Below are 57,036 nucleotides of genomic sequence, written 5' to 3'. Positions count from 1 at the left end.
CTCGCCCCGGCCGTCGCCGCCGGCAACGGCGTGGTGCTCAAGCCCTCGGAGCTTACTCCCTTCACCTCGGTGGTAATCGCCCGGCTGTTGGAACAAGGCGGCCTGCCCAGGGGACTGGTCAATATCGTCAACGGCCTGGGGCCGAGCACCGGCGCGGCGCTTACCGGTCATGAGGGTATCAGCAAGCTGGTGGTCGTCGGCTCGCCTCACAGCGGTCGGCTGATCGCCGAGGCTGGCGCCCGGCGGCTGGTGCCGAGCGTGCTGGAGCTGGGCGGCAAGTCGGCCAACATCGTTTTCGCCGATGCCAAGCTTGACGCTGCCGTGGCCGGTGCCCAGGCGGCGATCTTCGCCGCGGCGGGGCAGAGCTGCGTGGCCGGCTCGCGCCTGCTGGTCCAGCGTGAGGCCTTCGCGGAGGTGACCGAGCGGCTGGCGCGCGCCGCAGCCGGGATCAAAGTCGGCCTGCCCGGCGATGAGGCGACGCGCATGGGGCCGCTGCAGAACGCCCGCCAGTACGCCCACGTGACGCGCATGATCGATGATGCCGTGGCCGCGGGAGCGCGGGTGATCGTCGGCGGCAACCGTCCGCCGGGGCTGCCCGACGAGGCGCAGGGCTATTTCCTCGCCCCCACCGTGCTGGTCGACGTCACGCCGGAGATGGAGATCGCTCGCGAGGAGGTATTCGGCCCAGTGCTGGTGGCAATGCCCTTCGACGATGAAGCGGACGCCGTACGCCTGGCCAACGCCACCCGCTTCGGCCTCGCCGGTGCGGTGTGGACCCAGGACCCGGCCCGCGCACACCGGGTGGCCAGTCAGCTGCGTGCCGGCACGGTGTGGATCAACGGCTACAAGGCGATCAGCGTGATGTCGCCCTTCGGCGGCTTCGGCGACAGCGGCTTCGGCCGCTCCAGTGGCCTCGACGGCCTGCGCGAGTACACCCTGCCGCAAAGCGTGTGGGTGGAGACCGCCGGAGAAGCCAGCGTGGCGATGGGCTACGGTAACGGCGTAGGCTGATCGCCGCCCGCCGCAGCGCTCTCGAGGGAGGGCACTGCGGCGCCACGGAAGGCCTGCATCCAGCGCTGCAGGTGACGCAGCAGCAGCACGCTGGCCTTGGGCTGCTGGCGCCCGATGCGGGTGACCATGTGCGCCTGGGAGCGCAGGAACAGCGGATCGTCGACCGGTCGCGCCACCAGCGTTCCCGCTTCGAGATCGCGGGCCACGGCAAAGGCCGGCAGCAGGGTGATGCCCATGCCGCTGCGCACGTACTGCGCCAATACCGCCATGGAGTTGGTATTCATGCTCATGCGCGGACGCAGCCGCGCCTGGTGAAAGGCCTGGTCGACCATCTGCCGCACCTGGTGGCTGGGATCCCACATCGCCATCGGCTCCTCGCTGAGTTGAGCCAGGGTCAGGGGCTCGGCCCGCTCGGCCAGCGGATGCTCGGGTGGCAGGATGGCCATCAGCGGCTGCGGGCTGGAGACCCAGAGGCGCAGCTGGTGATGCGTGCGCTCATGGAACATCAGGCCGATATGGGCCTGTTCGTCGATGATCGCCTCGATGATGCCTGAGGTGCCCGCCAAGTGGATGTCGAGCTGGATACCGGTATAGCGTTCGGTGAACTCGCGCAGTGGCTTGGCGATCAGGTCACCGACGAAGCCCTCGCCCACCACCAGCGATACGGTGCCGGTCTCCAGCCTCTGGTAGGCCTCCAGCGAAGTGATGAAGCTCTCGTCGAGGGCGCCGCGCCGCTCGCAGTATTCCAGCAGCATCTCGCCCACCGGAGTAGGGCGGATGCCGCTGCGTTTGCGCTCCAGCAGGGTGGCCCCCAGCGCTTCTTCCAACAGGTTGAGTTGTCGGCTGACCGCCGAGGGGGCTATGTCGAGCCGCGCGGCTGCCTGCCGTACCGAGCCGGACTCGAGGGTGACTCGAAAATAGACTAGCCGCTGGTGGGGAATGTCCACGTCACGTCACGCCGTGAAAGTCTGTCGGGAGGCGGTCAAAGCTGCTTGAGCAGTTTCTGCAGCTTCTTCAGGTCACTCGAGTCGCCGACCAGGCGCACCTTGCCGGCCATCATGCCGTCGAGAAAGGCTTGCTGGGTCGGCTTGCGCAGCACCCTTACGGCAGTGGCCTCGTCGTCGAAGCGCAGCTCCAGGTCGAGGTCCACCGGCAACCCAGCACCGGTCTGGATGCCCTGGGGGGACATACGGAAGTGGCGCGCAATGGCGAGATCCTCGGTGGCGATACCCCAATCGAGGCGGCGCATCTCGGAGAGCGTCCGGCGGAACCCCGGCTTGCGGCGCTGGGCACGCTTGAGCATCAAACCCAGCAGCCACAGCATCAGTCGCAGCTTCATGTCGAGTCCGATCCGAGCGTGGAGAAGAGATATCGCGGCCTGACGGTCAGGCCGCGTCACGAGAGGATTCGAGACGACGAATCAACCCTTGCCAACGGCGTCCTTGAGACCCTTGCCCGGCTTGAAGGCCACGGTCTTGCTGGCCGGAATGGCCAACGGCTGGCCGGTCTGGGGGTTCTTGCCGGTGCGGGCTGCGCGCTCACGCACGGTGAAGGTACCAAACCCGATCAGTGACACGTCCTGCCCCTGGGCCACGCTACCGGTGATCTCGTCGAGAATGACGTTGAGCACCTGGCTGGCCTTGTCCTTGGAAAGTTCCGCACGCTCGGCAATTGCCGCAGCAAGATCTGGCTTACGCATACTACAGCCCTCCTGGTATTGGCTATGTCCCGGCATGGTGCCGGTATGTTGTTATTCATCAGTGGTCAAGTTCGAGCCGCCTGTCACTTCCCCGGGAGAGCCCGTTCCCATGTGCGGGTTCGTCCCTTGCCCTTGAAGCACCAAGCGTGTCGACCAACGGCGGCTCGCACTGCGCAGCCGGCCGAGGCGATGACGTGACTAGCCTAGCAACGGCGGCGTCGCTCGCGCCAGCTCAACTTTCCGCTTCACGCAGGCTCCTGTCAACGCAAAGCCGATCAAACGTTCGTCCTGATCCTCGGCAAAGGCGACCAGGTCGGTACCATCCCCCTCGATTCGCCAGCGGGCAGGCGCCTGTAGCGGAGGCAGCGCCACTACCGGCAGCAGCGGCGTCTTGACCAGCACCGGCCAGGCACCGTAGCTCACTTGGGTAGGCGTGCCGGCCAGTGTCCGTGCCAGCGCCTTGGCGCTGGCCTGCAGCGGCTGGACGTACATGGCGTTGATTCCGGCCACGCAGGCCACATCGCCCAGGGCGTGCACGCCGGGTGCCGATGTCGCCAGGTAACGGTCGACCTGGATGCCGGCTTCGCTCACCTCCAGGCCGGCCTCGCGGGCCAGCTCGCTGCGCGGGCGCAGTCCGGTGGCCACCAGAACCAGGTCGGCCTCGAGCCCTTGGCCATCCTCCAGCACCAGACCGACGTCGCCACCCGCCGGTTCCAGCCGCTCCAGGCCGCGTCCCAGATAGAGCGTCATGCCGGCGTCGCGGAACACCTCGCCCAGCGCGCGCCCCAACGGCTCCGGCAACAGGCGCGGCAGCGGTGCCTGCTCCGGCGCCACCAGACTCACCGCATGGCCGCCCGCCGCCAGGTCGTTGGCGAACTCGCAGCCCACCAGGCCGGCACCGATGATAGCCACGCGGGCAGGCCGAGCCAGTGCCTCGAGGGCGGCATGAAAGGCGCGATAGTCGTCGAGATCGTTGATCGTGAAGAGGCGACCGGCAAGCGCCTCGGGGATGGCGAACGGCACCGCCGGAGCGGCCCCGGTGGCCAGTACCAGCTCGCCGTAGGCCAGGCGCTCTTCGCCGATGTGCAGGCAATGCTCCTGCGGGTCGACGGTGCCGACCCGGGTGTGGGTGCGCACCACCGCGCCCAGCTGAGCGGCCACCTCCAGCGCCGAGCGTGCCGCCAGCTTTTCGGGGGCCAGACGCTTGGCGAAGCCGGTGGAGAGCAGCGGCTTGGAATAGTCGTCGCCGCTGTCGCCAGTGATCAGGGTGACGGGGCGCTCGACACCCAGCGCTCGCAGCTGCTTGAGCAGACCGATGCCCGCCATCCCGGAGCCGATGATAGTGAGAGGTGCGCTCATGGAACTCCTTGTAAAAAAGCTGCCCGTACACGGCGAAACACAGCATGGCGCACGCAAGTGCGTCAGGACCGCATGTTACACTATGCGCCCCATATTCGACCCGGAGGTGCCGGTGACCCGCAACCGCACGGAGCGCCATACCCGTTCCTCGTTTGCCGCCTCTTGGCGCCCACTGCTGGCGGGCCGGCCAGCAATGAGCCCAGCCTGGTGGGCCTGGGTGGCCACGCGGGATTCGCTCACCGCTCGGTTGATCGAAGCCGGCGCCGGCCGTGCCTTCCGCGTGCGCCTGCTCGGCCAGCACCTGGGCAAGCCAAGCCTCGACGAAGCCCAGGCGCTCGGGTTGCCCCTCGATCGTCTCGCCTGGCTGCGGGAAGTGGCGCTGTGCCTCGACGAGCGGCCCTGGGTGGTGGCGCGTTCGGTGGCTCCGCTGGCGCAGCTGCGTGGCCAGCGCCTCGAACGGCTTGGTGAGCGCTCGCTGGGCAGTTGGCTGTTCCGTCAGCCCGATCTGCAGCGCAGCCCCATCGAGATCACGACCGCCACAGCGTCCTTTCACCCGGCGTTCGGCCCCTGGGGACGGCGTTCGGTATTCCGCCACGGCCGTTTCGCCGTGCTGGTACAGGAGTTCTTCCTCGACGCGATGGCGGATGAATTGGGCTTGCCATCACGCTAGGATGATCGCCATCGAATGAGGAGACACCGATGGAACGCTCTCTGATGCGCCCCAAGGGGCTGGCCCGCGTGCCCGACTTCCTGCACCTGATGCGGCTGGATCGCCCCATCGGCACCTGGCTGCTGATGTGGCCCACGCTGTGGGCGCTGTGGGTGGCCGCCGCCGGGGTTCCCGAACGCCACCTGCTGCTGATCTTCGTCGCCGGGGTCTACCTGATGCGCGCCGCGGGCTGCGTGATCAACGACTACGCCGACCGCCATTTCGACGGTCACGTGAAGCGTACGAAGAACCGGCCGCTGGCCACCGGGCGCATCAGCGAACGCGAGGCCAAGGGCTTGTTCGCCGGTCTGGTCGCCTCGGCCTTCGTGCTGGTGCTGTTCACCAACCCGTTTACCATCCTGCTCTCGTTGGTGGGCGTGGCGCTGGCATTCATCTATCCGTTCATGAAGCGCTATACCCATTTGCCGCAGCTGTTTCTCGGCGCCGCCTTCTCCTGGGCGATCCCGATGGCCTTCGGTGCGGTGCTGGGTCATGTGCCCCTGGAAGCCTGGCTACTATTCGCCGCCAACGTGGCGTGGACGGTGGCCTACGACACCGAGTACGCCATGGTCGATCGCGACGACGACCTCAAGATCGGCATCAAGTCCACGGCGGTGCTGTTCGGTCGTACCGATCGCGCCATGATCGGCCTGCTGCAGCTGGTCACCCTGGGCCTGCTGGGCTGGGTCGGGCTGCGCCTCGAGCTGGGCGCGTTCCACTGGCTGGGCCTGGCGGGCATGGCCGCCACCTTCGTCCACCAGCAGTTCCTGATCCGCCGGCGCGAGCGCGATCGCTGCTTCCAGGCCTTCCTCAACAACCACTGGTCGGGGCTGCTGGCGTTCGCCGGCATCGCGCTAAGCCTGTGGCCTGCCGCCGGTGTCTAGCCCCTATGGCCGCGTTGTCATCCAAGTGTCATGATGACGTGGTGAGATCGTCACCGACCCGTCACTGACCGCGAGGCTTCGGGATGACCGCCAAGACCGTTCTGATCGTCGATGACGAAGCGCCGATCCGCGAGATGATCGCGGTGGCGCTGGAGATGGCCGACTATCGCGTGCTGGAGGCTGCCAACGCGCAGAGCGCCCACAGCATGATCGTCGACAACCAGCCCGACCTGCTGCTGCTGGACTGGATGATGCCCGGTACCAGCGGCATCGAGCTGGCACGCCGGCTCAAGCGCGAGGAAGCCACCCGTGAGCTGCCGATCATCATGCTTACCGCCAAGAGCGAAGAGGACAACAAGATCCAGGGCCTCGAGGCCGGCGCCGACGACTACATCACCAAGCCCTTCTCGCCTCGTGAACTGGTGGCCCGACTCAAGGCGGTACTGCGCCGGACCACACCCAAGGGCGTCGAGGAACCGGTGGAAGTGGACGGCCTCGTGCTCGACCCGGTCAGCCACCGCGTCAGCGCCGGCGGCAAGGCGCTGGAGATGGGCCCCACCGAGTACCGCCTGCTGCAGTTCTTCATGACCCACCAGGAACGTGCCTACACTCGGAGCCAGTTGCTCGACCAGGTATGGGGCGGCAACGTCTATGTCGAGGAACGCACCGTGGACGTGCATATCCGCCGCCTGCGCAAGGCATTGGGCGATGCCCACCAGCATCTGGTCCAGACCGTGCGCGGCACCGGCTACCGCTTCTCCAACAAGGGCTGACGTGCGCTCCTGGAGCCATGAACTCTGGCGTCTCGGCCTGCTCGCCGTGGCGGGCAGCCTGGTCGGCTGGCTGTTTTCCGCCCCCGGGCTGGGGCTCGCCGCGGGGCTCGCCCTGCGCCTCATCTATCATCTTCGCCAGCTGCATGCCCTGCGCCGTTGGCTGACCCGCAACCCGCACAGCGAACCGCCCGCGGCCACCGGCCTGTGGGGCGAGCTGTTCGACCGCCTGTACCGCTACCAGAAGGGTCAGCGACATACCCAACACCGTCTGCAGGCAACCCTGAAGCGCATTCAGGAGTCCTCCGAGGCAATGCGTGACAGCGTGGTGATGCTCGACCCGCACGGCGATCTGGAATGGTGGAACAGCGCCGCCGAACGCATGCTGGGGCTCAAGGCGGCCCATGACCGCGGCCAGCACATCACCAACCTGGTGCGTGATCCCCGCTTCGTCGCCTACTTCAACGCCCGCGATTATCGCGAGCCGCTGACGCTGGCCTCCCCGGTCGACGAACGCCAGGTCCTGCAGTTCCAGATTACGCTCTACGGTGACGACGAACGCCTGGTGATGGCGCGTGACATTACCCGCCTGCACCGCCTGGAGGAGATGCGCCGCGATTTCGTCGCCAATGTCTCCCATGAGCTGCGTACGCCGTTGACGGTGTTGGCCGGCTACCTCGAGACCTACGTCACCTATGCCCAGCAGTTGCCGCCTCGGCTCGCTCAGGGCCTGACCCGCATGCAGGAGCAGACGACCCGCATGCAGAACCTGGTCAACGACCTGCTGTTGCTGTCTCGGCTGGAGATCGACCAGGGCGGCGAGGACCATCGGCCGCTGCCCATGGCCACGCTGCTCGAAGAGGTGCGCCGCGACGCCGAGGCGCTGGCGGCCGGCCGCCAGCAGATCCGGGTGGAGCTCGATGAGGCGCAATGCCTGCTCGGCAGCGATAGCGAGATCCACAGCGCGCTGTCCAACCTGGCCTCCAACGCGGTGCGCTACACCCCCGAGGGCAGCCACATCGTGCTGCGCTGGAAATCGCACCCCAGGGGCGCCTGTCTCGAGGTGGAAGACGACGGCGAGGGCATCGACCCGGTGCATATCCCCCGGCTCACCGAGCGCTTCTATCGGGTCGACAAGGGACGCAGCAGCGAAAGTGGTGGCACCGGCCTGGGACTGGCCATCGTCAAGCACGTGCTGCTACGCCACGACGCCTACCTCGAGATCGACTCCCACCCAGGCCGCGGAGCCCTGTTCCGCTGCGTGTTCCCCGCCTCCCGGCTGGTGGTGGCCGAGGCGACGGCAAAGCAAGTCTCCGAACGCTGAAGCGAGACAGTCACGAACGGCGTCACGGCTCACGTCGTGGCGAGATCACGTTCGCCGCGATAGTGGCGGTCCCACATCAGCACGGCGCCGGCCACGGCGCCGGGCAGCAGGAACAGGTTGGCCAGCGGTATCCAGGTGATCAGCGTCACCCAGCCGCCGAAGGTGAGAGTGTGCCAGGTATGCGAGGAGAGCCGGCGACGCATGTCGGCGAAACTCACCTTGTTGTTGTCCATGGGATAATCGAGATAGGTGATCGCCATTATCCAGGCCGAGAACAGCGCCCACAAGAAAGGGGCGGCGACATTGAGCGCGGGAATCCAGCTGATTACCAGCAGCACCAGGGCGCGCGGCAGGATGTAGCCGAGCTTGACCAGCTCGCGCCCCAGGGCATCCACCGCCGTGCGCGCCAGGCCGCGGTCGTCGAGCGGCGGCCGGCCGGTGGCCTGCACTTCCACCTTGGCCGCCAGGAAGCCATAGAAGGGCGCGGCGATCAGGTGGGTCACCAGGGTGAAGGTGAAGAACACGATCAACACCAGGCTAGCCACGAATAGCGGCCAGATCAGCCATTCCAACCAGCCGAGCCAGGCCGGTACCATGGCCATCCAGCTCTCCAGCCAGCCGCCGAAGTGGCTGATCACGTAGTAGAGCATGGCCGAATAGACCATCAGGTTGACGGCGATAGGGGCGTAAACATAGCGGCGCAGGCCGCGGCCATAGACCAGCCGCGTCCCGCGCGTCAGCGCCGCAAAGGCGTTCAGCATCCGAATCCTCTCTCGGGTAGTTACTCCTTGCGCGTCAGCGCATCCTCGTCGATCTGATCCGGGTCCATGTGACGAATGTCGAGTCCCTTGACCAGATAGATGACGTACTCGGCGAGGTTGTCGGCATGATCGCCGACCCGCTCCAGCGCACGCAAGATCCACATGACGTTGAGCACCGGGCCGATGGCGCGGCTGTCCTCCATCATGAAGGTCATCAGCGAGCGCATGGCGCTGCCGTACTCATCGTCCACCGAGTCGTCCTCGTGCACCACCTGCAGGGCCAGCTCGGTGTCGAAGCGGGCGAAGGCGGTCAAAGCGTCGCGCAGCATGCGGCGAACGTGCTCACTGATGTGGCGTACTTCGACCAGGCCGCGGACGTTGTTGCCGCCGTCGATCAGGGTCAGCGCGTTGCGCGCGATCTTGCTCGCTTCGTCGCCGATGCGCTCGAGATCCGCGGTGGCACGAATCACCGCCAGCACCAGGCGCAGGTCGGAGGCCGCCGGCTGGCGGCGGGCCAGCACCCGGGTACACTCGTCGTCGATCTTGAGCTGCATGGCGTTGACGTCGCGATCGCGATCGCGCACCTTCTCCGCCAGGCGGCTGTCGCCATCGAGCAGCGCCTGGATCGCCTCCTGGACCTGCTGCTCGACCAGCCCGCCCATGGTCATCAGGTGGGTCTTGAGCGCTTCCAGCTCCTGGTTGAACTGGCGGGATATGTGCTGACTGTGGGTATCGCTGGTGATGTCCATCGTTCTCTCCTCGGGCTGGCGTGGCCGGCCTCGTCAGGCCATGCGGCCGGTAATGTAGTTCTCGGTGCGACGCAGGCTGGGGTTGGTGAACAGGGTGTCGGTGGGGGCGTACTCCACCAGTTCGCCGTCCTGCAGGAAGGCGGTATAGTCGGAAACCCGCGCCGCCTGCTGCATGTTGTGGGTGACCAGGATCAGCGTAAGCTGCGACTTCAGGCTGCGAATCAGCTCCTCGATCTTGAGTGTAGAGATCGGGTCCAGCGCCGAGGCCGGCTCGTCGAGCAACAGCACCTCGGGGCGTACCGCCAGCGAGCGAGCGATCACCAGACGCTGTTGCTGACCGCCGGAGAGCGACCATGCCGAGGCACGCAGGCGATCCTTAACCTCATCCCAGAGCGCCGCGGCATTCAGCGCCCATTCGACGATGTCGTCCATGCGCCGGCGGGTCAGCCCCCCCTGCAGGCGCAGCCCGAAGGCCACGTTGTCGTAGATCGACATGGGAAAGGGGTTGGGCACCTGGAACACCATGCCGACACGTCGGCGCAGTTCGTCCACTGCCACCTCGGGCGCGTGGATGTCTTCGCCTTCGAGCCGGATTTTTCCCTCGTAGCTCACCTCCTCGTTGAGGTCGTGCAGCCGGTTGAGCGCCCGCAGCAGCGTCGACTTGCCGCAGCCCGACGGGCCGATGAACGCCGTGACCCGGTGCCGGGGAACCCGCAGCGAGAGCCCTCGCAGCGCCGGCTTGCCGCTATAGGACAACCCCAGCCCCTCGATCTGGAAGCAGCTGGCTTCGGGGGGGAAGTCGATGATCGAACCCGGGCTGGGCTGGAAGCGGGACGGCAAGGTCATCGCTGTGTCTTTGCTCCTCAAGGCCGCGGCTGCACGCCGTGGCGCACGCGAAAATGGTGTCGCAGAAAGATGGCAGTCAGGTTAAGCACCAGGATGACCAGCACCAGCAGCAGCGCCGAAGCGAAGACCAGCGGCATGGCCGCCTGCACGTCGCTGCCGTGGAATGCCGTGTCATAGATGTGATAGCCCAGGTGCATGAACTTGCGCTCGAGGTGGAGAAAGGGAAACTCGCCGTCAACCGGTACCTGGGGTGCCAGCTTGGCCACACCGACCAGCAGCAGCGGCGCCACCTCGCCGGCAGCCCGGGCGACCGCCAGGATCACGCCGGTGAGCATGGCCGGCACTGCCATCGGAAGCACTACTCGGGCCAGCGTCTCGAAGCGAGTAGCACCCAGCGCCAAGGCGCCTTCACGCTGCTCGACGGGGATCCGTGCCAGTCCCTCCTCGGTGGCCACGATGACCACCGGCAGCGTCAGCAGCGCCAGCGTCAGCGACGCCCACAGCAGCCCACCGGTACCAAAGGTCGGGGATGGCAGCGAGTCACTGAAGAACCACTCGTCCAGCGAACTACCGATACCATAGACGAATACCCCCAGGCCGAACACGCCGTAGACGATGGAGGGTACCCCCGCCAGGTTGCGCACCGCGATCCGCACCAGGTTCGTCCAGCGCCCTTGATGCGCCACCTCGTTGAGGTAGACCGCTGCCAGCACGCCGAAGGGAGTCACCAACAGCGACATCAACAGTACCATCAGCACGGTACCGAAAATCGCCGGCCACACGCCACCGGCCGTGTTGCCGTCACGCGGCCCCTCGGCCAGGAAACGCCATACGCCGCCTGCCCAGGCGGCCAACTTCTGCGGCAGCGACATGGCATTGGGCCGCCACGCGCGCAGTACCTCCTCCAGCGGCTGGCGCAGACGCCGTCCGTCGACGCTCTCGAGCAGCGCCACCTCGCCACGCATCGCCAGCTGCAGATCGTAGACGCGGGCGTTGGCCTCGACCAGTGCCAGCTGGGCATCGGCATCATTGGGGTTGGCATCGAGCCGGCGGATCAGCGGCCTCAATACCTCCCGACGCAGCCGTTCGCGCTCGCCGCGCAACTGCTCCAGTGCCGCCAGTCGGGCCTCAAGCCTGGTCCAGACGGCTTGCTGAGCATGATTGCCGTCTATCGTACCGGCGTCTCCCACCGCGATCAGGCGGCCAATGAAGCGACCGTGGTGGCGACGCTCCAGCACCGTCAGCTCCGGCGGTCGCTCGACGGAGGCGATGGCGTCCACCGGCAGCCAATGCCAGATCTCCCCATCAAGGTCGCGATTGCCGGTGAAGTAAAGTCGTTCATTGCCATGCCCCTCTTCCAGCGGCAGCTCGCGTACCGCTTGACCCGCCAGGAGCCGGCCATCCTGCATCTCGATCTGTACCACCGTCGCCGGCCAGAAGTGAGCCAGCCCGCGCACGGCGATGAGCAGCAGCAAGGCGGTCAGCATCAGCAGCGATAGCGCCACGCTTCCGGCCGCCAGCCAGGCCCAAGGGCCTTCCGAACGAGGCAAGGGACGCCTGCGCCTCATGGTGAACCACCCAGCCAGCGGTAGCGACGCCGAAGCCGGCTTCTCACCACCTCGGCCAGCGTATTGACCAGGAAAGTGAACAGAAACAGCAGCAGCGCCGCCAGCAGCAGCAGCAGGTACGCCTCGCTGCCGGGCACGGCCTCGGGAAGCTCGACGGCAATGCCCGCCGCCATGGTGCGCATACCCTCCAAGGGGCTGAGGCTCATCACTGCCGTATTGCCGCTTGCCATAAGCACGATCATGGTCTCGCCCACGGCGCGGCCGGCACCGATCATCACCGCCGCAAAGATCCCCGGCGCGGCAGCCGGCAGCACGACCCGCCACAAAGTCTGCCAACGCGTCGCACCCAGGGCGTGTGCGCCCTCACCGAGCCGGCTCGGCACGCCGGAGAGCGCATCCTCGGCCAAGGCATAGACGCTCGGCATCACGGCGATCCCCATCGCCAGCCCAACGATCATGGCGTTACGTGTGGCGTAATCGATGCCTAGCTCGGCATCCAACCATTCGCGCAGATTACCACCGAACAGCAACGACTCGACTCCAGGCGAGAAGGCCAAGGTGAGCCAGGTCAACAGTGCCAGCCATGGCATGAGCCACAGCCCGGCCCAGGTCAACGGCAGGTGGCGGCGTCCCGCCGCAGGCAGACGTCGCCACGCCTCGGCGGCCAGCAGCACCCCCAGCGGCAATACCAGCAACAGCGCCAGTGACCCTGCCAGGTGCCGCTCGACCCACGGGGCCAGTAGCAACCCCGCCACGAAGCCGATGACCACGCCGGGGAACGCCTCCATCATCTCCAGGGTGGGTTTCATGCGACTGCGCAGCCGTTGCGACATGAAGAGCGAAGAGTGGATCGCGGCACCCAGCGCCAGAGGCTTGGCAAAGGCCATCGCCCAGAATGCTGCCTTCAGCGTGCCCCAGGCCATGGGGGTGAGTGTCGTGCGGATTTGCGATGGCTCGAGGACGCCGCCCAGCAGCGCCGGCAAAACCTCCCAGACCAGGAACACACCGATGGCCAGCACGGCCCCAATTACCCCGATTCCCCCTGCCATGATCAGGGCGGTAGCCAACCGGTCGCGTTGCCGGCGCCACGCGCGCCGCGGAGAGGAGGAGACGGGAGAGGGCTCTATCATGATCGGCAGCGTATAACGGCTTGATGACAGTTGAATGACAGCGTCACGGTAGTGGTTCGTCTAGCCCCAGGCGCTCACGCTGGGACGCCAGTGCGGTGTCTGACAGCGCCACGAAGCCCAGCTCGGCGACGGTGCGCTGCCCCTCCGGCGAGAGGATGAGCTCCAGCAGCGCCCGCTCCGGGCCCGAAGGTGCCTTGCCTGGTGGCAAGTTGGCATAGAGGTACAGCGAGCGGCTCAGTGGATAGTCACCCCGGCGAACCTGCTCGGCTTCGGGGAGGCTCAGCTCGCCGTCGGCATCCTCCAGCGCCAGGGGCTTTACCCCAGGCGTGAGATGATTGAGACCGACATAACCGATCGCCTCGCGGCTCTCCGTGACGGCCGCCACCACCGCGGCCGACCCGGGATGCTCATTGAGCCGCCAGCGATATTCGCCCCCGCACAGGGCGCGCTGGCGAAACAGCCCGTAGCTACCCGAGGCGGGGTTGCGCCCATGCAGCTCGATACGCCCGACTCGACCGTCGATACCCAGCTGCTCCCAGCGGGTTATATCGAGCTCGTCGCCACAGCGACGCGTGCGTGAGAAGATCGCATCGACCTGCTCCAGGCGCAGCGCTTCCAGGTCATGGTGACGATGGACGATGATGGCCAGCGCATCCCGGGCCACTTCCACTTCCACCGGTGCATATCCATGGCGCTGGGTGAAGGCGCGGCGCTCCTCCTCGTCCATCGGCCGCGACATGGGGCCAAGCCGAGTGGTACCGGCCGCCAGGGCCGGTGGAGCACTGGCCGATCCGCTGGCCTGCAACTGCAGGCGGATGCCGGGATGGCGCTCGCTCAGCTGTTCGCCCCAGCGCAGCATCAGGCCTGCCATGGTGTCGGACCCCACCACCCCCAGGTTACCGACCGGCGGCTCACTGGCCTGTACGATCGCTGACAGCAGCGTCAACAGCGCGGCAAGACAGCCGTGACGTAGCCCACACCGGCCATGTCGCTTGCCGAAGGAAATCATGCCGGTCTCCTCTTGGTCTCGAGGGTGGCTGTCGCAGTAACGAATCGTCTGGGGCGACTTGTCGCAGCGCTGGTTAGCACAAGCCACGACGTATAAGATGGCCGACAATGATCGCTGCGATGCAATATCAGCACCCACAACAACAAGCCGAGCTTACGACATTCCATGACCGACCTCGACGATATTCCCGCCCCCCAAGGGCAACTGACCCTCAAGTTACTGGCCAACCGGCAGGATACCAACCTCTACGGTGATATTCCCGGTGGCTGGCTGGTGCGCCACATGGACCAGGCTGCCGAACTGGCGGCAGGCCGCGAAGCCCATGGCCGTACCGCCACCGTGGCCATCGAGACCATGGACTTTCTGTGTCCGGTGCGCGTCGGCTCGATGGTCAACATCTTCACTGCCGTACGCGAGATCGGCCACAGCTCGATCAAGATCGACGTGGAGGTGTGGATTCGCCAACCCCACGAACGCGAGACCAGCGAACTGCACAAGGTCACCGAGGCACGCTTCGTGATGGTGGCGCTCGACGAAAAGGGCCGCATCCGCGCCGTCAACCAGCCGGGCTGAGCCGCTCTCACAACGCACGAGGGCGCCGTGAAGGCGCCCTCGTATTCTTGTAGGTCGTCGGGCTCAGCCGATGACTTTCTCGCGGGTCTTGAGGTAGGCGAATTCCCCTACGTCGGTGAAAGTGCTCACCATCTGCTGGAAGGCCTGGTAGGACTCGTAGACCTTGGCCGAGTCGGGGTCGCTCTCCACCTGCGCCTGGATCACCTGCTGCGAGGACTCGTAGAGCGCCTGCATGACGTCGTCCGGGAAGCTGCGCAGCTGCACGCCATGCTCCTTCACCAGCGTCTCCAGCGCCTGGGCATTGCGGAAAGCGAACTCGCTGACCATCGCCAGGTTGGAGGCACGTGCGGCCTCGGTCACCACCACCTTGAGGTCGTCGGGAAGCTCGTTCCAGGCGTCCAGGTTGACGGTACCCTCGAGGATCGCCGACGGCTCGTTCCAGGCCGAGGTGTAGTAGTAGTCCGCCACCTGGTGCAGGCCGAAGGCCATGTCGTTGTAGGGGCCGACCCAGTCGGCAGCATCGAGGACGCCGGTCTGCATGGAGGTGAAGATCTCGCCGCCCGGCATGTTGACGGTGGTCACGCCGATACCGTTCATCGCCTCGCCGGCGAGGCCCGGCAGGCGCAGCTTGAGTCCCTGCATGTCCTCCAGCGAGTTGATCTCCTTCTTGAACCAGCCGGCCATCTGGGTACCGGTATTGCCCACCGGGAACGGCTTGAGGTTGTGCTTGGCGTAGATCTCGTCCCACAGTTCCTGTCCGCCGCCGTAGTAAAGCCAGGCGTTGGTCTCGGTGGTGTTCATGCCGAAGGGCACGGCGGTGAAGAACTGCGAGGCAGCGACCTTGCCACGCCAGTAGTAGGAGGCCGAGTGGCCCATCTCGGCGGTGCCGGCGGCCACGGCATCGAAGACCTCCAGCGGTGGCACCAACTCGCCGGCACCATGTACGCGAACGCGCATGCGTCCTCCCGAAAGGCGTTCGATGCGCTGGGCGAATTCGTTGGCACCCGTGCCCAGGCCCGGAAAGTTGGTCGGCCAGGAAGTGACCATGTCCCAGGTGATGGTCTCCTGCGCCTTGGCGGTGGAGACGAAGGGAGCGGCGACGACACCGGCGGCACCGAGGCCGGCGGTCTTGAGGAATTTGCGGCGTTGCATGGGGGGCATGACTCCGGATGGTTATTCTGAGTCGCGTCTAATCAAGCGCGATGTGTCCGCCTGTGAGTATGCTTAATGACCATTTGGGCAGCAAGGCCGCCTTTTGACGTAGACGTCAACGTACCTCTTGCCCTCCCTACAGGGGGGTGAGCTTGGCGAATCCCAGCACCAGCCACTTGTCGCCCTCACCCTCGAAGCTGACCTGCACCCGGGCACGAGCCCCCTCGCCCTCGGCGTTGAGGATCACCCCTTCACCAAAGACCGGATGCTGCACCCGCTGGCCCAGGCTCAGGCTGGGCAGGTCGCCGCCGGGATCGACCGAGGTCTGGCGCGAGAGTCCCATCGCCGGGCGTGCGGCCGTCACCGGGCGCGAGATCTGGCCGCGCAGGCGCACCTCCTCGAGATACTCGCCGGGTATCTCGCGCAGAAAGCGCGACGGCCGCTGGAAGGTCTCCTTGCCGTGCAGGCGGCGAATCTCCGAATGGGTCAGGTAGAGCTTGCGCATGGCGCGGGTCAGGCCGACGTAGCAGAGGCGTCGCTCCTCCTCCAGACGACCGGGCTCCTCCAGCGACATCTTGTGCGGGAACAGCCCCTCCTCCACCCCGGCGATAAACACCACAGGGAACTCCAGCCCCTTGGCCGAGTGCAGCGTCATCAGCTGCACGCTGTCCTCGAACTCGTCGGCCTCGTGTTCGCCGGCGTTGAGTGCCGCCTCGGCGAGGAAGGCCTCCAGCGCCACGGCGCCCTCACCGGCCTCGGGCGGGTCGAAGGACTCACCCTGGGTGAAGGCCCGGGCGGCATTGATCAATTCCTCGAGGTTCTCGACCCGGGCCTGCCCCTTCTCGCCCTTTTCGTTCTGGTGATGCTCGATCAGGCCCGAGACCTCGTTCACATGGGCGATGATCTCGTGCAGCGACATGCCGGCGGTATCGTTGTCCAGTCGCTCGATGAGATCGGCAAACGCTTGTAGCGCAGCACCGGCACGCCCCTTCAACGCACCGTCCATGAGGCCGTCGTGCAGCGCCTGCCACAGCGATACCCCGGCCAGGCGGGCACGCTCGCGCAGCTGTTCGACCGTGCGCGTGCCGATACCCCGCGGCGGCACGTTGATGATGCGCTCGAGCGAGGCGTCATCGTCGCGGTTGAGCAACAGGCGCAGGTAGGCCAAGGCGTTCTTGATCTCGAGGCGCTCGTAGAAGCGCTGGCCGCCGTAGATGCGATAGGGCATCCCTTGGCGGATCAGGGTCTCCTCGAGCACCCGCGACTGGGCGTTGGAACGGTAGAGAATGGCCACGTCGCGGCGGCGGTAGCCTTCGTCGACCTTCTCCTTGATGGTGTCGACGATGAAGCGCGCCTCGTCCAGGTCGTTGAAACCGGCATACACCGAGATCGGCTCGCCGCGGGCGCCGGCCGTCCACAGCTCCTTGCCCATGCGATTGGCGTTGTGGCTGATCAGCGCATTGGCGGCATCGAGAATGGCACTGGTGGAACGGTAATTCTGCTCCAGGCGCACGGTATGGGTGCCCGGGAACTCCTGCTCGAAGCGCCGGATGTTCTCGATTCGCGCCCCGCGCCAGCCGTAGATCGACTGGTCGTCGTCACCCACTACTGTCATCGGCGTCTTCATGCCGGTGAGCAGCTTGAGCCAGGCGTACTGCAGGGTGTTGGTATCCTGGAATTCGTCGACCAACACGTGGGCGAAGCGCTCCTGGTAGTGGGCCAGCAGCGCCGGGGTGTCGCGCAGCAGCTCGAGGCTCCTGAGCAGCAGCTCGCCGAAGTCGACCAGGCCGCCGCGTTCACAAGTGAGCTGGTAGCGCTCGTAGAGCTCGACCATCTGGGCCATGTAGGCATCGCCGTGAACGTCGACCTGATGCGGGCGCAGCCCCTCCTCCTTGCAGCCGGAGATGAAGTACTGCACCTGGCGCGGCGGGTAGCGCTCGTCGTCGATCCGGTGATCCTTGAGCAGACGCTTGATCAGGCGCAGCTGGTCGTCGGTATCGATGATCTGGAAATGCTGCGGCAGCCGCGCATCCTGCCAGTGGGTGCGCAGCAGGCGATGGGCGATGGAGTGGAAGGTACCGACCCAGACGTTGCGCAGCGACAACCCCAGCAGCGCCTCCAAGCGCGTGCGCATCTCGCGCGCCGCCTTGTTGGTGAAGGTCACCGCCAGCACGCCGTAGGGTGACAGCCCCTCGGCCTGCATCAGCCAGGCGATGCGATGCACCAGCACCCGGGTCTTGCCCGAGCCGGCCCCGGCCAGCACCAGCATGTTGCCCTGGGGGGCGCTCACCGCCTCGCGCTGGGCCGGATTCAACTGATCGAGGATCGCCGTGACGTCGTCCATGGAAGGGGTCTGCCGCTGGAAAAAATGAGCGCCCAGCTTAGCATATCCGCCCGCCCAATCCTCGACGCGAGCGGCGTTACACGTCGGCGCCGAATGACGATCTCAAACAATTCGATTTCGCTAGGAAAGAGCTGATTTATGTCGCGAGCGATGAGAGGCTGGTCGCCGCCGGAGCGCAGCTCCCGGAGTGTAGCCTGCTACATGAGGAGAGCGACGGTCCGACGCTTCGGCACCGTCGGCGGCCAGCTGTCTTTATCAAGGGCGCGAGCGCAGCAATTAATCAGCCTTTCCTCAGGGCTTGCCTTCCTGCTCCGGAAACCTCAGAGGCGTCAGGCTCTTCTTGACCGCCTTGAGCTGCTCGGCGAGCTTCGGTCCGCGGGTCTTGGCCACGCCCACGGCGAGCACGTCGACCAGCACCAGGTGAGCGATGCGCGAGCTCATCGGCGTGTAGATCTCGGTGTCCTCGTGTACGTCGATGTACAGCGGCAAGGTCACCTCCTCGGCCAGCGGCGAGCCGCTGGGGCACAGGCCGATCACCGTGGCACCGGCCTCGCGGGCCAGGCGCACGCTGGCCACCAGGGCACGGGTACGACCGGTCTGGGAGATCGCCACTACCACGTCGCCCTCCTTGAGGGTCACCGCCGACATGTTCTGCATGTGCGGGTCGGCGTAGGCGGCAGTAGAGATCTGCAGGCGGAAGAACTTGTGCTGGGCGTCGAAGGCCACCGCACCCGAAGCACCGAAGCCGTAGAACTCGACCCGGTTGGCCATCGCCAGGGCCTGGATCGCCCGGCTCATGGCATCGTTGTCGAGCCGATCGCGCACCGACAGCAGGGTGCCCACGGTGGAGTCGAAAATGCTCTGAGAGAATTCGGCGACGGAGTCGTCATCGTTCATCGAGAACTGGGCGAACTGGCTTCCCGAAGCCAGCATCTGCGCCAGCTTGAGTTTGAAGTCTTGGAAGCCATTGCAGCCCAATGCACGACAGAAGCGCACCACCGTCGGCTCGCTGACCTTGGCCTCCGTGGCCAAGTCGACGATGCGCATGTGGATGACTTCATCGGGATTACGCAGCACGAAGCGCGCCACTTTCTGCTCGGAGCGGCGGAAGTGCTCCATGCGGCGTCTCATTTCATCGAACAGGGCGCGGCTCACGCTGAACTCCTTGGTTGCTGAACCCAGGGCTTCAGTATGCCTGATCCGATCCGCTTGGGGGAGTTTCCGCCCCACTGGCAGGCATGGCCCCTACCTAGCGTGTAATGATCACTTCGTCATGAAACTGTCAAGTGGGGTATAGTAAAGATACTGTGATTTGATCTTGCACCAGAGAAGATAAGGCACAGAAGAAGAAGGGAGGATCGATCATGAGTAAGGTCGAGCGGGTCACTTCCGTCAAGAACGAACTTCTCGACATCTTCATGAGCATCAATGTCGCCGAGCACGAGAAACGCTCCCGCAGCGCTGCTCAACGCAACCTTCGCGCCCGACGCGGCATCGAGCTGCATCAGGAGTTCAAGCAGCTGGAGCGCGACATCGCCGATCTCGCCGACGAAGAGAAACACTGACACGGCCGCCTTCCTGCGGCCGCTCGCGACCTCCTACGCCAGGCCCCGTCACCCGGGGCCTGGGGGGAAGTTTTAGCCCAGCAGTGAATGCAGGAACACCGCTACCACGCCCAGCGGCGCCACATAGCGCGCCACCACGAGCCACAGCGACTCGCTGCTGCCGGAGAGGTTGAGTTCGGCGGCCACACTCTGGCGATCCAGGCACCAGGCGACGAACACGATCGCACCGAGCCCCGTCAACGGAAGCAGGATCTTGCTGGTGAAGGTATCCAGCAGATCGAAGATATTGAGCCCCAGAATCAAGAACTCACCCAGCACATTGAACGAGAGCAGGGCGAGGATACCCAGCGCCCAAACCGCCACCCCGCTGACCAGGGTAGCCACGACGCGCGAGAGCGGCGTGCGCTCCTCGATGAACTCTACCACCGGTTCCAACAGCGAAATGGCCGAGGTCAGAGCGGCGAACGTCAGCAGCAGGAAGAACATCAGTCCCAGCAGAGTGCCGCCCGTCATGTTGCCAAACGCCAGTGGCAGGGTAACGAAGATCAGTCCCGGTCCGGAGTCGAGATCCAGCCCATTGGCGAATACGATGGGGAAGATCGCCAGGCCCGCCAGTAGGGCGATGCCGGTGTCGAGGAGAATGACCGTGCGCGCGGTGCCCAGCAGATTGACCTCCTCGCCCAGGTAGGAACCGTAGGCCATCATGATGCCCATGCCCAGCGACAGGGTGAAGAAGGCCTGCCCCATGGCGGCCAGCACCACCTCGCCGTTGATGGCTCCCCAGTCGGGCCGGAACATGAAGGAGAGGGCCTCGCCGAAGTGGCCCGTCGTCATGCCGTAGCCCACCAGCACCAGCATCAATATCACCAACGCCGGCATCATGGTACGCACGGCACCCTCGAGCCCCTTGGTCACGCCGCGGGCGACGATACCAATGACCAGAACCATGAAGACGGTATGCCACAGCAGCAAGGTCGCGGGGCTGCCCAGCATGCCGGTGAAGACTCCGCCGATGCCGTCAGCATCCTGGCCGCTGAACGTACCGCTGATCGACCCCAGCGTATAGGAGAGCGACCAGCCGCCAATCACGCTGTAGAAGGAGAGGATCAGGAAGGCGCCGAGCACCCCACTGACGCCCACCAGCACCCAGGCGGGCAAGTGTCCGCCACGCCGAGCCAGATCGGACATGGCGTTGATCGGGTTCTCCTGACCGCGCCGACCAATCAGCCATTCCGCTACCAGAATGGGCAGGCCGATCAGGGCGATACAGAGCAGGTAAACCAGGACGAAAGCCGCCCCACCGCTCTCGCCCACCATATAGGGAAATTTCCAGATATTGCCCAGCCCGACCGCCGAGCCTGCGGCCGCGAGCACGAAGGTCATCTTGGATGACCATTGTGCATGTACGAGTTTAGACATGACTCACCTGTTGTTGTGTATCTGGTCGTTGATATTCCTCAAGCGCAAAAACTTGGTAGATAGACGGGTTTTTGGCTCGAATGTCGGCAAATCTATCTGATCAGACGCTCGAACGCCAGCGCGAGGGCATCAGAACAGGCGTGCCTGCCGTTCACCGGCAAAATCACCCAGCGGCGGCAGGCCGATATCGCTGGCAAGCGCTTGATAGAGTTCACGGGCCAGCTGCGGAGCCTGCCGGTTGTCGGCGGTATGCACAAAGAGAAAAGGGGTTTTCCCCTGATTTATCCACAGCTTGATCTGAGCAACCCAAGGCTGGAAATAATGCTGGTTGATCGCTTCATCCAAGTGGCCGATGAAGCGGATCAGCGGCTGCTCTCCCGTGGAAAGCACGTGTAATGGGCATCTTGGCTTTTCATTCTGAGCGTGAGCCAGCGCCGGACTGCCCTCCGCCGTCGTCGAGAAGAGCGGGCGTACGTCGAGCATGGCGCGGTCGGCGCCGTAAGTTATCAACAGGCGGTTCAAATTAACTTCGGCCGTCCCCTTGTGGAAAAACTCGGGGTGGCGAACCTCCACGGCACAAGGGATCCCGTTCGGCCAGCGGGATAGCAATGCCTCGAGGCGAGAGAGTTCGGAACCGCCAAAGTCCCGAGGCAACTGAACGAGCAGTGGGCCCAGGTGGGAATGCAGCGGCAGGAGTGCATCGAGAAAGGCGTCGACATCGGCCTCGACGTCGCGCAGACGCTTGCCATGGGAGAGTGCTGCCGGCAACTTGAAGCAGAAGCGAAAGTGCGGGGGAACCATGCGCGCCCATGCCGCTACCGTCTCCGCCCTGGGCGCACCGCTATAGAAGGTGGTGTTGCCCTCCACCGCAGGAAAGACCCGGGCATAGTCATTCAGCCAGCCTTCCTGTCCCGCGTAGGGTGGGTAAAGGGAGCCACACCACTCGGCGTTGGCCCACATGGGCAATCCCAGATAGAGTCCGGGCAACCTCGACATCTTCTCTCTGCCTATACCGTCCGTTGGCTTCACCGTGCCGGGGTGGTGGATGCAGCGCTCTACCCCGGCAGCAACGATCCGACGCCAGGCTGCTCAGAACTGGCCCAGCAACCACTCGCCGGGTTCGCCGTTCATCAGCAAGCGGCCATCCTGAAGCCGTAGATTCAAGGAATAGCGATCCCCATCCTCGCGACGCACGACGCCAAGGTCCAGCATGGGCTGCAAGCCTTCGGCAACCGTTTCCTTGGCCATTGCTTCGAGTTCGTTACCCGAGATCATTCCACCATACTGCTGCCGGAGCGACTCGCGAGCGACCTTGTGCAACAGCAGTGCGGAAGCATTCACGCTCAGGTCCAAGCGATTTTCCGGCGCCAGCAGCCTGCGCTGATCGAGGGCGGAAAAGCTCTCGAGGTCAAGGTCCGCTTCCAGCGTCATGGCGGCATCCGCATCGCCGATGCTGAATGTCACTGGCTTTAAGTTGAAGGCAGAACGACCCGCCACCAGCGCCTCGCCGGCGTTTTCCATGCGCTCGAAAACCGGCAACACGGCCTCAGGATCGTCCAACTGAAAACGGTCGATGGCGTCATAGATCAGACTCCACAGCGTATCGTATTCCGTACGCGGTAGCTGACCGTAGCTCGACTCGAAGTGGAATGCGATGGGCTCATCCATACCTTGGATGCGCAGGTCGCGGGTTGCGGCCAACTGGGTCAGCTGGAATTGCGTCTCGGATTCCGGCTCCACGCCCAACCCGTAGCTCACGCTCTGAGCCGTCAGGCCCGGCAAGCCCTGTTCACGCAGCGACACTCCATCAAGGGCAAGATCGAGCTGGCCATACCAACTGCTCTCGCCGTGGCGAGATGCCGCGAAATCGGCATCGAGGCCTGCCATGGCCAAGTAGAGATTCGGCGCCTCGGACTCGAAGCCCTGCATCTCGAAATGCGTCGTGACGTGCTCGAAACGTCCCTGTTCGTCGAAAAGAAGTTTGATTTCGACGCTCTGCCCTTCGATCCGGGAGTCGCTCGCCTGGTCGAAATCGCGGCTTTCCGTCAGCATCGGGGCATCGTCTGAGCGAAACGTGATTTCGCGCAGGACGCCTTGGGGAAAGGCGGCTACGACAGTCGACGTCGAGCCCTCGAAGGTATGGATGGCGGTGGGCTCCTCCAGCCGAGCCTGACCCAAGCGCCCAGTGCTACGGTATTCGCCGCTGCCCGGGTCGAAGCGAAAGTCGCCACCCAGGTACTCGGCGGCATAACGCATGTCCAGCCCCGCATCGGTGAGTAGCGGGCCGGCGACCAGCGCCATTTCCATGGGCGCCCATTCGCCCCGTACCACCCGATCGAAACCGACGCGTGCGTCATAGTGGGAGAGTGCCGCCCCCTCTTCCCACTTGACCAACTGCTCGAACAGCCAGCCCGATGCCTCGGCTCGTCCTTCGAGGCTGGCCAAGGCGCCCATGAAGGGACCATGAGAAATCCGGTCGTTGACGACGATCCTCAATGGTTCCCCCTCGAACTCCAGCGCCGTCTGCGACGTTAGAAACCGCTGGTACGCTTGGGCAAATTCCGGTTCGAGAGTGAGCTCATAACTGGCTTGCGCCTGGAACCAGTCACGCGTGTAAGTGAGGTTTTCAACCCGGATATAATCGAAGTTTTCCCATTGCTGTAGATAACCGGTATATTGCCGTTCTATCTGGTGCCCCATCCAGTAGGGGGCTCCCAGGCCAGCGATTATCGCTACCCCTACGGTGACCGCCACCGATTTCTTCAGGCCACTCCCCCGTTGATTCTGTCCTTTCCCCACGTCGATGTCCTTTTCTCGTTTTTCGTTAAAGGGAAGTTAGCCAACAATAAGCCAAGCTTATTGCTGGTTAACTTCACGCACGAAGTTTAACGACAAGAAACGAGGAAAGTAAGTTGATTTACACGAGGGTCATTCCACCGTCACCGACTTGGCCAGATTACGCGGCTGGTCGACGTCGGTGCCCTTGAGTACCGCCACGTGGTAGCTCAGCAGCTGCAGCGGCACGGTATAGAGGATCGGTGCCAAGGCATCGTGAACATGCGGCAACCGCAGCACCCTGACCCCCTCTTCCTCCGCCAGGCCCACCCCCTCGTCGGCAAAGACGAAGAGTTCGCCGCCCCGCGCCTTTACTTCCTGGAGGTTGGATTTCAGCTTGTCGAGCAGCTCGTCATTGGGGGCGACCGAGATCACCGGCATCTCGCCGTCGACCAGTGCCAGCGGACCGTGCTTGAGCTCGCCGGCCGGATAGGCCTCGGCGTGGATGTAGGAGATCTCCTTGAGCTTGAGCGCGCCCTCCAGCGCAATCGGGAAGTGCGCACCACGCCCGAGAAACAGTGCATGATGCTTCTCGGCGAAGGCGGTCGAGAGCGCCTCGATGGCGCCGTCCAGCTTGAGCACACGACTCACCAGCTGCGGCAGGCCGCGCAGTCCGGCCACCACGTCGGCCTGGGTCTCGGCGGCCAGCCCCTTGACCCGCCCCATGGCCAGAGTGAGCAGCATCAGGGCCGTTAGCTGGGTGGTAAAGGCCTTGGTGGAGGCAACACCGATCTCGGGGCCGGCCTGGGTCATCAGCGTTAGATCCGATTCGCGCACCAGAGAACTGCCTGGCACGTTACAAATCGCCAGGCTGCCGAGATAGCCCCGCTCGCGGGCGAAGCGCAGCGCAGCCAGGGTGTCGGCAGTCTCGCCGGACTGCGACAGGGTGACGAACAGGGTATTGTCGGGTACCACCACCGTGCGGTAGCGATACTCCGAGGCCACCTCCACCTGAACGGGTATCCCGGCATAACGCTCGAGCCAGTAACGCGCGACCAGGCCAGCGTGGTAGCTGGTGCCACAGGCCACGATGTGCAGCTGTTCGACCCGAGCGAAGAGTGCTTCGGCATCGGGCCCGAAGCACTCGGCCGGCACCGAGTGCTCGCCCAGCCGCCCTTCGAGAGCCGCCGCAATGACCGCCGGCTGTTCGTAGATCTCCTTCTGCATGAAGTGGCGATATTCGCCCTTGCTGGCGGCGCCGTCGCCGTGTTCGAAGGTCTGCACTGCGCGCCGTACGGCCTGCCCTTCGGCATCGAAGATCTCGACTTTACCACCGGCCGAGAGGCGAACCACATCGCCTTCCTGGAGGTAGATGAAGCGATCGGTGACCTGCAGCAGCGCCAGCGGATCGGAACCGAGAAAAGCCTCGTCGATCCCCACCCCCACCACCAGCGGGCTGCCCTTGCGCGCGCCGACGATGACATCGGGCTCGTCGGCGTGTACCACTGCCAGCGCGTAGGCGCCTTCAAGGCGCGCCAGGCCGCGTTGCACGGCGGTCAGCAGACCCTCGCCGCGCTGGTACTCGCGATCCAGCAGGTGCGCGACCACCTCGGTGTCGGTCTGCGAGGAGAAGGTATAGCCGGCCGCCTGAAGCTCGCCTCGCAGCAGCTCGTGGTTCTCGATGATGCCATTGTGCACCAGCGCCAGACGCTCACCCGACTGATGAGGGTGAGCATTCTCCTCGCTGGGCTTGCCATGGGTGGCCCAGCGGGTGTGGGCAATGCCGCAACGCCCCGGCAACGCCTCCTCCTCGAGTATGGCCTCGAGAGCGGCCACCTTGCCCAGCGCCCGGCGGCGGTGGAGCTCGCCGGTGGCGCCCAGCACGGCCATGCCGGCCGAGTCGTAGCCGCGGTACTCCAGTCGCCTGAGGCCCTCGAGCAGGATGCCTTCCACGTTGCGCTCGGCAACGGCACCAACGATTCCACACATGACGATACCTCGCGCTTGCTTCAGTCTCGAGTTTTCTTGGTGGGCCGTGCCCAGTCGGTCTTGCCGATCTGGCGTCCGCGGGAGACGGCCAGGGCGTTATCGGGGACGTCCTTGCTGATGGTCGATCCGGCACCGATCGTGGCGCCACGGCCGACGTTGACCGGGGCGACCAGAGCGGTATTCGAGCCGATGAAGGCATCATCGCCGATATCGGTACGATGCTTGTTGGCGCCGTCGTAGTTGCAGGTAATGGTGCCGGCACCGACGTTGACGTCGCGTCCCAGCCGCGCATCGCCCACGTAGCTGAGGTGGTTGATCTTGCTGCCCTCGCCCACCTCGGCGTTCTTGGTCTCGACGAAGTTGCCTACCTTGGCCCCCACCGCCAGGCGAGTACCGGGCCGCAACCGGGCAAAGGGCCCGATGCGGTTGCGCCCCGCCGCCACGGCACCCTCGATCACGCTGTGAGGTTCGATCACGCTCTCGGCGCCGATATGGCTATCGCGAATGACGCAGTGCGCACCGATACGCACGCCCTCGCCCAGCTCCACTTCGCCCTCGAAGACGCAGCCGACATCGATTTCGACATCGTGCCCGCACGTCAGGCGCCCGCGCACGTCGAGGCGCGACGGATCGAGCAGCGCCACTCCCTGGGTCATGAGCGTCTCGGCGATATGGCGCTGATGGGCGCGCTCCAGACCCGCCATCTGCAGGCGGTTGTTGACCCCTTCGACCTCGAGCGGATCGGCAGGTTGGGCGGTGGCTATGACGACTCCCTCGGCAGCGGCCATGGCGATGATATCGGTCAGGTAGTACTCGCCCTGGGCGTTGTCGGCAGACAGCCGCGGCAGCCAGCGCTTCAACTGGCTGGCGGTCATGGCCATGATGCCGGTGTTGCATTCATGGATCGCCAGTTCTTTCTCGCTGGCATCCTTCTGCTCGACGATGGCCACCGCCTGGCCGCGCTCGTTGCGCAGAATGCGACCGTAGCCGGTCGGGTCGTCCAGCGTCACGGTAAGCAGCCCCATACGCGACTCGTCCACCTCTTCCAGCAGCGCCGCCAGGGTCTCTCGCCGGATCAGCGGCACGTCGCCGTACAGCACCAGCACCTTGCCATCGCCGAGCCCTTCCAGTGCTTGGGCCACCGCGTGCCCGGTACCCTTCTGCTCGGCCTGCAGCGCAAAGCGCACCGGATACTCGGCGAGCGCTTCGCGAACCCGTTCGGCACCGTGGCCGACCACCACGTGGAGACGATCCGCCTCGAGTTCCCGCGCGGTGTCGAGAACGTGGCGAACCATTGGCTTGCCGGCCAGGCGATGCAGGACCTTGGGCAGGGTCGAACGCATCCGCGTGCCCTGCCCGGCGGCCAGAATCACTACGTCCAGGGTCATCTGTGACTCCTTGTCCAATCAATTGGCTCCAGTTCGTCGGGGCCCGGCGTCTCGCCCGACCTCATGGCAAGCAGGCTTCCCGCCCCTTGGTGGGGTGGCTCAGCGCACCTCCAGGCCCATCTCGTCGCTCAGTTCGGCACTCACGTAATCGGCGAAGGCGGGGCTCGCCAGGCTGCTCCAGCCCTCATCCTCGCGCACCAGCAGCAATACCTTGAGTCCCTGCTCGCGCGCCAGCGCCAGGCCTTCCTCCTCGCCCAGCACCATCATCACCGTGGCCCAGGCATCGGCCCAGGCGTTGGAGGGATGGAACACCGACGCCGACGCCACACGGTGCTCGATGGGACGCCCGGTGCGGGGATCAATGGTGTGCGAGAAACGTTGCCCACTCTCTTCGAAATAGTTGCGATAGTCACCCGAGGTGGCCACCGAGATATCGTGCAACGGCACGATATGCGTGGCCTCCTGGCGATCGTCGAGGGGCGCCTCGATGCCGATGCGCCAGGGCTCGCCGTCGCCATCGCGATAGCCCCGCGTAATCAGATCGCCGCCGAGGTTGACCAGATAGTGCTCGACCCCCTCGGTATTCAGGTAGGCGGCGACCCGGTCGGTGGCGTGCCCCTTGGCCACGCCGCCGAGATCGACGAACACGTCGCGCAGCCGCCGCGCCTGCAGGGCAGTCTCGTCGACCTCGATGCTGTCGGGTCCGATCTCGGCCAGGCGCGCCTGTAGCGTCTCGTCCTCAGGCACCTCGCGCGGCCGCGCCTCCGATCCGAAGCTCCACAGGTTGACCAGCCCACCCATGGTGACATCGAAAGCGCCGCCGCTCGCCTCGGCCACCGACTGGCTGATCGCCAATACCTCGATCAGCTCGTTGGAGAGTGGCTGCCACTCCCCGAGCGGCGCCTGGTTGAAAGCCATCAACTCCGAGTCGTCGCGGTAGATCGACATGCTCGCATCCACCTGCTCGAGCACCTCGACCAGCCCCTGCTCCAGGTCACGCGCCTGTCCCTGGGTCAAGCTGTCGGCGATGGTCACCTGATAGAAGGAGCCAAAGATGCTTCCCTCCAGGCGAACCGGCGACGACAGCGGACGATCGCTCTCGGAGCAGCCGGCGAACGCCACCAGGCACAGCAGCACGACCACTATAGAACGCAGCTTAAGGTTCATGGTAACAGGACTCCTCGACAAGTAGGCATTGGCTACCAGAAGATCCACAGCAACCAGAGGCCCAGCACGACGCGATAGACGACGAAGGGCTGCATGCCGATCCGCTTGATGAAGGCAAGAAAGTAGTGGATGCAGAGATAGGCACTAAGACCCGACAGCAGAACCCCCGTGATCAGTTGGGTCCAATCGATGACCTGCGGCTCCTGCATCAGGTCGACGATCTCCAGTCCCGAGGCGAGGATGATCACCGGAATGGACAGCAGGAACGAGAAGCGCGCCGCCGACTCACGGCTCAATCCCAGCAATAGGGCGGCGGTGATGGTGATGCCGGAGCGTGAGGTGCCGGGGATCAGCGCCAACACCTGGAACAAGCCGACCAGCATGGCATGATGCAGCGTGAGCTGGTACTCGCTGAGGTCCTGGCGTGGCTTCCAGTCAGCGTAGGCCAGCAGCAGGCCGAAGCCGATCAGGCCACCCGCAATCCAGAACGGTGAGCGCATGCTGACTTCGATGTAATCATGCAGAGCAAAGCCGACCACACAGACCGGGATCGTGGCCAGCAATACCCACCAGGCCAGACGCGCATCCGGATCGACGACTCGACCGTGCCGGGCGCTGCCGAGCGTCGTCGCCCAGCTCAATACCATGCGCCGCAACTCGGCACGAAAATAGATGACCACGGCCATCAGGCTACCCAGGTGCATGGCGACGTCGAAGACCAGCCCCTGGTCGGTCCAGTCGGTCAGCACCGGCACCAGGATAAGGTGAGCGGAGCTGGAAATCGGAAGAAATTCGGTCACTCCCTGGATCACAGACAGCACAACGACCTGCAGCCAATCCATGTGGCATCTCTCCTCACGGCAAACGTCTCGCACCACGGCAACGCAGCGAGCACGAAAAGGAACGCAGAGAGGATACACGGCCCCTCATCGCTTGTCCGCCGTCTCACGATGACGACAGGGTGCCCACGCTCCCGGGGCCCGCATGCTCTGCGACGCTCCTCGTCACTGCCTGGTGGCAACCGGCGTGGCGTGTCGCAAAGCGGGAACGGGCTCGGCTGCTATGCCCCGGTCAGCACCGAAGTGGCGATGGTGAAGTAAATCAATACGCCGCTGGCATCGATCAGCGTGGTTACCAGGGGCGCCGAGGCCGTGGCCGGATCCCAGCCGATGCGATTGAGAACGAAAGGCAAACACATGCCAAGCAGGCTACCGAACAGCACGATGGTCACCATGCTGGTGGCCACGACCATCGCCACCGCCTCGCCACCGCGCATTACCCCGATGGGAGCGACCGCCAGCGCCATGGTCAGGCCCAGCGAGCCGGCCACCAGCAATTCACGCCCGAGCAGCTTGCTCCAGTCCTTGACCCCGACATCGCCGGTGGCCATGCCACGCACCATGAGCGTGGCCGCCTGGGCGCCGGCGTTGCCACCGCTGCCGATCAGCAACGGCAGGAAGAACACCAGCGCTACCTGGGCGGCAATAGTGTCTTCGAAATAGGCGATACCGGCACCGGAGAACAGGTTGGCGAACACCAGCAGTACCAGCCAGGTCACCCGCTTGCGATACAGGCTCCACAGCGGCACCCGGCTGACGCCGTCTTCCAACTGGCCGATGGACATCCCCTTGTGGAAGTCCTCGGTGGCCTCCTCCTCGGCCACGTCCATGGCATCGTCGTGGGTGACGATGCCCACCAGACGCTCGTCGGCGTCGGTGACCGGCACCGCCAGCATGTCGTAGCGGGCCACCAGGCGGGCGACTTCTTCCTGCGCCTCGTCCACCGCGACACTGATAACGTCCTTGATCATCAGGTCGTCGACCCGGGCGCCCGGGCGCGCCACCATCAGCTGGCGAAGCGACAGCGTACCCGCCAGCTTGCCCTCCGGGTCGATGATGTAGAGCTGGTAGACCGTCTCGGCATCGGGAGCGGTCTGGCGCACCCGCATCATCGCCTGGGACACGGTCATGCCGCTGGGAATGGCGACGTAGTCCGAGGTCATGATCGCCCCGGCGGTGCCCTCCTCGTAGCTGGCCAGACGCTTGAGATCCTCGCGCTCCTGACGCGCCATGCGCCGCAGCAGTACCTCCTGGCGATCCTCGCCAAGCAGGTTGAACAGGTCGGCACGTTCGTCCGAGCCCATCTCCTCCAGCACCGAGAGCAGCACCTCGTCGGACATGGCCTCGGCCACCTCGAGCTGCACCTCGCCGGGGAGGTAACCCAGCACGTTGGCACGGCGCTCCAGCGGTAGGCAATCGAGCAGCTTGAGGACGCTGGGGAGATCGTCGTCGTCCTCGGCCATCTCCTCCAGAATCTCGGAAAGATCCGCCGCACGCAGCTCGGGGAGCCATTGGTCGAGGCGTTCGCGGTCCTCCTGCTCGAGGGCAAGGATCAGGGTTTCCTTGTGTTCCTGCAGCTGTTCGCTCAACGACATGGCGTTCTCCTGGGGATCCCGCCGTGGGAAGCGTCACCACGGCAAGGCAGCGTGAGGGGGGCGCGGACACTCCCGATGACCGTTCGCTCATGATAACAGAGACGAAAACGCCCCCCGAACGGCGTTCGGGGGGCGCTTCGTGGCAGTCAGGCTGGAATCAGCCCCTGCCGCCCTTCTTGCGCAACTGCTGGATGGTACGCAGCTGGGCCACGGCTTCCGCGAGTTCAGCGGCGGCACGGGTATAGTCCATCTCCGCCGATTTCTCGTTGAAGGCGCGCAACGCATGCTGACGAGCCTCCTCGGCAGCGGCCTCGTCGAGGTCGCTGGCCCGTGAGGCCGAATCGGCCAGCACGGTCACCACGTCCGGCTGCACTTCGAGGAAGCCGCCTGACACGTAGTAGTTCTCCTCCTGGCCACCGTCGTGAATCACACGGATGGGGCCCGGCTGCAGCTCGGTCAGCAAAGGCGCGTGACCGGGCAGGATACCCAGGTCACCCATGATGCCCGAAGCCACGATCTGCTCGATCTCACCGGAGAAGATCGAGGCCTCGGCGCTGACGATGTTGCATGTGAAGCTTTTCGCCATAGCGAAGTCCCCCAGTGGACGGGATTACTTCATCTGGTTGGCTTTCTCGACGGCTTCGTCGATGCTGCCCACCATGTAGAAGGCCTGCTCCGGCAGATTGTCGTACTCGCCGTCGAGGATGCCCTGGAAGCCGCGAATGGTCTCCTTCAACGGCACGTACTTGCCCGGTGAGCCGGTGAAGACTTCGGCAACGAAGAACGGCTGCGACAGGAAGCGCTGGATCTTCCGCGCGCGGGCCACGGTCTGCTTGTCCTCGTCGGACAGTTCGTCCATGCCCAGGATCGCGATGATGTCCTTGAGCTCCTTGTAGCGCTGCAGTACGCCCTGCACACGACGGGCGGTGTCGTAGTGCTCCTCGCCAACGACCAGCGGGTCGAGCTGGCGCGAGGTGGAGTCCAGCGGATCGATGGCCGGATAGATACCCAGCTCGGCGATCGAACGCGCCAGTACCACGGTAGCGTCCAGGTGGGCGAAGGTGGTGGCCGGCGACGGGTCGGTCAGGTCGTCCGCGGGAACGTAGACCGCCTGCACGGAGGTGATCGAGCCCACCTTGGTGGAAGTGATTCGCTCCTGCAGAACGCCCATCTCCTCGGCCAGGGTCGGCTGGTAGCCCACTGCGGAGGGCATGCGGCCCAGCAGTGCAGATACCTCGGTGCCAGCCAGGGTGTAACGATAGATATTATCGACGAACAGCAGCACGTCGCGGCCTTCATCGCGGAACTTCTCGGCGATGGTGAGGCCGGTCAGGGCCACGCGCAGACGGTTGCCCGGCGGCTCGTTCATCTGACCGTAGACCAGAGATACCTTGTCGATGACGTTCGACTCGGTCATCTCATGGTAGAAGTCGTTACCTTCACGGGTCCGCTCGCCCACGCCGGCGAACACGGAGTAGCCGCTGTGCTCGATGGCGATGTTGCGGATCAGCTCCATCATGTTGACGGTCTTGCCCACGCCGGCGCCGCCGAACAGGCCAACCTTGCCGCCCTTGGCGAACGGGCAGACCAGATCGATCACCTTGATGCCGGTCTCGAGCAGCTCGTTGGAAGCCGCCTGCTCGGCATAGGTGGGGGCCGGACGGTGGATGGGCATGCGCTCCTGCTCACCGATGTCACCGGCCTCGTCGATCGGCCGACCGAGCACGTCCATGATACGACCCAGGGTCTCCTTGCCCACCGGCACGGAGATGGGCGCACCAGTATTGGCCACGTCCATGCCGCGCTTCAGGCCCTCGGTGGAGCCCATGGCGATGGTGCGTACCACGCCGTCGCCCAGCTGCTGCTGGACTTCGAGCACGGTCTCGGAGTTGGCGACGTTGAGCGCGTCGTAGACCTTGGGCACGCTGTCCCGCGGAAACTCGACGTCAATCACCGCGCCGATGATTTGTACGATACGTCCGCTCATCTTGCGATCCTCTCAAAAACCTGCAAATGAAACCTGTGTGCCGGGAAGCGCCCTCGGCGCTTCCGAGGCGCTATACGGCAGCGGCACCGCCGACGATCTCGGAAATCTCCTGGGTGATGGCGGCCTGACGGGCCTTGTTGTAGACCATCTCCAGATCGTCGATGAGGCTGCCGGCGTTGTCGGTGGCGTTCTTCATGGCGATCATCCGGGCCGCCTGCTCGCAGGCCCCGTTCTCGACCACCGCCTGATACACCTGGGATTCGATGAAACGAACCAGCAGGCTATCCAACAGCGCCTTGGCATCCGGCTCATACAGGTAGTCCCAGCTACCGGGACGCTTGTTGTCCTCGTCATCCGCATCCGCCCCCATGTCGGGAGCGAGCGGCAGCAATTGGCGAACCACCGGGCGTTGCGTCATGGTGTTGACGAATTCGTTGTACACCACGTAGAGACGATCCAACTGCCCCTCGTCGTAGGCGTCCAACATCACCTTGACGCTGCCGATCAGGTCCTTCATCTCGGGCGATTCACCCAGGCCGCTCTTGGCTGCGACCAGATTGCCGCCGTAGTTGCGGAAGAAGCCGCCGGCCTTGCTGCCCAGAGCGCAGAAGTCGAGCTCCGCGCCCTCCTTGCGCCACGCCACCGCGCTCTTCACCACGGCCTTGAACAGGTTGACGTTCAGGCCGCCGCACAGGCCGCGGTCGGTGGACACCACGATATAACCGACCCGCTTCACCTCGTCGCGCTCGACCAGATAGTCGTGCTTGTACTCGGGGTTGGCGTCGGCCAGGTGGCTTGCCACGTTGCGGATCTGCCGGGCATAAGGCTGGCTGGCCTTCATCAGATCTTGCGCTTTACGCATCTTCGACGCAGCGACCATTTCCATGGCGCTGGTGATCTTCTGCGTATTCTTGATGCTCCCGATCTGGGTGCGTATCTCTTTTGCAGCTGCCATAGCGATCTACCTCGTTCGTGGCCCTCAGAAGATGTCCATGGCCCGCCCTGACGGGCGGGCCGGCGGATTTACCAGCTCTGAGTGGCCTTGAACTGCTCGAGACCCTGCTTCAGCCCTTGCTGGATCTCGTCGTTGTAGTCGCCGGTCTGGTTGATCTTGTCGAGCAAATCGGCATGCTCGGACCTCATGTAGTCGTGCAGGGCACGCTCGAAGTCCAGCACCTTGCTGACGTCGACGTCATCCAGGAAGCCTTCGTTGGCCGCGTACAGCGACACGCCCATCTCGGCCACGGAAAGCGGCGAATACTGCTTCTGCTTCATCAACTCGGTGACGCGCTGGCCGTGCTCGAGCTGCTTGCGGGTGGCTTCGTCCAGATCGGAAGCGAACTGGGAGAAGGCCGCCAGCTCGCGGTACTGGGCCAGTGCCAGACGCACGCCGCCGCCGAGCTTCTTGATGATCTTGGTCTGGGCCGCACCACCCACGCGGGATACCGACAGACCGGCGTTGATGGCCGGGCGGATACCTGCGTTGAACTGGTCGGTCTCGAGGAAGATCTGACCGTCGGTGATCGAGATCACGTTGGTCGGTACGAACGCGGAGACGTCGCCACCCTGGGTCTCGATGATCGGCAGCGCGGTCAGCGAGCCGGTCTTGCCTGTCACTTCACCGTTGGTGAACTTCTCGACGTAGTCGGCGTTGACGCGAGCGGCACGCTCGAGCAGGCGCGAGTGGAGATAGAAGACGTCACCCGGGTAGGCTTCGCGGCCCGGCGGACGACGCAGCAGCAGCGACACCTGACGGTAGGCCCAGGCCTGCTTGGTCAGGTCGTCGTAGACGATCAGGGCGTCCTGGCCGCGGTCGCGGAAGTACTCGCCCATGGTGCAGCCGGCATAGGGCGCCAGGAACTGCATCGGGGCCGGGTCGGCGGCGCCGGAAGCGACGACGATGGTGTGCTCCATCGCGCCGTGCTCCTCGAGCTTGCGCACCACGCTGGCGATGGTCGACTGCTTCTGACCGATGGCCACGTAGACGCAGATGACGCCCTTGCCCTTCTGGTTGATGATGGTATCGACGGCGATGGCCGACTTACCGATCTGACGGTCGCCGATGATCAGCTCGCGCTGGCCGCGGCCGATCGGCACCATGGCGTCGATCGCCTTGAGGCCGGTCTGGATCGGCTGATCCACCGACTGACGCGTGATGACGCCCGGGGCGACCTTTTCCACCGCGTCGGTCAGCTTGGCGCCGACCTCGCCCTTGCCGTCGATGGGGTTGCCCAGCGGATCGACCACGCGGCCGACCAGCTCGGGACCCACCGGCACCTCGAGGATGCGACCGGTACAGCTGGCGGTCATGCCCTCTTCGAGCTGGAGGTAGTCGCCCAGCACCACGGCGCCCACGGAGTCGCGCTCGAGGTTGAGCACCATGCCGTAGATGCCGCCGGGGAATTCGATCATTTCGCCGAACATCGCGTCTTCGAGGCCGTGAATACGCACGATGCCGTCGGAGACACTGACGATGGTGCCCTGGTTACGGGCTTCGGATGCGACATCCAGCTTTTCGATACGCTGCTTGATGATGTCGCTGATCTCGGAAGGATTCAGTTGCTGCATGCCATGTCCCTCAGACTCAAGCGGTAAGAGCTTCGGAGAGGCGGTTCAATCGACCGCGCACCGACCCGTCGATGACGGTGTCGCCGGCGCGCAGGATGACGCCCCCGATAAGCTTCGGATCCACTTGAGTGGTAATGGAGATTTCGCGATTCAGCCGCTTCTTGAGCGCGCCGGCGAGCTTGTTCTGCTGCTTGTCGTCGAGCGCATAGGCCGAGACGACGGTGACCTCGACGCGCTGGTCATGCTCGGCGCGCAGATAGGCGAAGCGCTCGGCGATCGCGGGAAGCGCCGCCAGTCGGCCCTTCTCGCCCAGTACGCCGAGGAAAGCCTTGGCCGAGTCGTCGAGCTTGACCTCGGTCAGCTCGATGAGCATGGCCACCTTACGCTCGGGCGCGAAGCGCGGGCTGGACAGCAGCTTCTGCACGTCGCGTACGGCGACGGCCTGGCCCAGCTTGTCGAGCCACTCGGACCAGCTGTCCAGCGCCTGATGATCGCGTGCGTGCTCGAACGCTGCTCTGGCGTAGGGTCGCGCGACGGTGGAAAGTTCCGCCATGGATCACCTCCTCACAGTTCGGCGGCAAGCTTGTCGAGCAGCTTGCGATGCGCCTTCTCGTCGACGGAGGCTTCCAGGACACGCTCGGCACCCACCACGGCAAGGCTGGAGACCTGGGCCCGCAGCTCGTCCTTGGCACGCTGGACTTCCTGGTCGATCTCGGCACGCGCGCTGGCGATCATACGCTCACCCTCGGCACGGGCCTGCTCACGGGCTTCCTCGACCATCTGCGCCGAACGCTTGTTGGCCTGCTCGAGAATCTGCGAAGCCTGCTCCTTGCTCTCGCGCAGCGTCTGGGACGCCTGCTCCTGGGCGAGCTCGAGGTCACGTGACGCCCGGCTGGCCGCATCGAGCCCCTCGGCGATCCTCTTCTGGCGCTCATGAAGCGCGGTGCTGATCGGCGGCCACACATACTTGATACAGAACCAGACAAAAATCGCGAAGGCGATCGTTTGCCCGATAAGCGTCATGTTGATATTCACGGGTATGTACCTCTGACGGGTTCGTGGCGACCGGAAACGAGCAAACCGAGCGCCTCGGCGCTCGGCAGGTCGTTAACCGGCAACGACGAAGATCAGGTACATCGCGATACCCACGCCGATCATCGGCACGGCGTCGAGCAGACCGGCCATCAGGAAGGTCTTGGTCTGCAGCTGGTCGCCGAGTTCGGGCTGGCGAGCGGTGGACTCCAGCAGCTTGCCACCGAGCAGGGCGAAGCCGATACCGGTACCCAGTGCGCCCAGACCGATCATCAGAGAGGCGGCGAGGTAGATGTAATCCATGATGTGCTCCTAGTTTTCAAGTTGACTTTCAAGGGGTTGTGGGTTGGTGAACTGCAAGTTGCTCGTTTCAATGGTGCTCGTGCGCAGCGCTGAGATAGACCACGGTGAGCATGGTGAAGATGAAGGCCTGAAGCGTGACCACCAGAATGTGGAAGATGGCCCACGGCACGTCGAGCAGCCAGATGGCCCAGAACGGCAGCAGGGCGATCAGGATGAAGATGACCTCACCGGCGAACATGTTGCCGAACAGTCGCATCGCCAGGCTGAAAGGCTTGACGACCAGGCTCACTATCTCGAGGACCAGGTTGAACGGGATCAGCAGCCAGTGGTTGAACGGCGTCAGCGAGAGCTCGCGGGCGAAGCCGCCGACACCCTTGACCTTGAAGCTGTAGTAGAGAATCAGCAAGAACACGCCCAGCGCCATGCCTAGCGTAGCGTTGACGTCGGTGGTGGGCACGATCTTCATGTAGTCGACGCCGAGGCGTACGAACAGCTCGGGGAAATAGTCCACCGGGATGATCTTCAGCGTGTTCATGAGCAGGATCCACACGAACAGCGTCAGTGCCAGCGGGGCGATGATGGGGTTCTTGCCGTGGAAGGCGGAGCGCACCAGGCTCTCGATGAATTCGATGACCATCTCGACGGCGTTCTGCAGCCCGCCGGGCACGCCGGTGGTGGCGATCTTGCCGGCCTTGCGGAATATCCAGATGAACAGCAGGCCCATGGCGATCGACCAGCCCATGGTGTCCAGGTGAATGGCCCAGAAGCCCATCTCGCGGGCCTCTTCGGCGGAATGGGCGAATGACCAGCCGTTCTCGGGGTGGCGCCCGAAGGTCAGGTTCTGGAGGTGATGCTGGATATAGGACGCTGCCGTAACTTCGCTACCTGCTGCCATGCTGTCATTACCTCGATTCAGGAGCCGGTCTTTCACGCTTGAACCAGGGCGCGAGCCAATGCGTGAACAGAACCGCCACGTATGCGACAAAGAAGAAAATCGGGTTTGAGGGGGGCACTGCCGCGAACACCGCGGCCAGCAGTGCCACCGTCAAACCGAACTTTCCCGCCTCGGCCCGGTACAGATTCGAGACGAAACGGCTCGCTTGCCTGCCTCCGCGTACCGAACCGATGCGCCAGGCGAAGTAGAGGGAGGGAATCAGGCCAACCAGCCCACCCATCAGCGCCGACAGAGCGCCTGCGCTTCCCGCTAGCAACGCACCGAGGGCCGACACCGACATGGCCGCTGCGCCCTGCCACCCCAGTAGACGGGTGGTGCTGATACGCTCGCGTTGGCGGCTTGGGTGTCTGTGCATCGAATGACAGTCCTGCCCGACAATCACAGGGCATGAGGGCCATCTGAACCTGGCTGGTCGCCCAGGCAAACAACGGCGGATTATAGGGAAGCCCCTTGGCCGGTTCAACCAAACTCGGCGCTTTTCGCCCGCGAATGGTGCAGCTTTGCGACCAAAGAAGCAATGATTGTCGACAGAGGAGCGGACCTCAGCGGATGTGCTCGAGAATGCCGTCGAGTTCGTCCAGGCTGGAGTAGCGTATCGTCAGCCTGCCCTTGCCGCCACGACCGTGTTGAATTCTGACCGGGGCGCCCAGCAGTTCGCCGAGCTTGGTCTCGAGGCGCGCGACGTCAGGACTCTCGGCCACACTCGCGGTCTTTTTCACCTCGCCCTGGGTCAGACGCTTCACCAAGGCCTCGGTATCGCGCACGGTGAGATCCTTGTTGACCACTTCGTGGGCTGCGCGACGTTGCTTGGCCCCGGAAAGGGCAAGCAGGGCCCGAGCGTGCCCCATGTCCAGGTCGCCGCGCTCGAGCAGGGTCTGCACTTCGGGGTCGAGCGCCAGCAGGCGCAGCAGATTCGCCACCTGAGCGCGCGACTTGCCCACCGCATCGGCGACCTGCTGCTGGGTGAGTTCGAACTCCTCGAGCAGACGCTTGAGCGCCATCGCCTCTTCCACCGGGTTGAGATTTTCTCGCTGGATGTTCTCGATCAGCGCCAGCGCCAGTGCGACCTCGTCGCTGACTTCGCGGATCACCGCCGGAATGGTGTCGAGTTCGGCCAGTTGCGCGGCTCGCCAGCGCCGCTCGCCGGCAATGATCTCGTAGCGGGCCTCGCCGATGGGCCTTACCACGATGGGCTGCATGACGCCCTGGGCGCGGATCGAGTCGGCAAGTTCCTCCAGCGCCTCGGGCTGGATGTCGCGCCGCGGCTGGTACTTGCCGCGAGAAAGCTGGCCCAGCGGTAGACGCTCGAGGCGTTCCTCGGCACCGTCGACAGCGGCTTCGGCAGGCTCGCCCGTGTCGCCGGGCAGCTCGACTACCTCGGGCAGTTCGAGACTCTCGCGGCGACGGGCGCCGGCACCGATCAGGGCATCCAGGCCACGGCCCAGGGCGCGTTTACGCGTCATCAGCTTTCCCTCATCACGAAAATCGGTCATGACAGGTGTTGGCCCGGCGCACTACAGCGACAGGCGACGAATCAGTTCCTTGGCCAGGACCCGATGGGCCTGACTGCCTCGGGAGAAGCGTGCGTACTTGGTCACCGGCAGGCCGTGGCTCGGTGCCTCGGCCACGCGCACGTTGCGCGGGATCGTGGTCTTGAGCAGCGCCTCGCCGAAGTAGTCGCGCAGCTGCTTGCTGACATCGCGGGTCAGGCTGTTGCGCCCATCGAACATGGTACGCAGGATGCCATAGATCGCCAGCTCCGGATTCACGCTGTCCTTGATCTGTTCCACGGTATCGAGCAACGCAGAGAGCCCCTCGAGGGCGTAGAACTCGCACTGCAGCGGGATCAGCACGCCGTTGGCGGCCGTCAAGGCATTGACGGTGAGCATGTTGAGCGAGGGCGGACAGTCGATCAGTACTACGTCGTACTCTCCGGCGACGCTGCCCAGGGCCTCGGTCAGGCTGCGTTCGCGTCCCTCGGCGCGGTCGAGCAGTTCCACCTCCGCGGCCGTCAAGTCGCCATTGCCTGGCAGCAGCGAGTACCCCGCGGTGGGGCAGTCGAGCATCACCTCGGGAGCACTCTTCTCGCCCAGCAGCAGGTCGAGTACGCTGCCCTCGAGCGCATGCTTGTCGATACCGCTGCCCATGGTGGCGTGACCCTGCGGGTCGAGGTCGACCAGCAGCACACGGCGATCCAGTGCGGCCAGGCTGGCCGCCAGGTTGACGGCGGTGGTGGTCTTGCCCACGCCGCCCTTCTGGTTGGTCAAGGCGATGATTTGGGTCACGGGCGACTTCCTTGCGTCGACGGCGCGCTCAAGGGCGGCCTGGGTTGGAATCGGTTCGCTCGACGATCAACAACTGACGCTCCCCCGCGGTGAATGGCACCTCGAGCCGGTGGCGTTCGCGCACGATCAGCCCGGCCTCCAGAGCGGCCAGCTCCTCGTCGGCGGCCGGCCCCTTCATGGCCAGCCAGTGCCCGCCCGGCGCCAGCAGGTGATCCGTCAGCTGCACGAAATCGGCCAGGCTGGCGAAGGCCCGCGAGATCACCTGGGCGTAGCCGCCCGTCGGCGGTTCGAAGGCCTCGACCCGGGCCTGCACCGGCGTGACATTGCCAAGACCGAGCTCCATCATCGCCTGACGCTGGAAGCGCACCTTCTTGCCATTGCTGTCGAGCAGCGTAACCGAGAGGTTCGGCTGCAGGATCGCCAGTACCAGCCCTGGCAGGCCGGGGCCGGCGCCGACGTCAAGCAGAGCCCCCCCGTCGATGAAGGGCAGAACCGCCGCGCTGTCCAGCAGGTGCCGTGCCACCATCTCTTCCGGTGAGCGTATCGCCGTGAGGTTATAGGCGCGATTCCACTTGTGCAACAGCCCGACCAGACGCAGCAGGCGGTCCCGCTGTACCTCGTCGACAACGATGTGCATGGCGCTCAGGCCGGCGTCGAGGCGTGCTGCCACCTGCGGTGTCACACCGTCACTCATCCGTTAGCCACCCGCGACTCGTCGAGCAGCCGACGCTTCTTGAGATGGATCAACAGGATAGACACCGCCGCGGGCGTCACACCGGAGATCCGCGACGCCTGCGCCAGGGTCGCGGGACGTGCCTCGGCGAGCTTCTGGCGGATCTCGTGGGAAAGCCCCTCGACCAGGGTGTAATCGAGATCGGTCGGCAGCGGCGTGGCCTCGTGGCGCTTGAGCTTGTCGATCTCGTCCTGCTGACGGTCGATGTAGCCCTGGTACTTGGCCTGGATCTGGACCTGTTCGGCCACCGCCTCGTCGTCAACGGGCTCGCCGGTGAGGTGGGCCACGTCGCCATAGCCCAGTTCGGGACGCTTGAGCAGGTCGAGCAGGCTGTACTCGCGGGCAAGCGGCTTGCCGGTCTTCTCCTCGATGGAAGCCGCCGCTGCACTGCCGGGCTGCACCCAGCTGGCCTTGAGCCGGGCGCTTTCGCGCTCGATCGCCTCGCGCTTGACGCTGAACGCGGCCCAGCGCGACTCGTCCACCAGGCCGAGTGCACGCCCGGCCTCGGTCAGGCGCAGGTCGGCGTTGTCCTCGCGCAGCAGCAGCCGGTATTCGGCGCGCGAGGTAAACATGCGGTAGGGCTCCTTGGTACCGAGGGTGATCAGGTCGTCGACCAGCACGCCGAGGTAGGCCTCGTCGCGGCGTGGCCACCACGCCTCGAGCCCCTTGGCGCGACGCGCAGCGTTGAGCCCGGCGAGGAGCCCCTGGGCACCGGCCTCCTCGTAGCCCGTCGTTCCGTTGATCTGCCCGGCGAAGAACAGGTTGTGGATAAATTTGGTTTCCAGCGAATGCTTGAGATCCCGCGGATCGAAGAAGTCATACTCGATGGCATAGCCGGGCCGGGTGATATGGGCGTTCTCCAGCCCCTGGATCGAGCGTACCACCTGCAGCTGCACGTCGAAGGGCAGCGAGGTGGAAATGCCGTTGGGGTAGAGCTCGTGAGTATCGAGGCCCTCGGGTTCGATGAAGATCTGATGGCTCGCCTTGTCGGCGAAGCGGTGCATCTTGTCCTCGATCGACGGACAGTAGCGCGGCCCCACTCCCTCGATCACGCCGGAGTACATCGGCGAGCGATCGAGATTGGCGAAGATGATCTCGTGGGTGCGCTCGTTGGTGTGAGCGATGTGGCAGCTCACCTGGCGCGGATGCATGTCGCGGCGGCCCAGGTAGGACATGACCGGCGTCGGGCTGTCGCCGGGCTGCTCCTCGAGCACGCTGAAATCCACGCTCTTGGCATCCAGCCGCGGCGGCGTGCCGGTCTTGAGCCGGTCGACCCGGAACGGCAACGCACGCAGGCGCTGGGCGAGGGCATTGGAGGGGGGGTCACCGGCACGGCCGCCGCGACTCTGCTCGAGGCCGATGTGGATCACCCCACCGAGGAAGGTGCCGGTACACAGCACCACCGTTTCGGCATGGAAGCGAATACCAGTCTCGGTGACCACCCCGCGCACCGTGTCGTTTTCCACCAACAGATCTCCCGCCGCCTGCTGAAAGATCGTCAGGTTCGGCTGGTTCTCCAGCATGCCGCGGACGGCGGCCTTGTAGCGCACACGGTCGGCCTGGGCGCGGGTGGCACGCACGGCGGGCCCCTTGCGCGCGTTGAGCACGCGGAACTGGATGCCGCCGAGATCGGTGGCCAAGCCCATGGCGCCGCCCAGCGCATCGATTTCCTTGACCAGGTGGCTCTTGCCGATGCCGCCGATGGCGGGATTGCACGACATCTGCCCGAGGGTCTCGATGTTGTGGGTCAGCAGCAGGGTCTGACAGCCCATGCGGGCGGAGGCCAGAGCGGCTTCGGTTCCCGCATGGCCGCCGCCGATGACGATGACGTCAAAGCGGTCGGGATACTCCAAGGTGCACCTCGTTGCGCCAGCGCGCGGATGTTGCCAGTGACGAAAAACAGCCTGCCAGTATAAACGTCCTGTGGGTAAGCGTCAGGGTTTTCCACACCGCCTTCGTCCAAGCCTCCCACTTTCCCTCCAGATAACCAAAACAGAATATCTAAAAAGAAAGAAGTTCTGCTGTGGTTGTGATTACTGGTGTGGACAATATCTGTGGATAAGCCGTAGAAGGTATTTAATTTCAATGCTTTGTTTTGTTAACTTCTATGCGGAGAAGAGGGTGACGAGCTGAGGGTAGCCGGTGTGGGGGCTGTGGATGAATGCTGGCCTTTTCCACAGCGCGAACGCTACACCTTTTTTCCACCGTTGCCTACCGGGCTTGTCACCGTGACTGTGAACAGTCGCGGTAAGCGAACGAGAAGTCGACAACCACGCATCTGAGGCGGCAGATTCGGGTGAACAGAATTTTTTTTATCCACAGGCCAAAAAAATAGGCCCTGTCGTATTCGACAGGACCTGTCAGACGGAAAAGGCGCTCTACGAGCTTCAGTGCTTGAGCACACGGGACAGGAAGCTCCTGGTGCGTTCTTGCTGCGGAGAGTCGAACAGCGTGACCGGCGCCGCCTGCTCGACGATCTCGCCGCGATCGATGAAAACCACGCGATCGGCGACCTCGCGGGCGAAGCCCATCTCGTGGGTGACGATGATCATGGTCATGCCCTCACGGGCAAGTTCGCGCATGGCATCGAGCACTTCGCCGATCATCTCCGGATCGAGTGCCGAGGTGGGTTCGTCGAAGAGCATCAGGCGGGGCTCCATGGCCAGTGCCCTGGCCAGGGCGACGCGCTGTTGCTGCCCTCCGGAGAGTTGCGACGGATACTTGTCGGCCTGGTCGGCGATACCGACGCGTTCGAGCAGCCTATAGGCGGTCTCGGTGGCATCGGCCCGGCTCCAGCCGCGTACCTTCATGGGGGCCAGCGTGACATTGTCGAGTACGCTGAGATGCGGGAACAAGTTGAACTGCTGGAACACCATGCCGACTTCTGTGCGGATCTTCTGCAGTGCGCGGCCGCTCTTGCCGTCCGGGAGCAGCTCGTTGCCGTCGACCTCGATGTGGCCGGCCTGAAACTCCTCGAGGCCGTTGATGCAGCGAATCAGGGTGGACTTGCCCGAGCCGCTGGCGCCGATCACCACCACCACCTCGCCGGAGGCGACGGCCAGATCGATGTCCTTGAGCACGTGCAACTCGCCAAAGTGCTTGTTGACCTTGTCCATGTGCACGATGGGGTCAGCGTCGGCGTGTGTATCGTCTCGGCTCATGTCGCGCTCCTTATTGTCCGACCAGGCCCTTGCGCTCTAGCAGGCGCAGGGCAAATGACAGGCTCAGGGTTATCGCCAGATAGAGGAGGGCGACCATCAAGTAGACTTCCAGGGCGTTGAAAGTGGTGGCGATGTAGACCTGGCCCTGACGTACCAGCTCACCGACCCCGATCACCGAGAACAGCGAGGTGTCCTTGATGCTGATGATGCCCTGGTTGCCGAGCGGCGGGATCATGCGGCGGAAGGCCTGGGGCCAGATGATGTAGCGGAACGACTGCACGCGCGAGAGGCCGAGCGACAGACTGGCTTCGCGCTGGCCGCGCTCGATCGATTGCACGCCGCCGCGCACGATCTCCGAGATGTAGGCGCCGGAGTTGACCGCGATGGCGGCGATGCCGGCTACCAGGGCGTTGATCGGCCCGCCGAGGATCTGCGGCAGGCCATAGAAGATGAACAGCACCTGAACCAGTACCGGGGTGCCGCGAAAGATCTCGATATAGGCGATCGCAGGCACTCGCAGCCAGATGACCGGGCTGATGCGCAGCAGGCCGAACAGGATGCCGATCAGGAAACCGATGGCCAGCCCGCCGAAGGAGATCAGCAGGGTGTAGGGAATCCCCTTGAGCAGAAAGGGGATGGAGGCGAAGGCCGCCTCCCAGTCGAATTGGAAGGTGACGTCCACTTGGGTTCTCCGCTCAGGATGCGCCTCGGAAACCGGGAGACGCGGGCCGATGACAACGCCGCGGGGTCAGGTCGAGGACCCGACCCCGCGTCAGGAGCGCTGGGCTATCACTCGTCGCTGGCGCTGCCGAACCACTTCTCGTGGATCTCGTCGTAGGTACCGTCCTGGCGCATCTCGGCCAGAGCCTGGTTGGCGGGTTCGACCCACTCGCTACCCTTGACGAAGACGATGCCGTACTGCTGGCCCTCGTAGAGCGGGCCGACCACCTTGGCCCGGCCCTCGCCGCGGGTCTGAGCGAAGTAGCTGACATTGGGCGCGTCGTAGAACACGGCATCGGCACTGCCGCCGAGCAGCGCCATGTACATGTCGCTGCTGCCGGGATAAGGGGTGATCTCGGCACTGTCGCCGAGGTGTTCCTGCAGGAAATCGTAGCTGGTGGAGCCGACCTTGGTGGCGATGGTCTTGCCTTCGAGGTCTTCGATCTCTTCGACGCCCTCCTCGTCGGCGCGCACCAGGATCTTCAGGCCGCTGTCGTAGTAGGGGTCGGAGAAGTCGACGATCTCGGCGCGCTCCTCGGTGATGGTGATGCCGGCGATGGCGACGTCCACGTTGCCGGTCTGGACGGCGGGGATGATGCCGTTGAAATCCATGGTGTTGAGTTCGTAATCGAACCCGGCCCGTTCGGCCACTGCGGCGATGATGTCCATGTCGAAACCGACCATTTCGCCGGTTTCCTGATCCATCATCTCGAAAGGGACGAAGCTCGGGTCGGTGACTACATCGAGTGTTTCATTGGCGCCAGCCAGGCTGGATAGGCCCAGTCCACAGGCGATGCCGGTAACCAGGGTGGCCGTCTTCACGTGTCGTTTCATACGTTTCCCCATGGTGAATTGTTGTGGCGTTACGCCTTTCAACCATGGCGAGTCCACGGGGAAGCGTCAAGTCAAGGGGTTAGACCATGAAGGAAGCACCGCAGCCGCAGGTGGTCGTGGCGTTGGGGTTCTGAACCAGGAAGCGGGCACCGGCCAGCCCCTCCTCGTAATCGACGGTGGAGCCCACGAGATATTGGTAAGAGAGCTCGTCGACGACCAGCGCAACGTTACCGAATTCGATGAGGGTGTCGTCTTCGCCGACCGATTCGGCGAAGTCGAAGCCGTACTGAAAACCCGAACAGCCGCCTCCCGTCACGTAGACGCGAAGCTTGAGTTCGGGCCTGCCTTCCTCCTTGACGAGTGCCTGGAGGCGGTTTCTGGCAGCCTCGGAGAGCATCATCGGAGTGGGCATGAAGGTTTCGGCGCCGCTCATGGGCATCCTCCCCTGAGCTGAGAAATGGGTAACAGGGGATTATCCCCAATCCCAAGCAAAAGGGTCAACTATTGCCGAGGCGGGCCTGTCTACCGCCCTCGGCAAAGCGCGCGATGGAGGGTCACGGCATCAGTGCGGGTGCGGCGAGACCGGCGTTCTCGGCGAAGCCGAACATCAGGTTGAGGTTCTGCACCGCCTGGCCCGAGGCACCCTTGACCAGGTTGTCGATCACCGATAGTACCACCACGGTGTCGCCGTCACCGGGGCGATGCACCGCCAGACGGCAGACGTTGGCACCCTTGACGCTGCGCGTTTCCGGATGGCTGCCGGCGGGCATCACGTCGACGAAGGGCTCGTCGGCGAAGCGCCGCTCGAACAGCGCCTGGAGATCGCCCGGCTCACCCTTCAGGCGACCGTAGAGGGTGGCATGGATACCGCGGATCATCGGGGTCAGGTGCGGCACGAAGGTCAGACCCACCGCGCCTCCGGCGGCATCGCCGAGGCCTTGGCGGATTTCCGGCAGGTGACGGTGGCCGGAGGCGCCATAGGCCTTCATCGACTCGCTGGCCTCGGCCAGCAGTGAGGGAACCTTGGCCCCGCGGCCGGCGCCGGTGACGCCGGACTTGCAGTCGGCAATGATGTGCTCGGCGTCGATCAGCCCGGCCTCGAGCAGCGGCAGCAGCCCCAGTTGGACCGCCGTTGGATAGCAGCCGGGCACGGCGATGAGGCGTGCCTGGCGAATGCGGTCGCGATGCAGCTCGGGCAGACCGTAGACGGCTTCGTCGAGCAGTTCCGGGGCGCCATGCGGCTGGCCGTACCACTCGGCCCATACCTCGGCATCGCGCAGGCGGAAATCGGCGGAAAGATCGATCACCCGGGTCCCTTGGGCGAGCAATTCGCCGGCCAGGGCATGGGCGACCCCATGCGGCGTGGCGAAGAAAACCGCGTCGCAGGCGCCCAGGCGGTGAGAATCGGGCTCGCTGAAGGCCAGGGCGTCGTAGTGGCCGCGCAGGTTGGGGTACATGTCGCAGACGCGAACGCCGGCCTCCGAGCGGGAGGTAATGGCTTCGACCTCCACCTCGGGATGCTGGGCCAGCAGCCTGAGCAATTCGACGCCGGTGTATCCGGTACCGCCGACGATTCCGACCTTGATCACAACGCGACTCCTTCGAAGTTGGCCTGGCAGAGCGACCGCCAACGGGACCGCCCCTATGCAGATATGATACACAAGAGAAGGGGCGGCGACTCAACCGCCTTGACGCCGCTTTCAAGGACCCGACTGCACAGGAAACTTGCCGTGCCGCGCCTTTCGCTTCCCTCTTTCAGCCTCGAAGGCTTTCGCCGCAAGTTGGCCAGTGTCGACGCCTTGCCGCAGTTGTGCGTGCTCGGGGTCATATCAGGCGTCGTGACCGGTGCGGTGATGGTCGGTTTCCGGCTGCTGCTCGAGCTGGGGGGGCTGCTGTTCATGCCGGCAGGCAACCACGAGGCGTTCGAAGGGTTGGCGCCGGAGTTTCGTGCCGCCCTGCCGCTGATCGCCGTGGCGTTGATCGGCATCTTCCTGTGGCGCCAGCCGGCGGCGGCACGCAAGCTAGGCGTTGCCCACGTCATCGAGCGCCTCACTTATCACCAGGGCCGCTTCCCCCTGCGCAACTGGATCAACCAGTGGTGGGTGGGGGTGGCCACGGTGCTGGGTGGCCTCTCCGCCGGCCGCGAGGGGCCGGCCATCCATCTCGGGGCAGCCGCGGCCAGCGGACTCGGCCAGCGTTTGCGGCTGCCGCACAACAGCCTGCGAGTGCTGGTGGCCTGCGGTACGGCGGCGGGTATCTCGGCGTCGTTCAATACGCCGATCGCCGGGGTCATCTTCGCCATGGAAGTGGTGATGATGGAATACACCATTGCCGGTTTCATGCCGGTCATCTTGGCCTCCACCATGGGCGCATTGATGGCCATGCTGGTGTACGGTTCGGAACCCGCCATACAGGTTCCCAGCGTCAGCCTGGGGTCGCTGATGAATCTGCCCTGGATCGTGATCACTGCGCTGTTCATCGGCCTGCTGGCCGGGGCATTCATCCACGTGTCGAGAAGCGAGCGTCTCAGCGGTCTGCCGGTGGTGCTGCGCCTGGCACTGGTGGCTCTGGCCACGGCAGCGGTGGCGTGGTGGTATCCCGATGTGCAGGGCATCGGCTATGACAGCCTGGATGCATCGCTGGCGGGGAGCCTGTCCGTCGACGTGCTGCTGGCGCTGGTAGTGGCCAAGCTGTTGCTGACCGCCGTCACCGTGGCCAGCGGTATTCCCATCGGTATCATCGGCCCGGTGTTGGTGGTCGGGGCCGCGGCCGGGGCGCTGGCGGATCTGGTGGGAGCATGGCTGTTCCCGCAGTTGGGCGTAGAGCCAGGGTTTTACGCCATGCTCGGCATGGCGGCCATGATGGGTGCGGTACTGCAGGCGCCGTTGGCGGCGCTGATGGCGCTGCTGGAATTGACCCACAATCCCAATATCATTCTCCCTGGCATGCTGGCGGTGGTGGTCTCGGGGCTGACGGCCCGTCAGCTTTGCCGCTGTGATGGTTTCTTCATAAGCGTGACCCGCCATGGTCTGCACCCGTTGCAGCAGCCCTTGATGCAGGCGCTGTCACGGGTCTCGGTACCGGCGGTCATGGAGCGCAGCTTCGTGAGCACGCCACGCATGGTGACCCGCGATCAGGCGCGCGCCTTGCTCGATGCCAAGCCGGCCTGGATCCTGATCCTGCGCTCCACCGGCGACAAGCCGACGCTGGCGCTCAAGGCGGCCGACCTGGCCCGGGCGCTGATTGACGATAAAGAGTTGGAGGAGATCACCACCGAGGAGGCGTTGATCGACCTTCTCGAGGTCCCGGGGCTGCGCCTGGAGATGGCACCGATCCATTTACAGGCGACCCTGTCGGAAGCCTTCGAACGGCTCAACGACCAGGCGGTCGATGCCCTGTATGTGGAGTATGGTCGACGCCCGAAGCACAAGCGGATTTCCGGTATCATCACCCGCGGTGCCATCGAGCGTTACTATTCACTCAAGTAAACCTTCGGCTGCTGACGTGTCGTCATTACGCTTCTGGGAGAAAGCATGTATCTCTGGATCAAGGCCCTGCACATCGTGGCCGTCGTGACCTGGTTTGCCGCGCTGTTCTATCTGCCGCGCTTGTATGTCTACCATGCCATGGCGCGTGACAAGGGGGAGCAGCAGGCCATCGACACCTTCAGCGTGATGGAGCGCAAGCTTTACCGCGGCATCATGACCCCATCGATGATCGCGGTTATCGGGCTCGGGAGCTGGCTGCTCTATCTCATGCCCCACTGGCTTGGCATGGGTTGGATGCACGTCAAGCTGCTCTTGGTGGCCTTGCTGGTGGTCTACCACCACATCTGTCTGGTTTACCTGAAGCAGTTTGCCTCAGGCCGTTGCCGGCGTTCCCATGTGTTTTTCCGTTGGTTCAACGAACTGCCGGTGATCGCCTTGCTGGTCATCGTGATCCTGGTCGTGCTCAAGCCGTTCTGATCATGTCGAGCAAAATGAACGAACAACGCCCGGTCGTACTGGTGCTGGCCGGCCACGACCCCACCGGAGGCGCGGGACTCACCGCCGACGGCGAAGCGATCGCTGCCTGCGGCGGCTGGGCGGTTACGGTGCCCACGGCATTGACGGTACAGGACTGCCGTGACGTGCATAGCGTGGTACCGGTAGCAGCCAACCTGATCGGTGACATGGCTCGGCAGTTGGGCGAGTTCCATCTGGCAGCGATCAAGGTCGGGCTGATAGCCAGCCTCGAGACGCTCGACGCCGTGGTGGACGTCGTCAAGTCGCATCCCGGGGTGCCGGTGGTGGTCGACCCGGTGCTCAAGGCAGGGGGAGGGAAAGAGTTATCCACAGCGACTTTGGTCGATGCCTTTCGCGCGAGATTGCTTCCTCTTGTGGATATCCTGACGCCCAATCGTCTCGAGCTGGCGCGCCTTGCCGGACCGCAGGCGCAGGATGACCAGGCGCGCGCCCTGCGGTTGCTGTCGCTAGGGTGCCGTGGCGTGCTGGTGAGCGGCAGCGACGATCCGGCAGCCGGCGTTCCGGATGACACGGTCGAGCTGACGCTGTACGCAGAAGGCGATCGCTTCGCCTGGCGCTGGCCGCGGCTGGCGGGGAGCTTTCACGGCTCGGGCTGCACCCTGGCTGCCGCACTGGCGGCACGCCTCGCCGCCGGTGAGCCGCTGCATCCGGCGTGCGAGCAGGCCCAGCGCTTCACCTGGCAGGCCTTGGCGCATGCCTGGCGGCCGGACGAAAACGGTCAGGCGTTGCCGCGGCGCATGGCTTGGCCGAGTCGGCAGCCCGATACGGCGGCGGGCGTGACCCCTGCCGATGGCAGTCATGAAATACCAGGGGACTCCACCGGCGATTCCAAGGTTATCCAAGAAGTTATCCACAGACCGGGCGATGCGAGCTCGGCACTTCCCGTGACGGGACCAAACCATTTTCGAGACCGCAATGAGGCTGATATGACCACTTCCGCAACGCTCTTCGAACAGGCCTGCCGCCATATCCCCGGCGGTGTCAATTCTCCCGTCCGCGCCTTCAAGGGGCTGCATCGGCCCCCGGTATTCATCGAGCGGGCACAGGGGGCCTATCTGTTCGACGTGGAGGGCAAGCGCTACGTCGATTACGTCGGTTCCTGGGGACCGATGATTACCGGACACGCCGACCCCGAGGTACTGAGTGCCGTGCGCAGCCGGCTCGACCATGGTCTCTCGTTCGGCACGCCGACTGCCATCGAAACCACCATGGCCGATCTGATCTGCGACATGATCCCGTCGATCGAGCTGGTACGCATGGTCAACTCGGGGACCGAGGCCACCATGTCGGCGATTCGCCTGGCACGCGGCTTCACCGGGCGTGACAAGATCGTCAAGTTCGAGGGCAACTACCACGGCCACTCCGACTCACTGCTGGTCAAGGCCGGCTCCGGTGCCTTGACCCACGGCGAGCCCAGCTCGCCCGGTGTGCCCGCTTCGCTGGCGGAGCACACCATCACCCTCTCCTACAATGATCTCGACGAGGTGGAAGCCTGCTTCGAGGAAATCGGCAGCCAGATCGCCTGCATCATCGTCGAGCCGGTGGCCGGCAACATGAACTGCATCCCGCCGCAGCCCGGCTTCCTCGACACTCTGCGCCGGGTTTGCACCGAATACGGGAGTGTGCTGATCTTTGATGAGGTGATGACCGGATTCCGGGTGGCCATGGGCGGTGCCCAGGCGCATTACGGCATCGAGCCCGACCTGACCTGTCTGGGCAAGATCGTCGGGGGCGGCATGCCGGTGGGCGCCTTTGGCGGCAAGCGTGAGATCATGGAGCAGATCTCTCCGCTGGGGCCGGTCTACCAGGCGGGTACGCTGGCGGGCAATCCCCTGGCCATGGCGGCGGGCATTGCGCTGTTGACCAAGCTGCGCGAACCCGGCTTCCACGATGCCCTGGCCCAGCGCGTCGAGACGCTCTGCCACGGCCTGCAGGAGCGTGCCGATGCCGCCGGCGTCGACATGATCACCCAGCGTGCCGGCGGGATGTTCGGATTGTTCTTCACCGGACAGTCCCGGGTCGACAACTTCGCCCAGGCCACGGCTTGCGATGCAGATGCCTTCCGTCGCTTCTTCGCGGCGATGCTGGACGAAGGCGTCTACCTGGCACCCTCGGCGTACGAGGCGGGCTTCATGTCCAGTGCCCACACGCCGGAGGACATCCAATGGACGCTGGACGCTGCCGAGAAGGCCTTTGCCCAGGTGTGCCAGCATTGAACAAGCCCAATCGTTAACGGGAGTGAACATGGACGCCACTTCAGCACCCTGCCCAACCTCTTCATCGAGCGCCATCGGCGTAGATGAATTGCTCGATTCGCTGGTGGCGTACCATCGTGCTCTCGTCGACGACCTTCCCTATGTGGCGGCGTCGGGGTGTCTGGCCGCGACCCGTGGGCTGGTCGAGGATGAAGTGCGCACGCTCGAGTTGCATCTGGCCGGCGAGGAGGATCGGCGCACTCTTCTCCGACTACGGGACTGGCTGGAACAGGAAATGAGGCGTCTCGAACCCTGGTTCGACGAACGCGGCGAGCCTCGTCCAAGCTGGATCGTAGGTCATCAGACGATGCCGCTGTGCGACCGGCAGCGCTTGATCATGTCCAACCCGCTCGATCTGGACCCGGCCGACCCGCTCGCCGGCCGCTGTCTCGACTCCGGGTTCGACCTGGTCTCGCTGCTGGTGGGACTATATGTCCGTGACGAGACGCGACTCGCTCATTACGCCTTCGATCGCTATTTGCGATTGTCGGGGGATTATGCCCTCACCCGCCTCGTTTCCGTCTTTGCCGTATGCCGTTCGCTTGCGGGTGCCCGGCGTGCACTGCAGCGCTGGACATCGGGGCGTGGCACGGCGTTTCATCTGGCCGAAGTGATGACCGAGTGTCGCCGCTATCTCGGCCTGGCCGAGCGAGTCTCCAATTTCCGCTTTCCTCCTCTGATCGTCGGGGTCGGTGTATCGGGCAGCGGCAAGAGCCGCTTCATGGCCGAGGTCGTCGAGCGGTTGGGCGCAGTGCGGCTGTGCTCGGATGCCGAACGGCGGCGCCTCTTCGGTTTTTATCCACAAGCGGTCGAGCCTGATCCTGCTGTGGATATCTTCAGTACTGAGACGACGGACCGCACCTATCGTCGTTTGGCCAGTTTGGCCGGATTGCTGCTCGATGCCGGCATTCCGACCTGTATCGACGCCACCTGCTTGACCTACGCCCAGCGCCAGCTGTTAAGGCAGCAGGGCGAAGCACGTGGCCTGCCGGTGCTCATCGTGAGCTTCGAAGCCGACGAGGAAACACTCCGGGCGCGCATCGTCAAGCGCGCTAGGCGACAGGGGGGCGAGCCGGCGACGAGCCTCAAGGTGCTCGAGCGTCAGCTTTCTCTCTTCGAGTCGTATCGTGAGGAAGAGCGCCAGCATCTTCTGCATCTCGACACTACCGCCGACAACGCTTCCGACACGCTGGCGATGTTGATCCAGCAGAGAGTGTTTGCGGGCTGAACAGCTTTTCTCTTAGGCGAAAAACTGGCCGATACCCGGTATTTCTTGAGCAAATGGCGCAGCCTTTCGCCAGGAGGAGGCTGTCCATGTAAGCAAATCGAAACAGAGTAATTTTGTTATAACCCATTGATTGTAAACAACAACGACAAAACATCCAGTTAAATTCTAAAAAACTGTTAACTCTCCGTTACCTGCCGATCCGTATTCTCTCTGTTAGTTCATGTAACGCCAGTCATGCGAGATTCCTTCCTATTGTTTCTGTTTTGTAAGCATTTGTTTTGCTGGGATTGTGCAGAGTCGTGGCACAAAGAATGCGATAGGTATCGCGACCGCTGTCTCTGGCTTTCGACAGGAAAAGGGAGGCGAAAAGGGGGGTTGTTTCTTTCGCCATTTTTCACGAGACATCTCAGGCAGACAGGTCATTTTGGGAACAAAACATCATGCATGATAGGGAGTACTTAACATGAAAAAGTATTACGTGATTGCTGGGTCTTCCATGCTGGCTTTGGTACTAGCCGTTTCGAATGCGCACGCCAACCCCAGTTCTGGTGCGGCCGAAAACGTGGATCAGCAGGTCAACTCTGCCGCGCTGGCCGTTGGCGGCAGCGGTGGCAACAGTACCGGCGGCAATGGTGGCAACGGCGGCAGCAGCAATAGCGGCGCAGCTTCAGGTGCCTGGAACAATGCCAGCGACATGGACGACGGGGCCGATGCAGGCAGTGACGCCGAGATTTCCGCAAATAGCAACGCATCCAGCGGTGCTGGGAACGGCGGTGCCGGCGGCATGGGTGGTGCCGGCGGGGCTGCGGGTGCCGGCGGCGATGCCTGGGCCATGAGCGAGTCCTACAACACCAGCACCAGCGTGGTGGCGATCCAGGATCTGCGTTCCACCGTAACTGGTTCTCGTATCAACATCACGGCCGGAAATGGAGCGGCAGGCGGTTCCGGTAGCAGCGGCGGCGATGCCCTCGGCGTGAGCGCTGGCGTGGGCGTCGGCGGCTCCGGCGGCGATGGCACCGGTGGCAGCGGTGGTCACTCCGTGGCGGCCGGTGGTGACGGCGCCGGTGGCGGTGATGGTGCTGGCCTGGGCCTGGGCCTGGGTCTTGGCGCAGGCCAGGGTGGCAGTGCCGACGGCAGCAACGGCAGCGGTGGCGCCGATAGCAGCGCCGTGGGCGGGTTGGCTGGCAACGTCGCCGGGGATGACGTCGAGGACAACGTATCTACCTCTGCGGGCGGCAGCAGCAGCGGCGACGCCACTGCCTCGCCCACTGTCGCAGGCGGCACCGGTGGGGCCGGCAGCGGCACCGGCAGCGGCACCGGCAGCGGCACCGGCACCGGTGGTGCTGGCGGCTCCGGCGGCGATGCCATGGCCGGTAACGGAGGCAACTCCACCGGCAATGGCGGTGGCGGCGGTGGCGGCACCGGCACCGGCGGTAATGCCTATGCCTATGCCGGCAACGGTGGAAACGGCGGTAATGGCGGCAACGGTGGCAATGCCACACTTGCCACCGGCAACGCTTCCATGGCTGCAGGTGCCGGTACGTTCGGCGGTATCGCCAACATGAACCTGTCCACTGGCATCTACAACTCGCAGCTTGCGGGCACCAACGTGGCAGCGCACAGCAACGTCAATATCGGCAACTGATATGGCTTGCTTGCACTGAACGTGAAGGGCCGGTGACCGCATTGCCGGCCCTTCCTTGGTTCCACCGTTGAAACTGTGGAAGAGGGAGCGATGCCATGAAGCGTATCGGGCGAAGCATGCAGGTTGCGCTGGTGGTTGGCTTGAGCCTTGCCAGCCCGCTGATGATGGCAGAGGACGACGTGACGAAGGGTTTCGATGCGTTCCATCGCATCGAGGCGAGTGAGCTTCAGGACGTGACCGGCAGGGAAGGTTTCCGCGATCTGATCAACGTCCAGAGCATTCAGAGCCTGGAAGCGGCGGCAAAGGGGGCATCCTTCACCGCCGATACGATCGTCTCGGGCAGCATCAACGTCGAGGCCAACGCCATGGACAATGTCTCGGGCATTACCTTGATGAATCTCATGACAGGGCATGCCAATGCGGTCTCGACGGGGGTCAGCATCAGCATCTATGCGCCCCAGTAAGGCTGGGGAGCGACGGAGGTGGAGAATGGCCGGAACTCTACGGTGGCTCGGCTTAGCGCTGGCATGTGTTGGCATGAGCCTGCAGGCGAAACCGCTGAAGGCGGCCGGCGTGACGATCGCGCTGAACGGTGGCTTCGGCTCCGTGACGGTCGCGGCGAGAAGCCATCACGAGATGCGTTGGGACGGCGTCGTCGCCCAGCAGTACGACTACAGCTGCGGGGCTGCTGCGGTGGCGACACTGCTCACCTATCACTATGACCGGCCCACCACTGAGGCGGACGTCTTCGAGTCGATGATTCGCACAGGGGAAGTCGAGCAGATTCGGGAGCAGGGTTTCTCCATGCTCGACATGAAACGCTACCTCGACGGCCAAGGACTCAACTCGGACGGTTTCCGGGTCGGGCTCGATGACCTGGAGCGCATCGGTATTCCCGCCATAACCCTGATCAATACGGGGGGATACCGACACTTCGTCGTGTTCAAGGGAGTGGATGGCGATAGCGTACTGCTCGGCGACCCTGCCGTGGGCACCGTGGCAGTGCCCAGGGCGCACTTCGAGTCGATCTGGAGTGGCCTGGTGTTGGGGGCCCGTGCCGATACCGCCATTGCCAAGGCTAACTTCAACCATGAGCGAGACTGGCGCATCCGGCCATCGGCTCCGGTCGGCAGCGGTATCGACCGGGCCGATGTGGCCTCGATGCTGCTGCAGCTGCCAGCAATCAACGAACTTGGGCGGTAAATGCGATGAAAACATGCCGAAGCTCTTGGCGAGCGATCACCTGTCATCCTGAGGACGCGATGCAACCGGCCCCGGCTTTACGTAGCGAACTCTTCGGCTGGTTTGGCGTGGTGTCACTGTGCCTGTCGAGCGCCACGCTGCAGGCGGCCGACTTTGCCTACTTGGAGCCTATCGACGAGGTGGAAATGAGTGAATTGCGGGGAGGCTTCCAGCTCTCTGGGCTCGATATGAGCTTCGGTGCTACCCTCCAGACCCTGGTGGACAACGTGCGGATGGATACCGTCTTCATCATCAACGGGACGGGCGCCGAGGTCGTATCCCAGACGATCACTCAGCATGGCGTAATTGATGGTCAGCTCGTCAACCAGGTCGGGCAGGGGAGCGGCAAGACCATCATGGAGTTGACGCCGAGCGGTATCAACCTTTCCGGAATGAAGGACTTCCCCGGCCTGGTAGTGAACGACAGCAAGGGTTTCACCTCGGTGTTCCATTCGGTGACGCAGGACGCCATCCTTGGCGGTGTAGTCAGCGATGCGTCAGGGCGGGACATCCGGCAACAGCTCGATATTGGCGTACAAGTCAATAACCTGCCGGCGTTGCAAGCAGCCCAGCAACGTCACTTCATCACGAACTCACTGGCCCGTTGAGCGCGGCTTTCTCGCCTTGCCTTTCCTGCGCAGTGAGGCCCGGTATTTATAAACTGCACCGGGCCTCTGGCGGGACTCAGAACACGTTGGAGCCGAAGGGAATCCGTAGCGTCAGCACGGTATTGGGGGCATCGTCGGTCACCCCCAGCTCCAGGCCGAGGTTGACCGAGACGTCCTGGTTGAGTTGATAGGACCAGCCCAGCAGCAGCGAGCCGACATTAAGGGTGCGTGAGCTCTGGGTCACTCTGGTACCGTCGTCGAAGTACTCGGTTTCTGTCTTGCCGATGAAATCATTCTTGAAGCCCAGCGTGAAGGAGGCACGGGGGTTGATGGCATATGCCATGCCGAAGCTCAACCGCACTGCATCGCCCGGATCGACCTCGCCGATGCGCAACTCATCGGTGAGTCGCGTGTCGACATCGTCGCTCATGTTGTAGAGGTAGCCGATGTTGGCGAAGAATACTGCCGGATCGGAGGGAAAGAGCGCGGTAATGCTGGGCTCGATGGCATGAAAGCCTGAGCCGGTAGCCAGCTCCTGCTCGATGCCGTCAGCGTCGCGAGAAATGTCGAAGGGGCCGTCTCCGGTAACGCTCTTGTAGCGTAGGTTGCCGACGAAGAAGGGCCAGCCATTCTGGCCGCGGTTGAGCTGATAGCGCGCGGTGACTTCGATATCTCCCAAGCCGTTGCCGGAAAGATCGCGATCGATATCGAAGCTGTCGTCCCCGACCGTGGGAACCGTGGCTCGCACGGTATCATCGCGATAGACATAGGGCACCTTGAGTTCCATCTCGAGCCGGTCGGTGACCCCTAGCCGTCCGGTCAGCGCGGCG

General features: G+C 64.4%; 55 protein-coding genes and 1 pseudogene (2 of these 56 cut by a window edge). 16 read left to right on the top strand and 40 right to left on the bottom strand.

The genetic code is table 11. The features are described 5' to 3' along the window. Positions 1-1,011, top strand: partial view of an aldehyde dehydrogenase family protein gene (locus tag KPL81_RS17610; protein WP_219793285.1) — the 3' portion only. It extends 540 nt beyond the left edge of the window; the window shows 1,011 of its 1,551 coding nt (coding positions 541-1,551); its start codon lies off the left edge, out of view; its stop codon occupies positions 1,009-1,011. Here the strand turns inward: KPL81_RS17610 and KPL81_RS17605 are convergent. The 4 genes from KPL81_RS17605 to KPL81_RS17590 form a co-directional block, all read right to left on the bottom strand. Beyond that, complete coding sequence (locus tag KPL81_RS17605) at positions 990-1,958, bottom strand: LysR family transcriptional regulator (protein WP_338035637.1); 969 nt, start codon at positions 1,956-1,958, stop codon at positions 990-992. The genes KPL81_RS17610 and KPL81_RS17605 overlap by 22 nt on opposite strands. A gap of 35 nt (positions 1,959-1,993) precedes the next feature. Beyond that, positions 1,994-2,350 carry a hypothetical protein gene (locus tag KPL81_RS17600; RefSeq protein WP_219793284.1) on the bottom strand — a complete coding sequence of 119 codons (357 nt, stop codon included), beginning with the start codon at positions 2,348-2,350 and terminating at the stop codon, positions 1,994-1,996. A gap of 81 nt (positions 2,351-2,431) precedes the next feature. Then, positions 2,432-2,746, bottom strand: coding sequence for an HU family DNA-binding protein (locus tag KPL81_RS17595; protein ID WP_209475001.1), 315 nt, complete (start codon positions 2,744-2,746; stop codon positions 2,432-2,434). A gap of 162 nt (positions 2,747-2,908) precedes the next feature. Beyond that, a complete protein-coding gene (locus KPL81_RS17590; RefSeq protein WP_219793283.1) occupies positions 2,909-4,069 on the bottom strand; it encodes an FAD-dependent oxidoreductase in 1,161 nt (386 codons plus the stop codon). An 82-nt stretch (positions 4,070-4,151) separates the two neighbouring features. Here KPL81_RS17590 and KPL81_RS17585 point away from each other — a divergent pair, with 82 nt between their 5' ends. The 4 genes from KPL81_RS17585 (at position 4,152) to phoR (ending at position 7,756) form a co-directional block, all read left to right on the top strand. Continuing rightward, positions 4,152-4,739: a chorismate--pyruvate lyase family protein gene (locus tag KPL81_RS17585; protein WP_240549363.1), complete on the top strand. Its 588-nt coding sequence runs from the start codon at positions 4,152-4,154 to the stop codon at positions 4,737-4,739. A 29-nt stretch (positions 4,740-4,768) separates the two neighbouring features. After that, the gene (gene ubiA / locus KPL81_RS17580) at positions 4,769-5,662 is read left to right on the top strand and encodes a 4-hydroxybenzoate octaprenyltransferase (RefSeq protein WP_209475005.1); all 894 of its coding nucleotides are present in this window, start codon (positions 4,769-4,771) and stop codon (positions 5,660-5,662) included. Positions 5,663-5,745: 83 nt separating this feature from the next. Further along, positions 5,746-6,435 (top strand): phosphate regulon transcriptional regulator PhoB, encoded by a 690-nt coding sequence (phoB, locus tag KPL81_RS17575; protein WP_209475007.1) that lies wholly within the window; start codon positions 5,746-5,748, stop codon positions 6,433-6,435. Between the two features lies 1 nt (position 6,436). Beyond that, positions 6,437-7,756 (top strand): phosphate regulon sensor histidine kinase PhoR, encoded by a 1,320-nt coding sequence (phoR, locus tag KPL81_RS17570; protein WP_219793282.1) that lies wholly within the window; start codon positions 6,437-6,439, stop codon positions 7,754-7,756. Between the two features lie 29 nt (positions 7,757-7,785). On the opposite strand, the gene cysZ is transcribed toward phoR, so the two are convergent. Genes cysZ through KPL81_RS17540 form a run of 6 tightly spaced genes read right to left on the bottom strand, consistent with a single transcriptional unit; the run spans position 7,786 to position 13,819 of the window. Continuing rightward, positions 7,786-8,517, bottom strand: a complete 732-nt coding sequence (cysZ, locus tag KPL81_RS17565; protein WP_209475011.1) for a sulfate transporter CysZ — start codon at positions 8,515-8,517, stop codon at positions 7,786-7,788. A gap of 20 nt (positions 8,518-8,537) precedes the next feature. After that, complete coding sequence (phoU, locus tag KPL81_RS17560) at positions 8,538-9,266, bottom strand: phosphate signaling complex protein PhoU (protein ID WP_209475012.1); 729 nt, start codon at positions 9,264-9,266, stop codon at positions 8,538-8,540. A gap of 33 nt (positions 9,267-9,299) precedes the next feature. Beyond that, positions 9,300-10,112 carry a phosphate ABC transporter ATP-binding protein PstB gene (gene pstB, locus KPL81_RS17555; protein ID WP_209475014.1) on the bottom strand — a complete coding sequence of 271 codons (813 nt, stop codon included), beginning with the start codon at positions 10,110-10,112 and terminating at the stop codon, positions 9,300-9,302. Between the two features lie 17 nt (positions 10,113-10,129). Continuing rightward, the gene (gene pstA, locus KPL81_RS17550; RefSeq protein WP_219793281.1) at positions 10,130-11,680 is read right to left on the bottom strand and encodes a phosphate ABC transporter permease PstA; all 1,551 of its coding nucleotides are present in this window, start codon (positions 11,678-11,680) and stop codon (positions 10,130-10,132) included. Beyond that, positions 11,677-12,810: an ABC transporter permease subunit gene (locus KPL81_RS17545; protein WP_219793280.1), complete on the bottom strand. Its 1,134-nt coding sequence runs from the start codon at positions 12,808-12,810 to the stop codon at positions 11,677-11,679. The genes pstA and KPL81_RS17545 overlap by 4 nt, the downstream gene beginning before the upstream one ends. 43 nt (positions 12,811-12,853) lie before the next feature. Continuing rightward, positions 12,854-13,819: a PstS family phosphate ABC transporter substrate-binding protein gene (locus KPL81_RS17540; RefSeq protein ID WP_219793279.1), complete on the bottom strand. Its 966-nt coding sequence runs from the start codon at positions 13,817-13,819 to the stop codon at positions 12,854-12,856. A 165-nt stretch (positions 13,820-13,984) separates the two neighbouring features. Here KPL81_RS17540 and KPL81_RS17535 point away from each other — a divergent pair, with 165 nt between their 5' ends. Further along, positions 13,985-14,392: an acyl-CoA thioesterase gene (locus KPL81_RS17535; RefSeq protein ID WP_209475022.1), complete on the top strand. Its 408-nt coding sequence runs from the start codon at positions 13,985-13,987 to the stop codon at positions 14,390-14,392. Positions 14,393-14,455: 63 nt separating this feature from the next. Here the strand turns inward: KPL81_RS17535 and KPL81_RS17530 are convergent, their stop codons facing one another. The 3 genes from KPL81_RS17530 to hexR all read right to left on the bottom strand — a co-directional run bounded on the left by KPL81_RS17530 (position 14,456) and on the right by hexR (position 19,043). Further along, the gene (locus KPL81_RS17530) at positions 14,456-15,544 is read right to left on the bottom strand and encodes a TRAP transporter substrate-binding protein (protein WP_219793278.1); all 1,089 of its coding nucleotides are present in this window, start codon (positions 15,542-15,544) and stop codon (positions 14,456-14,458) included. 136 nt (positions 15,545-15,680) lie between these two features. Then, on the bottom strand, positions 15,681-17,888 hold the full coding sequence (uvrD, locus tag KPL81_RS17525) for a DNA helicase II (RefSeq protein ID WP_219793277.1): 2,208 nt from the start codon (positions 17,886-17,888) through the stop codon (positions 15,681-15,683). 291 nt (positions 17,889-18,179) lie between these two features. Continuing rightward, a complete protein-coding gene (gene hexR / locus KPL81_RS17520) occupies positions 18,180-19,043 on the bottom strand; it encodes a transcriptional regulator HexR (RefSeq protein WP_197448998.1) in 864 nt (287 codons plus the stop codon). Positions 19,044-19,252: 209 nt separating this feature from the next. Here hexR and KPL81_RS17515 point away from each other — a divergent pair, with 209 nt between their 5' ends. After that, a complete protein-coding gene (locus tag KPL81_RS17515; protein WP_111415152.1) occupies positions 19,253-19,453 on the top strand; it encodes a PA3496 family putative envelope integrity protein in 201 nt (66 codons plus the stop codon). A 72-nt stretch (positions 19,454-19,525) separates the two neighbouring features. Here KPL81_RS17515 and KPL81_RS17510 read toward each other — a convergent pair whose 3' ends face one another. The 26 genes from KPL81_RS17510 to argC all read right to left on the bottom strand — a co-directional run bounded on the left by KPL81_RS17510 (position 19,526) and on the right by argC (position 46,792). Then, positions 19,526-20,872, bottom strand: a complete 1,347-nt coding sequence (locus tag KPL81_RS17510; RefSeq protein ID WP_219793276.1) for a sodium-dependent transporter — start codon at positions 20,870-20,872, stop codon at positions 19,526-19,528. Positions 20,873-21,001: 129 nt separating this feature from the next. Further along, positions 21,002-21,868 carry a DUF72 domain-containing protein gene (locus KPL81_RS17505; RefSeq protein WP_219793275.1) on the bottom strand — a complete coding sequence of 289 codons (867 nt, stop codon included), beginning with the start codon at positions 21,866-21,868 and terminating at the stop codon, positions 21,002-21,004. Positions 21,869-21,961: 93 nt separating this feature from the next. After that, positions 21,962-23,671, bottom strand: coding sequence for a DUF945 family protein (locus KPL81_RS17500; RefSeq protein WP_219793274.1), 1,710 nt, complete (start codon positions 23,669-23,671; stop codon positions 21,962-21,964). Positions 23,672-23,800: 129 nt separating this feature from the next. Beyond that, on the bottom strand, positions 23,801-25,636 hold the full coding sequence (glmS, locus tag KPL81_RS17495) for a glutamine--fructose-6-phosphate transaminase (isomerizing) (protein WP_219793273.1): 1,836 nt from the start codon (positions 25,634-25,636) through the stop codon (positions 23,801-23,803). Positions 25,637-25,656: 20 nt separating this feature from the next. Continuing rightward, on the bottom strand, positions 25,657-27,024 hold the full coding sequence (gene glmU / locus KPL81_RS17490; protein ID WP_219793272.1) for a bifunctional UDP-N-acetylglucosamine diphosphorylase/glucosamine-1-phosphate N-acetyltransferase GlmU: 1,368 nt from the start codon (positions 27,022-27,024) through the stop codon (positions 25,657-25,659). A 99-nt stretch (positions 27,025-27,123) separates the two neighbouring features. Then, complete coding sequence (locus KPL81_RS17485; protein WP_219793271.1) at positions 27,124-28,191, bottom strand: FAD:protein FMN transferase; 1,068 nt, start codon at positions 28,189-28,191, stop codon at positions 27,124-27,126. Between the two features lie 32 nt (positions 28,192-28,223). Further along, positions 28,224-29,033 carry an undecaprenyl-diphosphate phosphatase gene (locus KPL81_RS17480; protein WP_219793270.1) on the bottom strand — a complete coding sequence of 270 codons (810 nt, stop codon included), beginning with the start codon at positions 29,031-29,033 and terminating at the stop codon, positions 28,224-28,226. Positions 29,034-29,251: 218 nt separating this feature from the next. Then, positions 29,252-30,625 (bottom strand): magnesium transporter, encoded by a 1,374-nt coding sequence (mgtE, locus tag KPL81_RS17475; protein ID WP_219793269.1) that lies wholly within the window; start codon positions 30,623-30,625, stop codon positions 29,252-29,254. Between the two features lie 157 nt (positions 30,626-30,782). Then, positions 30,783-31,211, bottom strand: coding sequence for a F0F1 ATP synthase subunit epsilon (locus KPL81_RS17470; RefSeq protein WP_209475041.1), 429 nt, complete (start codon positions 31,209-31,211; stop codon positions 30,783-30,785). A gap of 24 nt (positions 31,212-31,235) precedes the next feature. Beyond that, complete coding sequence (atpD, locus tag KPL81_RS17465; RefSeq protein ID WP_209475043.1) at positions 31,236-32,612, bottom strand: F0F1 ATP synthase subunit beta; 1,377 nt, start codon at positions 32,610-32,612, stop codon at positions 31,236-31,238. Between the two features lie 70 nt (positions 32,613-32,682). Then, positions 32,683-33,567 (bottom strand): F0F1 ATP synthase subunit gamma, encoded by an 885-nt coding sequence (atpG, locus tag KPL81_RS17460; protein ID WP_219793268.1) that lies wholly within the window; start codon positions 33,565-33,567, stop codon positions 32,683-32,685. A 68-nt stretch (positions 33,568-33,635) separates the two neighbouring features. Then, entirely contained in the window at positions 33,636-35,180 is a 1,545-nt protein-coding gene (gene atpA, locus KPL81_RS17455; RefSeq protein WP_219793267.1) for a F0F1 ATP synthase subunit alpha, read from the bottom strand. Between the two features lie 16 nt (positions 35,181-35,196). Then, a complete protein-coding gene (locus KPL81_RS17450; protein WP_219793266.1) occupies positions 35,197-35,733 on the bottom strand; it encodes a F0F1 ATP synthase subunit delta in 537 nt (178 codons plus the stop codon). A gap of 11 nt (positions 35,734-35,744) precedes the next feature. Next, positions 35,745-36,215, bottom strand: a complete 471-nt coding sequence (locus KPL81_RS17445) for a F0F1 ATP synthase subunit B (RefSeq protein WP_219793265.1) — start codon at positions 36,213-36,215, stop codon at positions 35,745-35,747. 72 nt (positions 36,216-36,287) lie between these two features. Next, entirely contained in the window at positions 36,288-36,515 is a 228-nt protein-coding gene (atpE, locus tag KPL81_RS17440) for a F0F1 ATP synthase subunit C (protein ID WP_104203122.1), read from the bottom strand. A 67-nt stretch (positions 36,516-36,582) separates the two neighbouring features. Further along, positions 36,583-37,410 carry a F0F1 ATP synthase subunit A gene (gene atpB, locus KPL81_RS17435; RefSeq protein ID WP_209475053.1) on the bottom strand — a complete coding sequence of 276 codons (828 nt, stop codon included), beginning with the start codon at positions 37,408-37,410 and terminating at the stop codon, positions 36,583-36,585. A gap of 7 nt (positions 37,411-37,417) precedes the next feature. Then, the gene (locus KPL81_RS17430; protein ID WP_219793264.1) at positions 37,418-37,825 is read right to left on the bottom strand and encodes an ATP synthase subunit I; all 408 of its coding nucleotides are present in this window, start codon (positions 37,823-37,825) and stop codon (positions 37,418-37,420) included. A 187-nt stretch (positions 37,826-38,012) separates the two neighbouring features. Next, positions 38,013-38,933, bottom strand: a complete 921-nt coding sequence (locus KPL81_RS17425) for a ParB/RepB/Spo0J family partition protein (protein ID WP_209475057.1) — start codon at positions 38,931-38,933, stop codon at positions 38,013-38,015. Between the two features lie 51 nt (positions 38,934-38,984). Beyond that, a complete protein-coding gene (locus tag KPL81_RS17420; RefSeq protein WP_209475058.1) occupies positions 38,985-39,755 on the bottom strand; it encodes a ParA family protein in 771 nt (256 codons plus the stop codon). A gap of 28 nt (positions 39,756-39,783) precedes the next feature. Next, positions 39,784-40,449, bottom strand: coding sequence for a 16S rRNA (guanine(527)-N(7))-methyltransferase RsmG (rsmG, locus tag KPL81_RS17415; RefSeq protein ID WP_219793263.1), 666 nt, complete (start codon positions 40,447-40,449; stop codon positions 39,784-39,786). Continuing rightward, positions 40,446-42,341: a tRNA uridine-5-carboxymethylaminomethyl(34) synthesis enzyme MnmG gene (gene mnmG, locus KPL81_RS17410; protein ID WP_219793262.1), complete on the bottom strand. Its 1,896-nt coding sequence runs from the start codon at positions 42,339-42,341 to the stop codon at positions 40,446-40,448. The genes rsmG and mnmG overlap by 4 nt, the downstream gene beginning before the upstream one ends. Positions 42,342-42,875: 534 nt before the next feature. Next, positions 42,876-43,649 (bottom strand): amino acid ABC transporter ATP-binding protein, encoded by a 774-nt coding sequence (locus KPL81_RS17405; RefSeq protein ID WP_240549361.1) that lies wholly within the window; start codon positions 43,647-43,649, stop codon positions 42,876-42,878. Between the two features lie 10 nt (positions 43,650-43,659). Further along, positions 43,660-44,331 (bottom strand): amino acid ABC transporter permease, encoded by a 672-nt coding sequence (locus KPL81_RS17400; protein ID WP_219793261.1) that lies wholly within the window; start codon positions 44,329-44,331, stop codon positions 43,660-43,662. 107 nt (positions 44,332-44,438) lie between these two features. Beyond that, entirely contained in the window at positions 44,439-45,203 is a 765-nt protein-coding gene (locus tag KPL81_RS17395) for a transporter substrate-binding domain-containing protein (protein WP_219793260.1), read from the bottom strand. Between the two features lie 79 nt (positions 45,204-45,282). Further along, positions 45,283-45,636, bottom strand: a complete 354-nt coding sequence (erpA, locus tag KPL81_RS17390) for an iron-sulfur cluster insertion protein ErpA (RefSeq protein WP_209475067.1) — start codon at positions 45,634-45,636, stop codon at positions 45,283-45,285. A gap of 121 nt (positions 45,637-45,757) precedes the next feature. Then, entirely contained in the window at positions 45,758-46,792 is a 1,035-nt protein-coding gene (gene argC / locus KPL81_RS17385; RefSeq protein ID WP_219793259.1) for an N-acetyl-gamma-glutamyl-phosphate reductase, read from the bottom strand. 141 nt (positions 46,793-46,933) lie between these two features. Here argC and KPL81_RS17380 point away from each other — a divergent pair, with 141 nt between their 5' ends. From KPL81_RS17380 to KPL81_RS17340, 9 genes and pseudogenes are all read left to right on the top strand, one after another. After that, positions 46,934-48,691, top strand: coding sequence for a chloride channel protein (locus KPL81_RS17380; protein ID WP_219793258.1), 1,758 nt, complete (start codon positions 46,934-46,936; stop codon positions 48,689-48,691). A 45-nt stretch (positions 48,692-48,736) separates the two neighbouring features. Further along, a complete protein-coding gene (gene hemJ, locus KPL81_RS17375) occupies positions 48,737-49,168 on the top strand; it encodes a protoporphyrinogen oxidase HemJ (RefSeq protein ID WP_219793257.1) in 432 nt (143 codons plus the stop codon). 14 nt (positions 49,169-49,182) lie between these two features. Then, positions 49,183-49,983 (top strand): annotated as a pseudogene (gene thiD, locus KPL81_RS17370) (bifunctional hydroxymethylpyrimidine kinase/phosphomethylpyrimidine kinase); the annotation flags it as partial. A 171-nt stretch (positions 49,984-50,154) separates the two neighbouring features. Continuing rightward, positions 50,155-51,444, top strand: coding sequence for a glutamate-1-semialdehyde 2,1-aminomutase (hemL, locus tag KPL81_RS17365; protein WP_219793407.1), 1,290 nt, complete (start codon positions 50,155-50,157; stop codon positions 51,442-51,444). A gap of 28 nt (positions 51,445-51,472) precedes the next feature. Further along, entirely contained in the window at positions 51,473-52,711 is a 1,239-nt protein-coding gene (locus KPL81_RS17360) for a P-loop nucleotide/nucleoside kinase family protein (protein WP_219793256.1), read from the top strand. A gap of 463 nt (positions 52,712-53,174) precedes the next feature. Beyond that, on the top strand, positions 53,175-54,356 hold the full coding sequence (locus KPL81_RS17355) for a hypothetical protein (RefSeq protein ID WP_219793255.1): 1,182 nt from the start codon (positions 53,175-53,177) through the stop codon (positions 54,354-54,356). A gap of 95 nt (positions 54,357-54,451) precedes the next feature. Then, positions 54,452-54,820 carry a hypothetical protein gene (locus tag KPL81_RS17350; RefSeq protein ID WP_219793254.1) on the top strand — a complete coding sequence of 123 codons (369 nt, stop codon included), beginning with the start codon at positions 54,452-54,454 and terminating at the stop codon, positions 54,818-54,820. Between the two features lie 73 nt (positions 54,821-54,893). After that, entirely contained in the window at positions 54,894-55,559 is a 666-nt protein-coding gene (locus KPL81_RS17345) for a C39 family peptidase (protein WP_240549360.1), read from the top strand. 59 nt (positions 55,560-55,618) lie between these two features. After that, positions 55,619-56,206: a hypothetical protein gene (locus tag KPL81_RS17340; RefSeq protein ID WP_219793252.1), complete on the top strand. Its 588-nt coding sequence runs from the start codon at positions 55,619-55,621 to the stop codon at positions 56,204-56,206. A 76-nt stretch (positions 56,207-56,282) separates the two neighbouring features. On the opposite strand, the gene KPL81_RS17335 is transcribed toward KPL81_RS17340, so the two are convergent. Beyond that, positions 56,283-57,036 carry the 3' portion of a transporter family protein gene (locus KPL81_RS17335; protein ID WP_219793251.1) on the bottom strand. The gene runs 326 nt beyond the window's last position, so only the last 754 of its 1,080 coding nucleotides appear in the window; the start codon falls outside the window, past its right edge — the gene reads right to left on this strand; the stop codon is at positions 56,283-56,285.

It is taken from the genome of Billgrantia antri, from assembly GCF_019430905.1.
GTDB lineage: Bacteria > Pseudomonadota > Gammaproteobacteria > Pseudomonadales > Halomonadaceae > Halomonas > Halomonas antri.
Note: the sequence above shows the minus strand (reverse complement) of the source record. Positions and strands in the feature narration are given on the sequence as shown.

Bases quoted from the DNA above. Each gene is read 5' to 3' on its own strand.
- KPL81_RS17600 (WP_219793284.1), bottom strand. From the start codon at position 2,350: ATGAAGCTGCGACTGATGCTGTGGCTGCTGGGTTTGATGCTCAAGCGT.
- KPL81_RS17595 (WP_209475001.1), bottom strand. From the start codon at position 2,746: ATGCCGGGACATAGCCAATACCAGGAGGGCTGTAGTATGCGTAAGCCA.
- KPL81_RS17590 (WP_219793283.1), bottom strand. From the start codon at position 4,069: ATGAGCGCACCTCTCACTATCATCGGCTCCGGGATGGCGGGCATCGGT.
- KPL81_RS17585 (WP_240549363.1), top strand. From the start codon at position 4,152: ATGCGCCCCATATTCGACCCGGAGGTGCCGGTGACCCGCAACCGCACG.
- ubiA (WP_209475005.1), top strand. From the start codon at position 4,769: ATGGAACGCTCTCTGATGCGCCCCAAGGGGCTGGCCCGCGTGCCCGAC.
- phoB (WP_209475007.1), top strand. From the start codon at position 5,746: ATGACCGCCAAGACCGTTCTGATCGTCGATGACGAAGCGCCGATCCGC.
- cysZ (WP_209475011.1), bottom strand. From the start codon at position 8,517: ATGCTGAACGCCTTTGCGGCGCTGACGCGCGGGACGCGGCTGGTCTAT.
- phoU (WP_209475012.1), bottom strand. From the start codon at position 9,266: ATGGACATCACCAGCGATACCCACAGTCAGCACATATCCCGCCAGTTC.
- pstB (WP_209475014.1), bottom strand. From the start codon at position 10,112: ATGACCTTGCCGTCCCGCTTCCAGCCCAGCCCGGGTTCGATCATCGAC.
- pstA (WP_219793281.1), bottom strand. From the start codon at position 11,680: ATGAGGCGCAGGCGTCCCTTGCCTCGTTCGGAAGGCCCTTGGGCCTGG.
- KPL81_RS17545 (WP_219793280.1), bottom strand. From the start codon at position 12,810: ATGATAGAGCCCTCTCCCGTCTCCTCCTCTCCGCGGCGCGCGTGGCGC.
- KPL81_RS17540 (WP_219793279.1), bottom strand. From the start codon at position 13,819: ATGATTTCCTTCGGCAAGCGACATGGCCGGTGTGGGCTACGTCACGGC.
- KPL81_RS17535 (WP_209475022.1), top strand. From the start codon at position 13,985: ATGACCGACCTCGACGATATTCCCGCCCCCCAAGGGCAACTGACCCTC.
- KPL81_RS17530 (WP_219793278.1), bottom strand. From the start codon at position 15,544: ATGCAACGCCGCAAATTCCTCAAGACCGCCGGCCTCGGTGCCGCCGGT.
- uvrD (WP_219793277.1), bottom strand. From the start codon at position 17,888: ATGGACGACGTCACGGCGATCCTCGATCAGTTGAATCCGGCCCAGCGC.
- KPL81_RS17515 (WP_111415152.1), top strand. From the start codon at position 19,253: ATGAGTAAGGTCGAGCGGGTCACTTCCGTCAAGAACGAACTTCTCGAC.
- KPL81_RS17510 (WP_219793276.1), bottom strand. From the start codon at position 20,872: ATGTCTAAACTCGTACATGCACAATGGTCATCCAAGATGACCTTCGTG.
- KPL81_RS17505 (WP_219793275.1), bottom strand. From the start codon at position 21,868: ATGTCGAGGTTGCCCGGACTCTATCTGGGATTGCCCATGTGGGCCAAC.
- glmS (WP_219793273.1), bottom strand. From the start codon at position 25,636: ATGTGTGGAATCGTTGGTGCCGTTGCCGAGCGCAACGTGGAAGGCATC.
- glmU (WP_219793272.1), bottom strand. From the start codon at position 27,024: ATGACCCTGGACGTAGTGATTCTGGCCGCCGGGCAGGGCACGCGGATG.
- KPL81_RS17485 (WP_219793271.1), bottom strand. From the start codon at position 28,191: ATGAACCTTAAGCTGCGTTCTATAGTGGTCGTGCTGCTGTGCCTGGTG.
- KPL81_RS17480 (WP_219793270.1), bottom strand. From the start codon at position 29,033: ATGGATTGGCTGCAGGTCGTTGTGCTGTCTGTGATCCAGGGAGTGACC.
- mgtE (WP_219793269.1), bottom strand. From the start codon at position 30,625: ATGTCGTTGAGCGAACAGCTGCAGGAACACAAGGAAACCCTGATCCTT.
- KPL81_RS17470 (WP_209475041.1), bottom strand. From the start codon at position 31,211: ATGGCGAAAAGCTTCACATGCAACATCGTCAGCGCCGAGGCCTCGATC.
- atpD (WP_209475043.1), bottom strand. From the start codon at position 32,612: ATGAGCGGACGTATCGTACAAATCATCGGCGCGGTGATTGACGTCGAG.
- atpG (WP_219793268.1), bottom strand. From the start codon at position 33,567: ATGGCAGCTGCAAAAGAGATACGCACCCAGATCGGGAGCATCAAGAAT.
- atpA (WP_219793267.1), bottom strand. From the start codon at position 35,180: ATGCAGCAACTGAATCCTTCCGAGATCAGCGACATCATCAAGCAGCGT.
- KPL81_RS17450 (WP_219793266.1), bottom strand. From the start codon at position 35,733: ATGGCGGAACTTTCCACCGTCGCGCGACCCTACGCCAGAGCAGCGTTC.
- atpE (WP_104203122.1), bottom strand. From the start codon at position 36,515: ATGGATTACATCTACCTCGCCGCCTCTCTGATGATCGGTCTGGGCGCA.
- atpB (WP_209475053.1), bottom strand. From the start codon at position 37,410: ATGGCAGCAGGTAGCGAAGTTACGGCAGCGTCCTATATCCAGCATCAC.
- KPL81_RS17430 (WP_219793264.1), bottom strand. From the start codon at position 37,825: ATGCACAGACACCCAAGCCGCCAACGCGAGCGTATCAGCACCACCCGT.
- KPL81_RS17425 (WP_209475057.1), bottom strand. From the start codon at position 38,933: ATGACGCGTAAACGCGCCCTGGGCCGTGGCCTGGATGCCCTGATCGGT.
- rsmG (WP_219793263.1), bottom strand. From the start codon at position 40,449: ATGAGTGACGGTGTGACACCGCAGGTGGCAGCACGCCTCGACGCCGGC.
- KPL81_RS17405 (WP_240549361.1), bottom strand. From the start codon at position 43,649: ATGAGCCGAGACGATACACACGCCGACGCTGACCCCATCGTGCACATG.
- KPL81_RS17395 (WP_219793260.1), bottom strand. From the start codon at position 45,203: ATGAAACGACACGTGAAGACGGCCACCCTGGTTACCGGCATCGCCTGT.
- erpA (WP_209475067.1), bottom strand. From the start codon at position 45,636: ATGAGCGGCGCCGAAACCTTCATGCCCACTCCGATGATGCTCTCCGAG.
- hemJ (WP_219793257.1), top strand. From the start codon at position 48,737: ATGTATCTCTGGATCAAGGCCCTGCACATCGTGGCCGTCGTGACCTGG.
- hemL (WP_219793407.1), top strand. From the start codon at position 50,155: ATGACCACTTCCGCAACGCTCTTCGAACAGGCCTGCCGCCATATCCCC.
- KPL81_RS17360 (WP_219793256.1), top strand. From the start codon at position 51,473: ATGGACGCCACTTCAGCACCCTGCCCAACCTCTTCATCGAGCGCCATC.
- KPL81_RS17355 (WP_219793255.1), top strand. From the start codon at position 53,175: ATGAAAAAGTATTACGTGATTGCTGGGTCTTCCATGCTGGCTTTGGTA.
- KPL81_RS17350 (WP_219793254.1), top strand. From the start codon at position 54,452: ATGAAGCGTATCGGGCGAAGCATGCAGGTTGCGCTGGTGGTTGGCTTG.
- KPL81_RS17345 (WP_240549360.1), top strand. From the start codon at position 54,894: ATGAGCCTGCAGGCGAAACCGCTGAAGGCGGCCGGCGTGACGATCGCG.
- KPL81_RS17340 (WP_219793252.1), top strand. From the start codon at position 55,619: ATGCAACCGGCCCCGGCTTTACGTAGCGAACTCTTCGGCTGGTTTGGC.